This window comes from Streptacidiphilus jeojiense (assembly GCF_000719095.1).
Taxonomy (GTDB): Bacteria; Actinomycetota; Actinomycetes; order Streptomycetales; family Streptomycetaceae; genus Streptacidiphilus; species Streptacidiphilus jeojiensis.
The window spans coordinates 113,135-170,805 of the sequence record NZ_JOEH01000005.1 but is presented as its reverse complement, the minus strand read 5'-3'; the positions used below and the strand labels follow the sequence as shown (position 1 = coordinate 170,805).

Below are 57,671 nucleotides of genomic sequence, written 5' to 3'. Positions count from 1 at the left end.
GTCCAGGGTGAGGTCGCCGACGACCAGCACCGACTCCGCCCGCGCCGCGGCCGCGCCGCTCCTGCGGAGCAGTCCGCGCAGGCGGGCCACGACCTCCTCGAGACTGAACGGCTTGGTGACGTAGTCGTCGCCACCCGCGGTGAGCCCGGCGATCCGGTCCTCGACCGCGTCCTTGGCGGTGAGGAAGAGCACCGGCACGTCGTGCTGGTCGGCGCGCAGCCGGCGCATGACCTCCAGGCCGCTCAGGTCGGGCAGCATCACGTCGAGGACCACCGCGTCCGGACGGAACTCGCGGGCCGCGCGCAGCGCCTCGGCGCCGTCACCGGCGGTGGCCGTCTGCCAGCCCTCGTAGCGCAGGGCCATGGACAGCAGATCAGCGAGCGGGGCCTCGTCGTCGACGACGAGGACTCGGACGGGGCTTCCATCAGGTCGACGAAGGTCGGTGGAGGCCACTTCGGGGGTAGGGGGCGTCGTCGTCATGGCGAAAGGCTGCATGCCTCAAATGAGAAACGCATGAGGTCAACCTGTGGCAATGCTGTGCTTTGCCTGCCAGTTAGGTCACAGGAACCGATCAGTCCGTTTGACCAGGCATTTTGCCGGGCAGAGTGGGCGAGGCTAGAGAAGCCCCAGATCCCCCAGCTCCTTGTGCAGGTCGCTGCGGCTGCCTTCCAGAGCCGGATTCGCCCCCTGTGTCGGGACGATCGTCTTACCTGAACCCGAACCTGTCCCCGAACCGGGGACAGGTTCCGCGCCCGTCGCGATCCGGGGCCTCCGGTCCCGCAGCAGCCAGGCTCCGATCACGCCGCCGACCAGTCCGCCCAGGTGCGCCAGCCAGCTCACGCCGGGAGTGCCGGGCAGTGCGATCGTCACAAGATAGGCGAAGGATGCGGCCATGACCACCCCGATCAGGGTGTCTATCAGCCGCCGGTCGAAGATCCCGCGCAGCACCACGTAGCCGAAGTAGCCGAAGATCAGCCCGCTGGCGCCGACGCTGCCGGTGTTGGTGCTCTGGAAGACCCAGACGGCGAGCCCGCTGGTGACCGCCACCAGCAGGGTCAGCCAGAGGAAGCGGACCACGCCGCGGTACGCGGCGAGGAAGCCGAAGACGAACAGCGGTCCCGAGTTGCCCTCGATGTGCTGCCAACTGAAGTGCAGGAACGGCGCGGTGAAGATCTCCCCGAGCCGGTCCACCCGCTGCGGGATCACCATGAACTCGCGGTCGAGCTGGTAGTTGTCGGTCCAGTTGACGATCTGCAGGACCCAGATCACCACCATGAAGCCGAACATCACGAAGAACGCCTTGCGTGCCTCGGCGATCATCTCCTCGGCGGTCTGCGGCCCCGCCGAATTCCACCCCTGCAACCCGCGCATCTGCGCACCCCCTCTTCGGCCAACTCTACGGCTCCACGGCGCTGGAGGGAGGTGCTGTCCGCCCTCTCAGAGGGCCCGGATGCCCCAGTGGTGGGCGACCCGGGCGCCGGGCTCAAGGCGGACCACGTCCTCCCCGGTGGCGAAGGCGTTCGGCGGGCAGCTCATCGGCTCCACCGCGACGCCCGCGCGCCGGTAGGGCCCGGCCAGGGTGTCGGCGGAGTACACCTGCAGCCAGCCGATCTCCTCGCCGACCCAGAGCTCCACCCCGCGCCCGCCGTCAGCGCTGGTCAGCCGGACCGTGGCGCGACCGTCACGGTCGCGGTGCAGGCCGGTGAAGGCGGTGTCCAGCGGGGTGGTGCCGATCGCCCTGGCCTTGCGGAAGTCGTACTCGGTGCCCTCGACGGCCTCGCGGCCGGTGGGGATCATCCGCTCGTCGACCGGGATCCAGGTGTCGGCCGGCAGCTCCAGCACGGCCTCGTCCAGGCTGCCGGGACCCCGGCCCAGGGTCAGGTACGGGTGCGCGCCGATGCCGTACGGGGCGGCGGTCGGACCGACGTTGCGGGCCGCGACCTCGACGCTCAGGCCGTCCTCGCCGAGGGTGTAACTGGCCGTCAGTTCCAGGATGTGCGGGTAGCCGTGCATCGGGTACAGCCGCAGGCCGAAGCGGACCGAGGCGGCGTCCTCGGCCATCACCCGCCAGGGCAGCCAGCGGACGAAGCCGTGGCTGGCGTTGTGGGTGGCCGGCTCGCTGATGTCGAGCTGCTGGTCCCGGCCGTCGAAGGAGTACTTCCCGTCCCTCACCCGATTGGGCCACGGCACCAGCAACTGCCCCGCGCCGCCGGGCGGCATCTGGTCGGACGGGTACTTCACGACCAGCGGACGTCCCCGGTGGCTGAGTCCTCTCAGGCCCGCACCCACGACGGTGAGCACCGCGCGGTAGTCGCCGTACTCGATCACCTGCTGGGGACCGGTCGGGGAGAGGGATTCGGAGTGCTCGCTGCGGGTCTTCTCAGCCATGGACACATCGTTGCACGAACAGGTGTGGAACAGGGGCCCCAATGGTCATCGACAGCCCCGTGACTGCTAGCCTCAACCATCATTTGGCATGTGTTCTATCGCCGGGGGATTTGACTTCAGTCGTACGCGGCAGCACGCGCGGACGCACGAGACACGCGCATTGGGGGCAGTCCGCTATGTCGTTACTGCCTCGCTACTCGGAATCAGGGCAGGGGCACTGCGGTGGCAGCAAGGCACAGTCGGAAGAAATCTCGCATAGGCGCCGGCGTCGGCGTCGCACTGGCGGCAGCAGCGCTGGTGGTCGGAGCGGTGGCGGAAGCCGCCCCCACGAAGTCCAGCTCCGGGACGGGGGCGGACGCGTCGACGGTCGCCCTGGCAACATCGGGCAAGAGCACACTGCAGGACGAGTTCGCGGCTGCGGCCGCTGAGTTCAAGGTCCCGGAGAGCATCCTGCTGGCGGTCTCGTACCAGGAGACCCAGTGGGAGTCGCACCAGGGACAGCCGAGCACCACCGGCAACTACAACGTGATGGGGCTGACCCAGGTCACCGAGTCGACCGCGGCCCCGCTCACGGCCGCCGAGGTGGCGGCCGAGGGCAACGACTTCGGTGACGGCAGCAAGCCGCGCACCCCCAACGCCGCGCTGATGGCGCTGGCCAACGACCGGTCCTGGACCAAGTCCCCGGCACTGCACACGCTGGACACCGCCGCCGAGCTGATCAACCAGCCCGCCTCGGCGCTGCGCAGCGACAGCAGGCAGAGCATCCGCGGCGGAGCGGCGCTGCTGGCCTCCTACCAGCAGAAGCTGCACCACGCGGTGGGCGGCGACCCGGCCCAGTGGTACGGCGCGGTCGCGGCCTACGCCCAGGCCTCGGACCAGAAGGCCGCCACCGGCTTCGCCGACCAGGTCTTCCTGACCCTGCACGACGGCGCCTCCCGCACCACCACCGACGACCAGACGGTGAGCCTGGCCGCCAGCCCGGCCGTCACCGTGCCGACGGCGGCGGACGCCACCCAGGCCGTCAGCGGGCTCAGCCTCCGAGCGGCGGCCGTGGGCGCGTCCACGACCGCGGCGACCGAGTGCCCGGCTTCGCTGACCTGCACCTTCGCGCCGGCTGCCATCCCCAACTACTACCCGGGCAACCGTCCCGCCGACGGCAACGGCATCAACACGATCGTGCTCCACACGACCGAGGGCTCCACCGCCGCCGGTGCGATCGCCCTGTTCCAGAACGGGACCCTCGGCAGCAGCGCGCACTACATCGTGGACGCCAACGGCGCGGTCACCCAGATGGTGACCCTTGAGGACCCCGCCGCCCACGCCGACAACAAGTCGGTCAACCTGCACTCGGTCGGCATCGAGAACGTCGGATTCGCCGGGGGCAGCACCTCCTACAACAACACCGCGGGCACCTGGCTCACCACGGCGCAGTACACGGCCGACGCGGCCCTGGTGAAGTACATCGCGGCGAAGTACAGCATTCCGCTGGACCGGGACCACATCCTCGGCCACGACGACGTGCCCTACGCGCTGTCCAGCCCCGCCTCCTTCGTGACCAGCCAGCACTGGGACCCCGGGCCCTACTACGACTGGAGCAGCCTCTTCAGCCTGCTGGGCGCCACCCCGGCCGGCAGCGGCGGCGTTGTCGTCGGCGGCACCGTCACCATCGCCCCGGCCTTCAGCTCGGCCAACCAGCCGAAGCTGCTCGGCTGTGACGTGAACCCGAAGGCCACCACGGACAGCACCGACCCCTGCCCGGCGGCCAACTCCAACTTCGTCTACCTCTACAAGGACGCCTCGCTCAGTTCCGGACTGATCACCGACAGCATCCTGTCCGGTGCCGGCATGGACAGCGGCAGCAGCCAGGTCGCCGACGTCAGCGACAAGGCCGTCTACGGCCAGACCTTCGTCGTCGCCGGCGTCAGCGGTGACTGGACCGCGATCTGGTACGGCGGCCAGAAGGCCTGGTTCTACAACCCCAACGGCATCAACAGTGTCGCCAACACCCACCCGGGCCAGCTGATCGTCCAGCCCAGCGGCAACACGGCGGTCCCGGTGTACGGGCGCTACTACCCGGAGGCCACGGACTACCCCGCCTCGCTCGCCGCGTTCGCCACCTCGGGCTACCAGCCGGTCGCGCCGCTGGCGTACACCCTCCCGGTGGGCCAGGCGTACACCGCGGACGCGGCTGTGAGCGCCGACTACTACTACACCAGCAGTGACACCAACACCACCGGCAGCTGTGCCGCGCCGTCGGTGTGCACCGAGGTCATCTCCGCGACCACCAAGTACTACCCGATCCGCTTCAACCACCGGATCGCCTACGTCAAGGCGTCCGACGTCCAGGTGGTCCAGGCCGCGGCGCCGCCGAAGGGCGCCTTCGTCCCGGTCACGCCGACCCGGTTCATGGACACCAGGACCACCACCGGTGGCGCCAAGGCGCCGGTCGTGGCGGGTACGCCGCGGGTGCTGACGGTCGCGGGCGTCAACGGGATCCCGTCCAGCGGGGTGACCGCGGTGGTCATGAACGTCACGGCGGTGAAGCCGACCCACAACGGCGCGGTGATCACGGTCTACCCGGACGGCCGGCCGCAGCCGCTGGCGTCGAACCTGAACGTTCCCGCCGGTGCGGTGATGCCGAACCTGGCGATCGTGCCGGTGGTGGACGGGAAGGTGGACTTCTCGGTCAACTCCGGCAGCGTGGACCTGGTGGCCGACGTGACCGGGTACTACTCGACCACGGCGACCGGCGGATCGACCTTCACCAGTGCCGGGCCGACCCGCTTCCTGGACACCAGGACCACCACGGGCGGTGCCAAGGCCCCGGTGGTGGCCGGTACGCCGCGGGTGCTGACCATCGCCGGTGTCAACGGGCTTCCCTCGACCGGGGTGACCGCGGTGGTCATGAACGTCACGGCGGTGAAGCCGACCCATGACGGTGCGGTGATCACGGTCTACCCGGACAGTCAGAAGCAGCCGCTGGCCTCCAACCTGAACGTCCCGCTGGGTGCGGTGATGCCGAACCTGGCGATCGTCCCGGTGGTGGACGGCAAGGTGGACTTCTCGGTCAACGCCGGCAGTGTGGACCTGGTCGCGGACGTCACCGGCTACTTCACCCAGGGGTCCGGCTCCTCCTACGTCACCGCGGGACCGGTCCGTGCGATGGACACCCGCAACGGCACCGGCGGCGTCCCGGTGGCGAAGGTGGGGGCCAAGGGGGTCGTGAAGCTCAAGGTCGCCGGGGTGAACGGGCTTCCGTCGACCGGGGTCACCGCGGTGGTCATGAACGTCACCGCGGTCAACTCCAGCGCGGGCGGCGTGGTCACGGTCTACCCGGACGGCAGCTCGCTGCCGACGGCCTCGAACCTGAACTTCACCACCGGGCAGACCATCCCCAACCTGGTGGTGGTCCCGGTGCACAACGGCGTGGTGGACTTCTACAACCTGGCCGGCACCGTCGACCTGGTTGCCGACGTCACCGGCTACTTCACCCAGTAGCCGCCGGCCGATCCGACACCGCCGCTGCCCCCGCGACCACCCGGTCGCGGGGGCAGCGGCGCTTCCGCTTCCGGGCCGTCGTACTGACCTGGCGACCTGACCTATCGACCGTTCTGCCCGTCCGCCGGACAGCCCGTCGGACACGGCTCACGTCACACCCGGGCGCCCTGGACAGAACAGACTACTGGCGATTAACTTAACGTTCGTTCGACCAGTGACGGCTTGGACGCTCAGCAGAGCTCAGGAGAGGAGCGCCATCGTGCGCCGCACCGTATTCACCGAGGACCACGAGGCGTTCCGGGACACCATCCGCGACTTCATCGCCAAGGAGGTCGTGCCGGTCTACCCCGAGTGGGAGCAGGCCGGGCGTGCCCCCAAGGACTTCTACCTGAAGCTCGGCGAGCTGGGCGTCTTCGGCATCGAGGTGCCGGAGGAGTTCGGCGGCGCGGGCATGCACGGCTTCAAGTACCAGGCGATCGTCACCGAGGAGTGCGCCCGCGCCGGCGTCAGCTTCGGCGGCTCCGGGGTGCACACCGGCCTCTGCCTGCCGTACCTGATGGAGTACGGCAGCGACGAGCAGAAGAAGCGCTGGCTGCCCAAGTTCGTCTCCGGCGAGATGATGACCGCCATCGCCATGACCGAGCCCGGCACCGGCTCCGACCTGGCCGGGATGACCACCAACGCCAAGCTCTCCGAGGACGGCAAGCACTACGTCCTCAACGGCGCCAAGACCTTCATCACCGGCGGCGTGCAGGCCGACCTGATGCTGGTGGTCGCCCGCACCTCGCCGGCCACCCCGGAGAACCGCCGCACCGGCCTCTCCATCCTCTGCGTCGACACCACCAGCGAGGGCTACACCGTCGGCCGCAAGCTGGACAAGATCGGCCTGCGCACCTCCGACACCGCCGAGCTGTCCTTCGTCGACGTCAAGGTCCCGGTCGAGAACCTGCTGGGCGAGGAGGGCAAGGGCTTCTTCTACCTGGCCCACAACCTGGTCCAGGAGCGGCTGGCCATCGCCGTCGGCGCCTACGCCGCCGCCCGCGCCGCGGTGGACCTGGCCGTGTCCTACACCAAGGACCGCAAGGTCTTCGGCCAGTCGGTGTCCGAGTTCCAGAACACCAAGTTCGAGATCGCCGCCTGCGAGGCCGAGGTCGACGCCGCCCAGGCCGTGGTGGACCGCGCCCTGGAGCAGTTCGAGACCGGCGACCTGACCGCCTCGGACGTGGCCAAGGCCAAGCTGTTCACCACCGAGGTCTGCTCCCGGGTGGTCGACCGCTGCCTGCAGCTGCACGGCGGCTACGGCTACATCCTGGAGTACCCGATCGCCCGCCTCTACACGGACAACCGGGTGTTCCGCATCTACGGCGGTACCAGCGAGGTCATGAAGCTCGTGATCGCCAAGTCGCTCGGCCTGTAGGACCGCGGTCCGCTGGCCCTGCGCACCCCCACCCCCGGTACGGGCGGATCCCCTCCGTCCGTACCGGGGTTTTCTGCGTGCGGCGGGGCGGCGCGCCTCCCGTTCTCTTGTAGAACAAAAGGGACAATAGGTGCAAATCTCCCAAGGTAGCCCTGCTTGACGGGCCGCCCGACAGGAAGGTCGCACCCATGGAGAGCGCAGGCTCCGGCACCTCCCGCTCGCTTCCGCTCCGCAAGCCGTGCCTGGTGCTCACGGTCGGACTCGTGCTCGCGGCCGTGGCCGGCTGCAGCAGCGGATCCTCGTCGGACGCCTCCAACGGCTGGAACAGCGGCGGCTCCTCCACCGCGACCGCTGCCGCCTCCGGCGCCGGCAACGACCTGCAGACGGACTATCAGAACACCGTCAAGGCAGTGCTCCCGTCCGTGGTCCAGATCACCGCGGGTGAGAGCCTGGGCTCCGGCATCGTCTACGACAAGACCGGCGACATCGTCACCAACGCCCATGTCATCGGCAGCGGCCGGAGCTTCAAGGTCACCCTCGCCGACAGCTCGGCCACCCTGGACGCCACCCTGGTCTACTCCTACCCGACCAGCGACCTGGCCGTGATCAAGCTGACCAACCCGCCGTCCGACATCAGGCCGGCGGTCTTCGCGGACACCAGCAAGGTCGAGGTCGGCCAGATCGTGCTGGCCATGGGCAATCCGCTCGGCCTGGAGAGCAGCGTCACCCAGGGCATCGTCTCGGCCGTGGGGCGCACCGTGTCCGAGCCCGCGACCGCGGACTCGCCCGGGGTGACCATCCCCAACATGGTGCAGACCTCGGCGGCGATCAACCCCGGGAACAGCGGCGGCGCGCTGGTCAACCTGGCCGACCAGGTGGTGGGCATCAACACCCTGGCCGCGACCTCCGGCACCGACAGCGGCGCCCAGGCACCGGGGATCGGCTTCGCCATCCCGGCGTCCGCGGTGGTCAGCCTGGCCGACCAGATGATCAAGGACGGCAAGGTCACCAACTCCGGCCGGGCCGCCCTGGGCATCACCTCACGCACCGTGCTGACCAGCGGCGGCGACACCGAGACCGGCGCCGGGGTGGTCTCGGTGACCAGCGGCGGCCCGGCGGCCAAGGGCGGCATCCAGGCCGGGGACGTGATCACCAAGCTGGGCGGCACCACCATCGTGAGCTCCAACGAGCTGAGCGAGGTGCTGGCCGGCCTGCAGCCGGGCCTGCAGGTCCAGGTGACCTACCTGCGCGACGGTGCGACCCGGACCGCCAACGTCACGCTGGGCACCCTCGCCGCCTCCTGAACCCTCCCGCCCCGCCGCCCCGCGTATGTGCTGCCTGTCTGCGCGGGGCGGGGAAGCGTCCCGCTGCACTGCGGAGCAGCGGGGCGCTTCCACGTCCCGTCCGGCGGTCCGGTCCGGCCGTTCCGCCCGGCTCCGATCTGCGGCGTGCACGACTCCTGACGGATCGTCAGATCGGCGCTAGCCTGGCCGTCATGGAGAGCTTCCCCTGGATCATTTCGGTGGACGACCATACCGTCGAGCCGCCCGACGTCTGGCAGGACCGCCTGCCCGCCAAGTACCGCGAGACCGGTCCCCGGATCGTCCGAGCCCCGCTCGCCGAGATGACCTTCGTCGGTGGCCGGTTCGCCCCGAGGATGGGGGAGCCCGGCACCGAGGGCACCATCGCGGACTGGTGGGTCTACGAGGACCTGCGCCGCCCGCTGACCCGCCTGGACACCGCCGTCGGCTACCCCAGGGAGGAGGTCCGGCTGGAGGCGATCACCTATCAGCAGATGCGCCCCGGATCGTTCTCGATACCCGAGCGGCTGGAGGACATGGACGTCAACCACGTCCAGTCGGCGCTCTGCTTCCCGACCTTCCCGCGCTTCTGCGGCCAGACCTTCACCGAGGCCAAGGACCACGAGCTGGGCCTGCTGTGCATCCGCGCCTACAACGACTGGATGGTCGAGGAGTGGTGCGGGCCGGCCGCGCAGGGACGGATGATCCCGCTGGCGATCGTGCCGCTGTGGGACGCCGAGCTGGCGGCCGCGGAGGTCCGCCGCAACGCGGCCCGGGGCGTGCGGGCGGTCTGCTTCAGCGAGATACCCCCGCACCTGGGGCTGCCCAGCATCCACACCGACGCCTGGGACCCGTTCCTGCGGGCCTGCGAGGAGACCGGCACGGTCATCGCCATGCACATCGGCTCCTCCTCCCGGATGCCGTCCACCTCGGCCGACGCGCCCCCGGCCGTCGGCTCCACCATCACCTTCGCCAACTGCTGCTTCTCGATGGTGGACTGGCTGATGAGCGGCAAGTTCGACCGCTTCCCCGGGCTGAACATCATGTACGCCGAGGGCCAGATCGGCTGGATCCCCTACATCCTGGCCCGCGCCGACGTGGTCTGGGAGGAGAACGCGGCCTGGGGCGGCGTCGCCGACAAGGTGCTGACCCGGCCCAGCGAGCTGTTCGCCGAGCACATCTACGGCTGCTTCTTCGACGACCCGCACGGCGTCAGGAACCTGGACGCGATCGGCGCCGCCAACGTCCTCTACGAGACCGACTACCCGCACTCGGACTCGACCTGGCCGAAGAGCCGCGAGGTCGCCGAGTCGCAGATGGGCCATCTGGAGGCCGATGTGGTGGAGCAGCTGGTGCGCGGCAACGCCATCCGGCTGCTGGACCTGACCCCGGAGGGGCTGTGGAAGGGGGCCACCGGTGTCTGACACCGCCGTCTTCGGAATCCAGCTGCCGGTCCAGTCGCAGAGCACCATCTACTGCGAGCCGTGGGAGACCCGGGCCGGTCCGGCCGAGCTGGCGCAGGCCGCGCAGGCCGCCGACCGGCTGGGCTTCGACTACGTCGCGGTCTGCGACCACGTCGCCATCCCGGAGCGGCTGGCCGGCCCGATGGGCGCCACCTGGTACGACCCGGTCTCCACGCTGGGCTGGCTGGCGGGGATCACCACCCGGACCAGGCTGATGTCGCACGTGGCGGTGCTGCCGCTGCGGCACCCGCTGCTGTCGGCCAAGCAGTACGCCACCCTGGACCTGCTCAGCGGCGGCCGGCTGGTGCTGGGCGTCGGCGCGGGGCACGTCCCCGAGGAGTTCGAGGCGCTGGGTGTGGACTTCCACCAGCGCGGCGCCATCCTGGACGAGACCCTGGCCGCCCTGGACGTCGCCCTGCGGGAGGAGTACCCGACGCACCCGGGGCCGCGCTTCCCGTTCGCCGGACTGGCCGTCAGCCCCCGTCCGGTGCAGCGCCCGCGTCCGCCGCTGTGGGTCGGCGGCTCCTCGCCGCGCGCGGTGCGCCGGGCGGCGCTGCTGGGGGAGGGCTGGCTGTCCCAGGGGGACGCGCCTGCGGCCCTGCCCGCGCAGCTGGAGCTGATCCGCGCCACCCGGGAGCAGGCCGGGCGCAGCGGACCGTTCGCGGTCAATGTCATCCCGCCCGCGCTGTTCGTCGGCGAGCCCGACTGGGAGATCGGACGGCGCTCGGTCAGCGGCAAGCCAGAGCAGCTGGCGGAGACGCTCCGGGCGTACACCGCCCTGGGCGCCACCCATCTGCAGCTGCGCCCGCGCAGCCGCAGCGCGGCCGAGTACCTGGAGCAGCTGGAGCGGATCGCGGTCGAGGTCGTCCCGCTGGTCTGAGCCGGCGCCGTCCGGGGTGGTGCGTGCACACGTGCGAGACAACGTCAGATGCAGATGTGGGAACGGGAAGAGGAGCTGTGCATGCCCAGACTTGAAGGCCGTACCGTCCTGATCACCGGGGCTGCCCGGGGCCAGGGCGAGCAGGAGGCCCGGCTGTTCGCCGCCGAGGGGGCCAGGGTCGTGGTCGCCGACGTGCTGGACGACCTCGGCGAGGCGCTGGCCAAGGAGCTGACCCAGACGTTCGGCGACGACCGGGTGCGCTACCAGCACCTGGACGTCAGCAGTGAGGACGACTGGGCGGAGGCGGTGCAGGCCTGCACCGACGCGTACGGACGGCTGGACGGGCTGGTCAACAACGCCGGCATCCTGCGGCTCAACGAACTGGTCAGCACGCCGCTGCAGGAGTTCCTGACGGTGGTCCGGGTGAACCAGGTCGGCTGCTTCCTGGGGATGCGGGCGGCGGCCCCGCTGATCGAGGCCGCCGGCGGCGGCACCATCGTCAACACCGCCTCCTACACCGCGCAGGCCGGGATGGCCATGCTCACCTCCTACGCCGCCACCAAGGGCGCCATCCTCAGCATGACCAGGGTGGCCGCACTGGAGCTGGCGCCCAAGGGGATCCGGGTGAACGCCATCTGCCCCGGCTCGGTGGACACCCCGATGGCCAACCCGGCCAATGTCTTCGTCGGCGACAGCGGGGAGCCGATGATGAGCGCCGAGGACGGGGCCGCGATAGCGGCGGCCACGGCCGAGCTCTACGGGCGGGTGATCCCGCTGGGCCGGATCGGCCGGGCCGACGAGATCGCCAAGCTGGCGCTCTTCCTGACCTCGGAGGACTCCTCCTACATCACCGGGCAGCCGGTCATCGTCGACGGCGGCTGGCTGGCCGGGGTGTCGATCGACTGACGGGTCGTCGTGTCTTGACTGCTTCAGCTCCCGCTGGAAGAGTCGGCTGTATCTGATGGACCGTCAGATTCATGGACAGGACGGTGAACCGATGGAGTTCGGCATCTTCATCCAGGGCTACGTGCCCAGGAGTCGCTCCCTGGCCGACCCGCTGGCCGAGCACCACGCCCTGATGGAGGAGATGGACTACGTCGTCCAGGCGGACCGGGCCGGCTTCAAGTACGCCTGGCTCACCGAGCACCACTTCCTGGAGGAGTACTCCCACCTGTCCGCCAATGACGTGGCCATCGGCTACCTCACCCACGCCACCTCGCGGATCCACCTCGGTTCCGGCATCTTCAACCCGCTGGCCAAGGTGAACCACCCGGTCAAGGTCGCCGAGCGGGTCGCCATGCTGGACCACCTCAGCGGCAACCGCTTCGAGTTCGGCACCGGCCGCGGCGCCGGCAGCCACGAGATCCTCGGCTTCATGCCCGAACTTACGGACATGGACGGCACCAAGGAGATCTGGGAGGAGACCGTCGGGGAGTTCCCCAAGATGTGGCTCCAGGACGAGTACCAGGGCTTCCAGGGCAAGCACTGGTCACTGCCGCCCCGCAAGGTGCTGCCCAAGCCGTTCGGACCAGCGCACCCGGCCATGTGGTACGCGGCGGGCAGCCCCTCCTCCTACGAGATGGCGGCCCGCAAGGGGCTGGGCGTGCTGGGGTTCAGCGTGCAGAAGGTCTCGGACATGGAGTGGGTGGTCGAGTCCTACAAGAACGCGATCAGGGACGCCGAGCCGATCGGCGCCTTCGTCAACGACAACGTGATGGTGACCTCGACCGCGATCTGCGCCGAGACCGGCAGGGAGGCCCGCCGGATCGCCGTGCACGGCGGACTCAACTACCTGCAGTCGCTGCTGTTCCGCTACCACGACACCTTCCCGAGGATCGAGGGCATCCCGGTCTGGCCGGAGCTGATCCCGGAGTACACCGAGGAACTCATCGACCTGCTGATCGACGAGGAGCTGCTGATCTGCGGCGATCCGGACGAGGTGCTCGCACAGTGCAAGCGCTGGGAGTCGGCCGGCGCCGACCAGCTGGTGTTCGGCCTGCCGATCGGCATCCCGCCGGAGGCCACCGCCACCACCATCAGGCTGATCGGCGAGAACGTCATCCCGAAGATCGACACCGATCCGGTGCACCGCACCACCCGCTTCCGCCAGGCCGCGCGCCCCTGAGCGCGCGCTGCCGACCGGCGGTGCAGAACCGGGCGGGTACGGGGGAGCGGCGGCCTGCCACCCCGTACCCGCCCCGCCATTCACGGCTATCGGCTATCCGTTATCCCAGGAGGGACCACCATGCTCGACCACCTCATCCAAGGCGCCACGCTGGTGGACGGCACCGGCGCGCCCTCCCGTACCGCCGACGTCGGCATCAGCGGCGGACGGATCGTCAGCATCGAGGCAGCGGGCTCGGGTTCCGGTTCGGGTTCGGGTTCGGGTTCGGCCGGAGCGTCGGGATCTGCGGTGTCGGTGGAGGACGCCACCGGGCTGATCCTCTGCCCCGGCTTCGTCGACCCGCACACCCACTACGACGCCCAGCTGTTCTGGGACCCGTACGCCACCCCCTCGCTGGGCCACGGCGTCACCACCGTCGCCGGCGGCAACTGCGGCTTCACCCTGGCCCCGCTCAACCCGGCCCGGCCCGAGGACGCCGACTACACCCGGCGGATGATGTGCCGGGTCGAGGGCATGTCGCTGGCGGCGCTGGAGGAGGGGGTGCCCTGGGGCTGGGCCTCCTTCGGCGAGTACCTGGCGGCGCTGGACGGCCACACCGCCGTCAACGCGGGCTTCATGGTCGGCCACTGCGCGCTGCGGCGCCACGTCATGGGGCCGGACGCGATCGGCGGGCAGCCGACGCCGGAGCAGTTGGAGGCGATGGTCCAGCTGCTGCGCCGCTCCATGGCCGAGGGCGCCTGGGGGCTGTCCACCACCCAGTCCTCCACCCACTCGGACGGCGACGGCAGGCCGGTAGCCTCCCGGCACGCCGGGCGCGAGGAACTGCTGGCGCTCAGCCGGGCGGTGGGGGAGTACGAGGGCACCCAGATCGAGGCCATCGTGGCCGGCTGCCTGGACCAGTTCAGCGACGACGAGATCGCGCTCTTCGTCGACATGTCCGCGGCGGCGGGACGCCCGCTCAACTGGAACGTCCTCACCATCGACGCCGCCGTCCCGGAGCGCGTGCCGAGGCAGCTGCTGGCCTCGTCCAGGGCCAGGGCGGCCGGGGGCCGGATCATCGCGCTGACCATGCCCATCCTGACGCCGATGAACATGAGCCTGGGCACCTTCTGCGCGCTCAACCTGATCCCCGGCTGGGGCGAGATCCTCGGCCTGCCGGTCCCGGAGCGGATCGCCAGGCTCGCCGAACCGGCCGTCCGGACCGAGATGCTGCGCCGCGCCAACAGCCCCGAGGCCGGGGTGTTCCGGCGGCTGGCCGACTTCGGACGGTACGTCATCGGCGACACCTACTCCGCCGCCAACGACGGCCTCAGCGGGCGGGTGGTCCGCGACATCGCCGCCGAACGCAGCCAGGACCCCTTCGCCACGCTGGTCGAGATCTGCTCGGCGGACCAGCTGCGCACCGTGCTGTGGCCGATGCCCACCGACAACGACCCGGGCAGCTGGGAGCTGCGCCGCGACACCTGGCAGCACCCGGACGTGATGCTCGGCGGCTCGGACGCCGGCGCCCATCTGGACCGGATGTGCGGCGCCCCGTACACCACCCGCTTCCTCGGCGACTGCCTGCGGCGGCGCAAGCTGGTCCCGGTGGAGCAGGCGGTGCGGATGCTGACCGCCGACCCGGCCGGGCTGTTCGGTCTGCGGGACCGCGGCACCGTCGCCGTCGGCAACCACGCCGACCTGGTGCTGTTCGACCCCGAGCGGATCGACGCCGGGCCCGCCACCCTGGTCCACGACCTGCCGGGGAACAGCCCCCGGCTGGACTCGCGGGCGGAGGGCGTGGTGAGCGTCCGGGTCAACGGGGTGGAGACGGTCCGGGACGACAAGCTGACGGGTGCCGTGCCCGGAACGGTGCTCCGTTCCGGACGCGACACCCGTACGGTGGCGACGCGGTGACCAGGTGACCTGGTGACCCGGTGACCAGGTGACCTGGTGACTTGCTGATTGACTAGTTGAGCAGTCCTCGGGCCATCGCCCGCTGGGTGTTGGCCAGTCCACGGACCACCCACGGGGTGATGAACAGCACCAGCAGGCCGGCGGCGCACACCCCGGCGATCTGCGGGACGCTGCTCAGGTACACGGTGTGGCCGTTGTTGCTGTAGAGCTGCAGCCCCGGCACGTTCACGTAGTGGGGGAACACCCACTGCCACAGCGGGTAGCTGCCGTAGCCGATGCCGGCCACCCACAGCGTCACCGTGAGCGAGAAGGAGAGCACCGAGAACGGCAGCATCAGCACGCTGTAGAGCACCGAGCGCCAGCCCGCGCCGCTCTTCAGCGCCGCCCCGATCCAGGCCATCAGCCCGGGCCGGGCCGGTCGCAGCGGTGCCGGGGCCGGTACGTCCAGGCGCAGCAGCCCCCGCGCCCTGGCCCGCTCCATCGCGGCGAAGCCGCGGCAGCCGACGATCAGCGCGGCCAGGATCGGCATGCCCAGGAAGGTCACCACCAGACTGGTTCCGGCGGCGAACATGATCACGGCGTAGCTGAAGGTGAGGACGGCCACCGGGAGGTTGACCACCAGGTGCAGGCTCTCCCGCCAGGTGCGGCCGGAGAACGGTGCGGCGAGGAAGCCGGGGCCGGCCTGCGGGTTCCGGCTCCGGCCTCCGCGCTCGTCGTCGCGGTCGCGACCGCGGGAGAATCCATCGGCGTCGTAGTCGTAGTCGTAGTCATAACTGCGGCCGTCGCCCGTCATCCTGGCTGTGCTGCTCATCCTGTCCACACTCCCCTGTCGGCCGTGCCCGCCAAGTCCCTGTCCTTGCTGTGTACCTTCAAGCCTGCCGGGACTCGGGCCCCGGCGCGCTGGGGCTCCTGGCCGTCTTGGGGTGGGGATAACCCCACCCGGGCCGCCCCCTGGGGGCTTCCGGGCGGGGCGGCAGCTCAGCCGCTCAGCCGGCCGGCTTGTTGTTGCCCAGGCAGAGGGTCAGGTTGTCGCTGCCGCTCTCGGTGTAGGCGACCACGGTGCCGGTGACGTTGTCGCAGATGGAGTCGTTGCTGCCACTGGCGGTCTTCAGCACCTTGTACAGGGCCTTGGGGTCGCTGCAGCCGATCACGTGGACGTCCGGGTTGGCGTCGGTGCCCTTGTTCTGCACGCAGTCGCCGACCTTGGCGGTGCTGGGATCACCGTTGAACTGGGACCAGGCGAAGGCGATGACGCCGAGGACCACCAGGACGCCGAGGCGTATCGCCAGCTTCCTGCTGAACCGGGACGCCTTGGAGGGCGTGGACGGCGGCGGGACCTGCCAGCCGGCCTGCTGGGGCTGCTGCGGCTGCTGGCCGGGGAACGGCTGCTGGCCGGGATACGGCTGCTGCCCGGGATACGGCTGCTGCTGGTTGGGGTAGGGCTGCTGGTCCTGGTACGGCTGCTGCTGACCGGGGTACGGCTGCTGGCCGGGCTGGGGCTGGGGTTGGGGCTGGGGCTGGCCGTACGGCGGGGCCGGGTACGCCTGCGGCTGGGCCCCGGCCGGGGCCGCCGCATAGGGGTTGGGCTGCTGAGCCGGGTTCCCGGCGTACGGGTTGGCGGCCTGCCCTGGGTACTGGCCGCCGGCGGGGCCGGGCTGGGAGCCGTAGGAGGGAGGGGTGCTCATCGTGGTTCTCGTCCTCGTCTGTATGTTCGCGTGGGAACGGTCGAGGAACTGTAGTGAGACCCGGGCACCGGTGTGACAGGTGTTGCTCAATCTTGTCCGGACGGATTCCGGCCGGACTCCGGTGCCGGCCGTCAATCCATCAGAAACCCGGACAGCCGGGTCAGTTGCGGTTCTTGGTCCGCCAGGGCAGTTCCACCGTCACCACGGTCGGTCCGCCGACCGGGCTGTCGACGACGAAGACGCCGTCCACCGCGCGGATCCGCTCGGCCAGGCCGGCCAGGCCGCCGCCCGGCTCCTCCGTCGCGCCGCCCTTGCCGTCGTCGCGCACCTGGAGCATCAGGTGGTCGGCGGAGCGCCAGGCGTCGACGGTGGCGGTGCGGGCTCCGGCGTGCTTGGAGATATTGGTGAGCAGCTCGCTGACGGTGAAGTAGGCGATGCCCTCCACCGCCGAGTCCGGACGCGACTCGCGGTCGGAGCCGCCCGGCAGGTCCGCGTTGACCCGTACCCCGCCCGGTACCGTGCAGCGGGTCGCGACCGAGGACAGCGCGGCGTCCAGACCGCGGTCCGTCAGCACCGCCGGGTGGATGCCCCGGGCCAGGTCGCGCAGTTCCTGCAGGACCAGCTTCACCTCGCCGTGGGCGTCGCCGACCATCCTCGCGGCGGCCTCCGGGTCCTCCGACAGCTTCTCCTTGGCCAGGCCGAGGTCCATCGCCAGGGCCACCAGTCGGGCCTGGGCCCCGTCGTGCAGATCGCGCTCGATCCGGCGCAGGTCGGCGGCGGCGGTGTCGACCACGGTGCCGCGGTCCTGCTCCAGCTCCTTGACCCGCTGGGTCAGGTCGGCGGGGGCGAGCAGCGAGGAGGCGAGGGCCCGGTCGACGGTGGACAGTCCGCGGGCGATCCACGGCAGCACCGGCCACAGCACGATCAGCGAGACCAGGGTGACGGTGAAGGTGAAGATGCCCCAGGGCAGCTTGATGAAGAGGTAGAGCGCGGTCCGCCAGGCGAGGCCGTCCGAGAACACGTCGAAGAAGCGGCGCCAGGCGCCGCCGCCGCTGCGGCCCGTGCCGACCGGCAGCGGTTCGGCGATGTCCTCGTCCAGCAGCGAACGCACCAGCCCGCGCTCCACGGAGCCGTAGCCGCGGATCGCGAAGAGGGCTCCGGCGAGGACCCAGAGGCCGATGATGGTGACCATCAGTCCGGCGCCCAGCGAGAGTCCGACCACGGTGAGCACGAAGCCCACCAGCGACAGCGGAAAGTTCACCAGCAGGAAGGCGACCTCACGCCACATCCCGCTGTTGAACGCCGGACGCTCACGCCGCCGCGCCGGCGTTTCCTTCGGAGCTCTGACGGGGTCCCGAAAGGAGTCCGTCCAGGTGTCGTCGTCTCGCATGGGTCCATCCTCGGTCACAACCGGCCGCCGCAGGGGCGTCTTGCTTCGGGATCCAGCCTGCCGTCGTGCCGGCCCGATGACGATGGGGCAGGTCGGCATGGTGGTAGGGGGGATAACCCCACCTTCCCCGCGTTCCCGCTGGGCGCCGTGCACGGACCCCCGGTCGGTGGACCTAGACTCCCGTGCAGTAAGAACGTCATGGATGTGTAAAGACATCGCTGCCGCCAGGCGGGACCGGAGGACGAACCGAGCATGGAAGCAGTCGCGGCTGTCGTCGCCGCCCCGAAACCGGGGTACTTCCACGCCTATGCCGTGGTCGGCCTGCTGGCTGTGATCGGAGTGCTGTTCGTGGCCTCGGCGTTCGGGGCCAACCAGTTGCTGCGCCCCTATGCGCCGACGCAGGAGAAGCTGCTCGCGTACGAGTGCGGCGTGGACCCGGTGGGGGAGGGCTGGGCGCAGACCCAGATCCGCTACTACGTCTACGCCTTCCTCTATGTGATCTTCGCGGTGGATGCGATCTACCTGTTCCCCTGGGCCACGGTCTTCGCCGCGCCCGGGTACGGTGCGGGCACGCTGATCGAGATGTTCGTCTTCATCGGCTTCCTCGCCGTCGGACTGCTCTACGCCTGGAAGAAGGGCGTCCTGGAATGGACGTGACCCCCGCTCCCCACTCGCACGGGCATGCGCACGCGCACGCGCACGGACAGGATCCGCTCGGCGGCCCGGCCGCGACGGGCGGCCCGGTTCCGCTGGGCATCCCCGACCCGGCCGCACCCGGTGGCGCCGTCGAGCCGCGCCGTCTCGGCCCGCTGGCCCGGCTGGCGCCGGACCCGGTGAAGGTGGTCCTCAACTGGGGCCGCCGCTACAGCCTGTGGTGCTTCAACTTCGGCCTGGCCTGCTGCGCCATCGAGTTCATCGCCGCCTCCATGGCCAAGCACGACTTCATCCGACTGGGCGTCATCCCCTTCGCGCCCGGTCCGCGCCAGGCGGACCTCATGATCGTCTCCGGCACCGTGACCGACAAGATGGCCCCGGCGATCAAGCGCCTCTACGAGCAGATGCCCGAACCCAAGTACGTCATCTCCTTCGGCGCCTGCTCCAACTCCGGCGGTCCCTACTGGGACTCCTACTCCGTCACCAAGGGCGTCGACCAGATCATCCCGGTGGACGTGTACGTACCCGGCTGCCCGCCCCGTCCGGAGGCGCTGCTCCAGGGCATCCTCAAACTGCAGGAGAAGATCGCGCACGAGTCCCTCCCGGACCAGTACCCGGTCACTCCCGTGCCGGCCGCGGCCCTGAAGCGGCCCCTGGTGGCCGGGCCTGGGCCCACCGGTGTCGAGGAGGGCCCGACCCGGTGACCGATCCGACTCCGCCTGCTGAGCCCACCCCTCCCGCTGAGCCCACCCCTCCCGCCGCGCCGGACCCCGGAGCGGCGACTGCGGCTGCCCTCGGTCCGTGGGCCACCGCCACCGAGGCGTTCGCCCTGCTCACCGTCGACGTCCCGGCCGAGCACTGGATCGAGGCGCTGACCACCGCCCGGGACTCCCTCGGCCTGTCCTACTTCGACTGGCTCAGCGCCGTCGACGAACTGGCCGACGGCTTCTCCGTCGTCGCCCACCTCGCCGCCGTGGGCACGGGATCGGCCGCCCCGCTGCGCCATCTGCTGCTCCGCACCCGCATCCCCAGGGCTGCGGCCGCCCTCCCGACCGCCACCGGCGTCTTCGCGGGCGCCGACTGGCACGAGCGGGAGACCCACGAGATGTTCGGCATCGACTTCACCGGCCATCCCCATCCGATCACCCTCCTTCTTCCCGACGGCTTCGAAGGCCACCCGCTCCGCAAGGAGTTCGTGCTGGCGGCCAGGGTCGCCAAGGCCTGGCCGGGGGCCAAGGAGCCCGGGGAGAGCGACCACGGCCACGGCGAGGGCGCCCCGGCGGCCCGACGGCGGATGCTTCCGCCGGGCGTGCCCGACCCCAATGAGTGGGGCCCGCTCGCCGGAACCCTCCCGCCCGTCGCCGAGCGACCGGCCCGCGGTGCGGCCCGCGGCCCCCGGGCTGCTGCTGCCGATCCCGCCGCAGCAGCCGCTGTCGCTCCGGGCGACCGACCGGTCCGCGCCGACCGCCCGCGCCGCAACCGCAGCGTCGGCGACGGCTCCACCAGCCAGGCCCCGGCCTCCGCCCCGACCCCGGACGCGCCGTGGCAGTCGGTACCGCCGCCGAAGGAGCCCCCGACGGCGCCCTCCGGCGGAACTGACGGCACGACAGGCACTGACAGTACGACGGGAGACGACGCATGATCACCGCGCTCGAAGCGCTGCTGCGCTGTCTCGCCGTCCTGGTCGTGTTCCTGACCTTCCCGCTGGTCATCGGGCAGACCGAGCACAAGGTCATGGCCCATATGCAGGGCCGGCTCGGACCCATGTACGCAGGTGGCTTCCACGGGTGGGCCCAGTTGGTCGCCGACGGTGTGAAGTTCGCTCAGAAGGAGGACATCGTCCCGGCCGGGGCCGACCGTCGGGTCTTCCAGCTGGCGCCCGCCGTCGCGCTGTTGCCGTACCTCCTGGTCCTGATCGCCATCCCGGTCGGCCCCGGCGGCTTCGTCGGGCAGGCGCTGGACGCCGGTCTGTTCTTCGTCCTGGCCGTCATGGGCGTCGGAGTGCTCGGCTCGTTGATGGCAGGCTGGGCCTCCGCCAACAAGTTCTCGCTGCTCGGCGGCATCCGCAGCGCCGCGCAGCTGCTGGCCTATGAGCTGCCGATGCTGCTCGCCGCCGCGTCGGTGGCCATGGCGGCCGGCAGCGTGTCGCTCACCGGCATCCTCGGGGCGTTCCACTGGTGGTGGGTGCCCTGGCAGATCGTCGGAGGCTTCGTCTTCTTCACCGCAGGCCTGGCCGAACTCCAACGGCCGCCGTTCGACATGCCGGTGGCCGACTCGGAGATCATCTTCGGCGCCTACACCGAGTACACCGGTCTGCGCTTCGCGTTGTTCCTGCTCTCCGAGTACGCCGGAATCCTGGTGCTCTGTGCGCTGACCGCCGTCCTCTTCCTGGGCGGCTGGCACGGCCCGCTCTCGGCGGACCTCGGCTGGCTGTGGACCCTGCTGAAGACATTCGCCCTCGCTTTCGTCGTGATCTGGCTGCGGGTCACCTATCCGCGGCTGCGCGAGGACCAGCTGATGCGCTTCGCCTGGATCGTCCTGATCCCGCTCGCCCTCGCCCAGCTCGCCCTCACCGGCATCGTCAAGGTGGTGATCTCCTAGTGCCGCCCCTCCCCTCCGGCTCCGCCGACCACTCCGGCCGAGCCGACCACACGCACCAGCACGGTGGGTCCGCGGGCTCCGGCAGCTCCGGCGGCTTCCCCGGCCGCGGCCTGGCCAAGGGCCTGGCCGTCACCCTGCGCACGATGACCCGACGCAGCGTCACCCACCAGTACCCCGACGCGCAGCCCGAGTTGCCGCCGCGCTCCAGGGGCGTCATCGCGCTGCTCGAGGAGAACTGCACGGTCTGCATGCTCTGCGCCCGCGAGTGTCCGGACTGGTGCATCTACATCGACTCCCACAAGGAGACGCTGCCCGCGGTCGACCCCAATGCCAGGGCCCGCACCCGCAACGTCCTGGACCGCTTCGCCATCGACTTCTCGCTCTGCATGTACTGCGGTATCTGCATCGAGGTCTGTCCTTTCGACGCGCTGTTCTGGTCCCCGGAGTTCGAGTACGCGGAGACGGACATCCACGAGCTCACCCATGAGCGGGAGAAGCTCCGCGAGTGGATGTGGACCGTTCCCCCGCCGCCCGCGCTGGACCCCTCCGCCGAGGAGCCCAAGGAGATCGCCGCCGCCCGCAAGGCCGCCGACAAGCTCGCCGCCGCCGAGGCGGCCGCCGCAGCCATGCCGCCCGGAGAGGAGCCCACCCTGTGACCGCCGTCCTGGCCGCCTCGCTGAGCTCCCAAGGCCACTCCTTCCTGACGCCCACCGGCGTCGAGATCGTCTTCGTGCTGGTCGGGCTCGCCGTCCTGGGCGCAGCCGTCCTCACCGTCACCACCAGCCAGCTGGTGCATGCCGCGCTCTGGCTGGTGGTCGCCCTCGGCGGCCTGGCCATCGAGTACCTGCTGCTCACCGCCGAGTTCATCGCCTGGGTCCAGGTCCTGATCTACCTGGGCTCGGTCGTGGTCCTGGTGCTCTTCGGACTGATGCTGACCAAGGCCCCCATAGGCCGTTCGCCGGATGCTGACTCCGGAAACCGCTGGGTCGCCCTCGGCGTCGCGGTGGTCGCAGCGGCGACCCTGGTGACCCTGGTCGTCGACGCCTTCCGCAGCACCTGGATGGACCTGTCCTCCGGCGGTGGAAGCACCGGGGCCAACGGCGAGGTGCTGTTCCGCTACTGGGTGCTGCCCTTCGAGGCCCTCTCCGTGCTACTGCTTGCCGCCCTGGTCGGCGCCATCGTGCTCTCCCGCCGCCACCGAGAGGAGGGCTGATCCCGGTGCACCTCGCCTATCCCGCGGTACTCGCCGCGCTGCTGTTCTGCGTCGGCCTCTACGGTGTGCTGGCCCGGCGCAACTCCGTGCTGGTGCTGATGTCCGTCGAGCTGATGCTCAACGCCGTCAACCTCAACCTGGTGGCCTTCGACGTCTGGCTGCGGGACACCCTGCACGCCGGCCAGGCGCTCACCCTCTTCACCATCACCATCGCCGCCGCCGAGATCGGCCTCGGCCTGGCCATCGTCCTCATGGTGTTCCGCACCCAGGGCACCGCCGACATCGACCGCCTCCGCGAGCTCGCGGACCGGCCCGCCGACCAGGCCCTTCCCGCCGACGCGGACGCAGACCCCGACCTTGCCTCCGACCTCGCCGCTGCCGATCCTGACACCGCATCACTGACGGGCTCCGCCCGGGGGAAGGCCGACCCCGCATGACCCTGACGCTGGCAGTGCTCGTCCCACTGCTCCCCTTCCTCGGCGCCCTCGCCGGGCTCGCGGCCGGACGCCGCGCCCCCGGGCTGGTCCGTCCGCTCGCCGTGCTGCCCACCATCGCCTCCGCAGCCCTGGCCGTCGCGGTGGCCTGCGACCTGGGCACCGGCCGCCACCTCGATGCCGCCACCAGGCTCACCCCCACCGGCAGCGTCCCCATCGACCTCGCCGTGCACCTGGACGGCTTCTCGACCCTGCTGGCCGTCCTGGTCGGCGTCGTCGCCGGCTGCGTGCAGATCTACTCCACCTCCTATCTGCGCGACGACCCGCGCTACTCCTCCTATGCGGCGCTGGTGTCGCTGTTCACCGCCGCGATGTTCCTGGTGCTGTACTCCGGCGATCTGATCGTCCTGCTGGTCGGCTGGGAGGTGATGGGCATCTGCTCCTACTTCCTGGTCGGCCACCACTGGGAGCGGGGCGACGCCCGCTCCGCCTCCATCAAGGCGTTCCTGGTCACCAAGCTCGGCGACATCCCCTTCCTGTTCGGCATCTTCGCGCTCGGCGCCGATGCCGGAACGTTCCGGATCAGCGGTGTCCTCGGTGCGGCCACGACCGGCCAGCTGCACCACCCCACCCTGATCGCGCTGCTGCTGCTCTGCGGTGTCGCCGGGAAGTCCGCACAGTTCCCGCTGCACACCTGGCTCCCGGATGCGATGGCGGGCCCGACCCCGGTGTCGGCGCTGATCCATGCGGCGACCATGGTCGCCGCCGGCATCTATCTGGTGGCCCGGCTGCTCCCGGTGTTCCTGCTGTCCTCGGCTGCTCTGGTCGTCATCGCCGTGATGGCGGCGGTCACCATGGTGGGCTCCGCTCTCTGCGCCCTGGCCCAGGACGACATCAAGCGGGTGCTCGCCTACTCCACCGTCGGCCAGCTGGGCTACATGGCCGGAGCCCTCGCCACCGGAGACCGCGACGCCGCCGTGTTCCACCTGCTCACCCATGGTGCCTTCAAGGCCCTGCTCTTCCTGGCCGCCGGTGTCGTGATCCACGCGGCGCACACCAACTCGCTGACCGCCATGTCCCGCATGCCCGACCTGCGCCGGCGTGTGCCCGACGCCTACTGGACCATGACGATCGGTCTGCTCGCGCTGGCCGGCATCCCTCCTTTCTCCGGATTCTTCAGCAAGGAGTCGGTCCTCACCGCCGCTGAGCACGCGGCCCACGGCGAGGCCCTCACCGGAGGTCTCGGTCCCGCCACCGCCGTGCCCACCTCCGTCGGCTGGATCGTCCTGGTCGCAGGTCTGCTCACCGGCCTGCTCACCGCCATGTACGCCACCCGGCTCTGGCTCGTCGCCTTCCGCTCCGCCAGCCCGGTCCCGGCCGACACCGCGCAGGCCGACCCGGCGCAGCCCGGCGCCGCTGCGGGCACCGCCGAGCCCCATGCGATGCGCTGGCCGCTGTGGCTCCTCGCCGTTCCCGCTGTCGCCCTAGGCCTCGCCGGACTGCACACCACCTGGCTGCCCTCCTTCCTCGACGGCATCTCACTCACCCCCTCCGGCAGCACCGCGATCCTCGGCACCTGTGTCGCCCTGGCCGGCGTCCTGGTCTCGTACACCGCATGGCGCCGGGCGACCGCCCTGGTCCTGGATGCCGCGACCGCGTCCCCAACCCTTGCGGCCCATGAGCTCGACGAGTCCACCCGTCCGGAGGGCACGGCCGCCGAACCGCGTGAGATCACCGCCGACCTCGCCACCGTCCCCGGCCGTACCTTCACCCAGGCCCTCGCGGACGCCGACAGCGCCGCCGCTGCCGCCTCGACCGGCCACGCCCCGGACCCGGCCCGACTGCTCCTGGGTCCGCTGCTGGGCCCCGCAGCCAACGGCTTCGGCCTCGACCGCCTCTATGCCGCCGTCTTCGTGCGCCCTGTCCTCGCGGCCGCGCAACTGGTGCGCTTCCTGGACCGCGACGTGATCGAGACCTATGTCGCCGGAGCGGCGGGTGCGCCGAGGCTGCTCGGGGCCGCCGTCCGTCGGGCCCAGAACGGCAACGCCCAGACCTATCTGAGCGCCCTGCTCGCCGGCGCCGTAGTCCTCGCCGTGCTGGTGGCGGTGGTCCAGTGAACAGCTCTGCGGCAACCCGTACGACCCGCCGCCGACCCTCTGCCTGCGCTCTCACGGAGGCCTCCCGGTGAACGCCGTCCTCATCGCCCTGCTCCTGCTGCCGCTGCTCGGCGCGGCGGTCACCCTGGTGCCCGGTCTCTTCGGCACGGACCAGCACGCCGCAGGACGCCGCGCGCTGCGCTTCGGGGCCGCCGTCACCGGCGCCACCCTGCTGCTGGCCGTCGCGCTGGCGGCCGGATTCGACCGCGGGCACCCCGCCAGGATGCAGGCCACCACTGACGTCTCCTGGATTCCGGCCCTGGGTGTCCGACTCCACCTGGGCGTCGACGGCATCTCGTTGCCCCTGCTGCTGCTGACCACGCTGCTCACCTTCCTGTGTGCGGTCTACTCCCTGCGCAGGCTGCCCGACGGTCCGGGAACCCCCAGTCCGCGCGCCTACACCGGCCTGCTGCTGCTTCTCGAAACCGGGATGGTCGGCACCTTCGCCGTCCTGGACCTGCTGCTCTTCTTCCTGGCCTTCGAGGTCGTGCTCATCCCGATGTACTTCCTCATCGCCCGCTGGGGCGGCGAGAACCGCGGTCCGGCCGCGGCCCGCTTCATCCTCTACACCCTGCTCGGCTCCGCGATCATGCTGCTGGGCTTCCTGCTGCTCGGCCTGCACGCCGGCACCTTCGACATGACCGCACTCGCACAGCGGCACGGCCGGGGCCTCTCGCACACCACGCAGATCCTCGTCGTCCTCGCCGTCGGACTCGGCCTCGCCGTCAAGGCCCCGATGTGGCCGTTCCACAGCTGGCTGCCCGACGCCCACACGGCTGCCCCCACCACCGGCTCGGTCCTGCTCGCCGGGGTCCTCCTCAAGATGGGGACCTACGGCTTCGTCCGGGTGCTGCTGCCCTCGGCCCCCGACGGGATGGCCACTCTCGCGCCCTATCTGGCCGCCTTCGCCGTGGTGGGCATCCTCTACGGTTCCCTCGCCTGCCTGGCCCTGGTCCGTCCCGGGGCCAAGGGCGATCTCAAGCGACTCATCGCCTACTCCTCCGTCGGGCACATGGGTTTCGTCCTGCTCGGGATCGCCACGCTCACCCCCACCGGAGTGAACGGCGCCCTGTTCGCCAACATCGCCCACGGTCTGGTCACCGGCCTGCTCTTCTTCCTGGTCGGAGCGGTGAAGGACCGCTACGGCACCGTCGACCTCGACCGGCTCACCGACTCCGCTGGCGGCACCGGCGCCGCTCTGTACGGTCGCGCCCCGCGCCTGGGCGGGCTCCTCGCCTTCGCCGCCGTCGCCAGCCTCGGTCTGCCCGGACTGGCCGGCTTCTGGGGTGAACTCCTCGCCATGTTCGGCTCCTTCCATCCGGCCGCGGATCTCTCCCGGCCCACCTACCTGGTCTTCATGGCCCTGGCCGGGCTCGGCACCCTGCTCACCGCCGCGTACCTGCTCGCCGTCGTCCGCCGGGTCTGCATGGGTGACCCGTCCACACCGGCGGATCCGCCGTCCTCCGCCGGACCCGCACTCCAGCTCCTGGACGTCCAGGCCTACGAAGCCGCCGCCTGGACCCCTCTCGTCGTCCTCACCCTCGTCGCCGGGCTCTGGCCGGCCGTGCTCCTCGGCCTTAGCAACCCCGCCGTCAAGGCACTCCTCGGAGGCAGCTGAGCCATGACCGCTCTCGCCACACCCATGGCCGGCTCCCTGATCCAGTCGATCGACTGGCAGACCGTGGCCCCTCCGTCGATCACCGCCGCCGTCGCCCTCGGCGTCCTGGTCGCCGAACTGTTCCTCCCCGCACGGCACAAGCCGCTGCTGGGCTGGATCTCGGTGGCAGGACTGGCACTGGCCCTGCTCTCGCTGGTCCCGCTGCGCGACGGCACCCGTGCCACCTTCTGCCTCGGCAGCTCCACCGGCGCCACCGCCGCCACCGGCGGCAGCGCCTGCTCCTACGTCGCCGACCACTTCACTCTGGTACTGCAACTGCTGGTGCTCGCCGGTGCCCTGCTGACCGCGCTGTTGTCGATCCACACCGTGAAGGAGAGCGCCCTCCCGCCCGGTGAGTACTGGTTCCTGCTGCTCAGCTCGGCGGCGGGAGCAGCCCTGCTGCCGGCCTCACGTGATCTGGCGACCCTGGTGGTCGCCCTCGAAGTCGCCTCGCTGCCCGCGTTCGCCCTGGTCGGTCTGCGCCGTGACGGCAGGGGCGGGGAGGCCGCCCTCAAGTTCTTCCTGTCCTCGGTCACGGCCACGGCGGTCATGCTGCTCGGCGTCAGTTTCGTCTACGCCGCGACCGGCAGTCTGCATCTCACCCGTATCGCCGCCGCACTGCCCCATGTCCAGCCCCAGCTGAAGACCCTGGCCCTGGTGGGCGCGGTCCTGACGCTGGTCGGCTTCGCCTTCAAGACGGCCGCGGTCCCGTTCCACTTCTGGGTTCCCGACACCTACACCGGTGCCCCCGTGGCAGTGGCCGCGTACCTCTCGGTGGTCAGCAAGGCTGCCGGGCTTTCCGGCCTGGCGCTAGTCGCTGTGGTGGGTTTTCACCCCTACGGGCGAACCTGGGGCCTGGCGCTTGCGATTCTGGCCGCACTCACGATGACATTGGGCAACGCAGCCGCCCTGCGCCAGCGTTCGGACACCGCGCACAGCGCCGTCCGCCTGCTCGCCTGGTCCTCCGTCGCCCAGGCGGGCTATCTGCTGGTTCCGATCGCCGCAGCGGGCTACGGCAGTGCCGAGGCCCGTGATCCGCTGGGGGCGACGGTCGCCTACGCGATGATCTACGGCGTGGTCAACCTGGGGGCCTTCGCCGTCGTCGGCCTGGTGTCCCGCCGGATCGACGACTACCGGGGCCTGTTCGCCGCCCGCCCTGCGGCGGCGATCGCCATGGCCTTCTTCCTGCTCTCCCTCGCCGGACTGCCGCCCGGTGTGATCGGCCTGTTCGGCAAGGTGGTGGTGTTCCGCGCTGCCGTCGACGGTGGCCTTGGCTGGCTCGCCGTGATCATGGCCGTGAACGTGGTCGTCGCGCTGTACTACTACCTCTCCTGGACCGCCAAGCTCTTCCAGCCCGCCCCGTCGACCTCGGCCGCGACCCTTCGGATCCCGGTTCCGCTGGCCCTCTGCCTCGGGCTCGCGGCGGCCACCGGAGTGGTGCTCTCACTCGCGCCCCAACTCGTGCTCCAGATCACCAGCGGATCCCTCTTCGGCTGACCGGGCCGGTCCGCCCGGGTTGCACAGCCCCGCCCAGCAGGGCACAAGGGAACCAGGGCGTCCGTCCCAGCCGTTGAACCGGACGAACGGACTCAAGGGCAGCAGACAGCAGACGCCCCTCATCGCACGTCCTGGAGGGCACCCGTGCACCGCCGGCACAACGGTCTGAGAACCGCCGTACTCCTGGTCGGCCTCTCCGCGCTGATCGTCCTGATCGGCAGTTTCTGGGGGCGTACCGGGCTGCTGGTCGCGTTGGTCGTGGCCCTGGCGACCAATGGCTTCGCCTACTGGAACAGCGACAAGCTGGCGCTGCGGGCGATGCGGGCCCGCCCGGTCAGCGAGATCGAGGCCCCCTGGCTCTACCGGATCGTGCGCGAGCTCTCCACCTCGGCCCGCCAGCCGATGCCCCGTCTGTACATCTCCCCGACCGAGGCCCCCAACGCGTTCGCCACCGGCCGCAACCCGCGCAATGCCGCAGTCTGCTGCACCCAGGGCATCCTGGGCATCCTGGACGAGCGCGAACTGCGCGGTGTCCTCGGGCACGAGCTGTCCCATGTCTACAACCGCGACATCCTGATCTCCTCGGTGGCCGGGGCGCTGGCCTCGGTGGTGATGTTCACCGTCAACTTCGCCTGGCTGATCCCGATGGGCCGCAGCGACGACGACGACGGCCCGGGGCTGGTGGGCCTGCTGCTGCTGATGATCCTCGGGCCGATCGCCGCCGGCCTGATCCAACTCGCGGTCAGCCGCTCCAGGGAGTACCAGGCGGACGCCTCCGGAGCCCAGCTGACCGGTGACCCGCTGGCCCTGGCCGATGCCCTGCGAAAGCTCGACCAGGGCACCAGGAGGCTCCCGCTGCCGCCCGAGCCCCAGCTCCAGACGGCCAGTCATATGATGATCGCCAACCCGTTCCGCCCCGGTGAGGCAGGAGCCCGCCTGTTCTCCACCCACCCGCCCATGGCCGAGCGCATCGCCCGGCTGGAGGAGATGGCCGGACACCGCCGCATCCGCTGACAGCCGATCAGCGTCCTTCTCGAAAGCGTGTCAGAATTTTTTCGGGCCCCGGATCGGCCGGGAGAGCCGTTCGCACCGAAGACGGAAGGCCGCCGCAGATGGATCTGCTCAGGTTCCTGCTCAACGTCGTCTGGCTGGTCCTCTGCGGACTGTGGATGGCCATCGGCTATGCCATCGCCGGGATCATCTGCTGCATCCTCATCATCACCATCCCCTTCGGCATCGCCAGCTTCCGCATCGCCGGCTACGTCCTCTGGCCGTTCGGCCGCACCACCCGGGAGCGCGCGGACGCCGGAGGGGCATCCTGCGTCGGCAACGTCATCTGGCTGATCTTCGCCGGCTGGTGGCTGGCACTGGGCCATCTGGCCACCAGCATCGCGCTGGCGGTCACCATCGTCGGCCTCCCCTTCGCCTGGGCGAACCTGAAGCTCATCCCGATCTCACTGATGCCGCTGGGCCGCGAGATCGTCCCCTCGGACCAGCCCTTCGCCGCCCGCTGAGAGCGCACGACCGACTCCTGGCCGACCCCCGGCCGACCCCCGGCTGAACCCGGGCGGCCCTGGACTCCCGGGCAGCCATTGGCGGTACAAGGCCAGGGCCCGGGCCGACGAGGATGTCTCGTCCGCCCGGGCCCCGGCCCGCTTCCGTCGCAGCTGTCCGCTCAGCCCGCCCAGACCTGGGCGTCCGCGTTCTCGGAGACGGTGACCTTGCCGGCCCGGATGGTGGCCAGCCGCGGGGCACGCCCGGCGATGGCGGTGTCGTGGGTGACCATGATGAAGGTCAGCCCGCGCTCGCGCCACAGCCCGTGCAGCAGCTCCATGATCTCGTCACGGGTCTCCTCGTCCAGGTTGCCGGTGGGCTCGTCGGCGAGCAGCACCTTGGGCTCCTTGACCAGTGCGCGGGCGATGGCGACACGCTGCTGCTGGCCGCCGGAGAGCTCGCTCGGCACGTGGTTGCTGCGCTCGCCGAGACCGACCGACTCCAGCGCCGCGAAGGCACGCTTGTGGCGCTCCTCCTTGGCGATGCCCATCGGGACCAGCGCGGTCTCCACGTTCTCCTGCGCGCTGAGGGTCGGGATCAGGTTGAAGCTCTGGAACACGAAGCCGATCAGCTCGGCCCTGACCTTGGTGAGCTTGGCCTCGCCGATCGCGCCCAGGTCGTGCCCGGCGAGCTCCACCGTGCCGCCGGTCGGGCGGTCCAGGCCGCCGAGCATCTGCAGCAGGGTGGACTTGCCACCGCCGGTGGGGCCCTGGATGACCAGCTGGCCGCCGTCGGGGATCTCGAGGTCGATGCCGTCCAGGGCGCGGACCGTTTCCTTGCCCCGGGAGTAGTGCTTGGTGACGCCGCTGAGGCGGTACATGGGTGCTCCTATGAGGATTGCGGAAGGGCTTCGGGACTACTCGACGCGGCGCAGGGCGTCGGCCGGGCGCAGCCGGGAGGCGCGCCAGCCGCCGAAGCCGCCGGCCACCAGACCGCCGGCGACCGCGAGGGCCACCGCGACGGCGATCGCCGAGAGGGTCACCGGAGCCGTCAGGTGCACCTCGATGGCCTTGGCCGCGGCACTGGCCGCCTGGCCCGGGCCGCCCCCGCCGCCGGGACCGCCCTGGCTGGCGGTGGAACTCGCGGTGGAGGCGCTGAGGGTGGGCGAGAACGCGGTGATCGCGGCTGCGCCGGCCAGTCCCAGGGCGATTCCCAGGACGCCGCCGATCAGCCCGTTGACCAGGGCCTCACCCATGACCTGCCCGATCACGCGCTTGCTGCGCCAGCCGAGCGCCTTCAGGGTGCCGAACTCCCGGACGCGCCGGTTGACGGCCGAGGAGGTGAGCAGGCTGGAGATCAGGAAGGCGGCGGCGAGCACGGCGAGCGACAGCCACTTGCCCATGCTGGTCACCAGGTTGGCGGCGGTGGACAGCGAACCGGAGACCGTGGAGGCCAGGTCGGACGCGGTGGTGACGGTGGTGCCGGAGACGTTCTTGGTGATGGCGGTCTTGACCGCGCTGATCTGCTGGGAGCTGCTGGCCTTCACGTAGACCGTGGTGACCTTGTTCTTCATGTCGGCCAGGGTCTGCGCCTGGGTCAGCGGGATGTAGACGTTGGCCGCCGAGGTGCCGCTGGAGGCGGTGGCGATGCCGATGACCTTGAAGGCCTTGCCGCTGATGGTGACCGTGCTGCCGACCTTCAGCTTCTTCTGGGTGGCGTAGGAGCTGTCCACGACCGCGACCAGGGAGTTGCTCTGGGCGCTGGTGAAGTTGACGCCGGAGGTGATCTTGAGCGAGCTGAGCGGGCCCACCGTGATGTTGCTGGTGTCGGTGCCCATGATGGTCAGCGTGTTCAGGCTGAAGTTGGCCGCGCCGCTCGGCGGGGTGCCGCCCTGCCCGCCGCCTTCGCCACCCTGCTGACCGCCGCCCTGGCCGGTCCCGGTGCTGGTGCTGGAGGTGCCGCTCTTCAGCTTGAAGGAGCCGTCGAACTTGAAGTCGTTCAGCAGCAGGCTGCCGACGGCGGCCTCCACATTGCTCTGCGAGGCGACCTGGGTGACGGTGGAGCTCGCCATGGTGGCGGTGCCCTGGTTGACCGAGAGCCGGTCCGCGCTGCTGCTCTTGCTGCCCGAGCCGGACTGCTGGATCCCGAACTTCTGCGCACCGCCGCCGGCCCCGGCCGCAGCGGACTTGGTCACGGTGATGTCGGTGCCGAGACCGTAGAGCGAGTGCAGCACTGTCGACTGGGCGTTCTTCATCCCCGCAGAGACCGAGGTCACCGTGAGAACCAGGCCGATGCCCAGGGCGAGTCCCATGGAGATGACGAGCGCCGCCTTGCGGCGGCGGCGCAGTTCGCGCCTGAGATAGGTGAAGAACATGTGATTCCTAGGGAAGGAGGGGCTCTTGGTGCGCCTCTGGAACCTAGGGAGCTGGGCTGACAGCTTGATGAGCCGAGTATGAGAGAGGTCTCAAGGGGACCAATGTGAATTTTATGGATTTGATCGCGGACCAGTAACGGTCCGCCGTGGACCGGCGCCCGGGCCCTCACCCCGGGCCCTCCGGCAACGACACGAGCGCGGCTGCCGACCGGTCTCCGGGCCCGTACCGGACCGGAAAGACCATCAGCAGCCGCGCTCGTCCCGGCAGGTCGGGAGGGTCTAGCGGTAGTTCACGAACTGGACGGCGAAGTCCAGGTCCTTGCCCTTGACCAGGGCCTGCACGGCCTGGAGGTCGTCCCGGCTCTTCGAGCTGACGCGCAGCTCGTCCCCCTGGACCTGGGCCTTCACGCCCTTGGGGCCCTCATCGCGAATGATCTTGGCGACCTTCTTGGCGTTCTCCTGGGAGATGCCCTCCTCGATGGTGGCGAAGATCTTGTACTCCTTGCCGGAGAGCTGCGGCTCCCCCGCGTCCAACGCCTTCAGCGAGATCCCCCGCTTGACCAGCTTCGTCTGGAAGACGTCGAGGATCGCGTTCACGCGCTCCTCGGAGTTGGCCTTCATCTCGATCTTCTCGCCGGACCACTCGATGGAGGCACCGACGTTCTTGAAGTCGAAACGGGTGGTCAGCTCGCGAGCGGCCTGGTTGAGCGCGTTGTCGACCTCCTGCCGCTCGACCTTCGAGACGATGTCGAAACTGGAGTCGGCCATGATCAGTGAGTCTCCTTGACAGTGCTACGACACGGATGGCGCGTGCTCCCTATGGGTGGAGCTGCCGATCCAGCCTAGCCACCGCGGACCCCGCCCGTTGTCCTCCCCGGGTACCGGCGGGCCGCCGACTCCCCGGATCAACCGAGTGGCGGAGCACCCCCGTCGATCAGGTATTGTTTACGACGTCGAGCGGGAGACCGCGAGACGATCCCTGGCGGGTTGCCCGAGTGGCCAAAGGGAGCAGACTGTAAATCTGCCGGCTCTGCCTACATAGGTTCGAACCCTATACCCGCCACCAGGGAATGGGACGGCCCCTGACCAGCACAAACGGTCAGGGGCCGTCTGCTGTCCCGGCGCATGGCCCCCGGCGTGCAGTCCTGGACCGGCCTCCGGCCGGCCCGGGGGACCGGGCCGGCCGGAGGTGTTGTCGGTCGCTCCGACGTCAGCTCAGCTCACGGGAAGCTGACGACGTTGCTGGGAGTGGTGTTGGTCGCGGTCTGGGCACCCGTGTCATTGATGACATGGGTGATCGTGCCGACGTTGCCCAACGAGACGGTGAGTGCGTCGTGGAACTTCACGCCCGCCGTGTTGGGCACCTCGAACGCGTGATAGGCGTTCACCGCCGGATTGACGTTGAAGTAGCAGTAGCTGCCGAGCCCCCAGGCCTCGTGCGTGGTGACGTTGGCACCCACCTTGTAGGCGGCGTACCCGTTGACCCCGGTCGGACTGATCCAGGCCGCCTGGTTGGGCACGTCGTACGGCATCTCGTTCTGGAAGAAGATGGTCTTGCCGTTCTGACCGTTCCAGGTGACCTCGTACTTCTGGTAGTGCTCCACGAACAGGCCGGTCGCCTCGACGTTGTTGCCGTTGACGATCAGGCCGTTGTCGGCCGTGTTGGTGGTCCAGCCGACCGTGCCCGCGTTGCCGTGGTCGGCACGCCAGGCCCAGATGTGGTCGATGATCGTGTCGCTGCTGTTGACGACCAGGCTCGCGGTCGCCTTGCCGGCGACCTCACCGCCGATCCGGAAGAACACGTCCTGGATGGTGGTGGGGTTGGCCGCGTGGCTCGCGGAGGAGCCGGACGGGCCGACCGTCAGCAGAGCGGCCGAGTTGGTTGTCCCGGCGTCGAAGAGCAGGCCCTTGAGCCGGACCCCGTCCACGTCGGCGACCTGCATGGCGTTGACCCCGTTGTCCGGGACGAAGGTCGGGTAGCCGATGCCGAGGATGACCGTGTTGGCCTTGGTGACGTTGAGGGTCTGGCTGAGGTGGTAGACCCCGGGGGTGACGAAGAGGTTGCAGCCCTCGGACAGCGCGGTGTTGATGGTCGCGGCCGTGTCGCCGGCCTTCACCACGTAGAACTGGCTCATCGGGGCGGAGGTGCCGGGGGTGCTGCCGCTCGCCCAGCTCGGGCCGGAGGCGTTGGTCCGCAGCGAGGGCTCGAAGACCCGGTACTTCCCGGTGCTGTCGATGTACAGGTACGGCACGTCGCGCGAGACCGGAGTGGTGGCCAGAGTGGTCTCCGGCGGGCTCGGGAAGGTGTTGGCCGGGGCGCCGTTCACGCCGGAGAAGACCATGTTCCACACGCCCCCGGACCAGCTGCCGAGGTTGCTGTCCCGGGTGTACCACTGCTGCTGCGAGATCGAGGACGCCTGCCCGGTCACCTTGGTGTCGGCGATGTAGCCGCCGCTGGCGTAGCCGTAACTGGCCGGGTAGAGGGCCAGGTTGCCGTGCACGTCGATCCTGCGGAACGGCGCGGCCTGGGCCACGGCCCAGCGGTCGGTGCCGCTGGAGGGGTTGATGGCCAGGTTCTCGGCCGAGCGCCAGAAGTTCTGCGTCGCGTTGCCGGCGTCCTCGGAGTTGAAGGCGTCGACGGTGACGTCACCGTTGATGATCACGTCGTCCGGGTTCTGGCCGAGCCCGGCCACCGAGGTGTAGAAGCCGACGTTGTCCTCCACCGAGTAGGTGCCCGGCTTGTAGAGGTCGGCCACCCGGTTCTCGGAGAACTGGGCGGTGTTGGTGTCCTTCATCTGCGCGAACTGGGCGTCCAGCGTGGCCTGGATGCTGGCGCTGGACATGGTCGGGTCGAAGACGTGGACGTTCGGACCGAAGTCCGGGGTGTCCGACTGCGCGGGGCAGCCCACCGAGGTCCCGATGGTGAAGGTCGCGCTGGCCACCGCGGAGTTGGTCAGGCCGGACAGGATGCCGATGGCCTTGACCGTGGTGGTGGCGCTGACGGTCAGCGGGGTGCTGTAGAGGGTGGAGGAGGCAGTGGGGGTGCTTCCGTCCGTGGTGTAGCGGATGCCGGCGCCGGAGGTGGAGTCGGCGAGCGTCACGGTCTGGGCGGAGCTGAAGGTCCCCCCGGCCGGACTGAACGTCGGCGTCGCGACCGTTGAGGGCGCGGTGCTGATGGTGTAGGTCGCGCTGGCCACGGCCGAGTTGGTGCTACCGGACAGGATGCCGATGGCCTTGACGGTGGTGGTCGCGGTGATGCTCAGCGGGGTGCTGTAGAGGGTGGAGGAGGCGGTGGGGGTGCTTCCGTCCGTGGTGTAGCGGATGCTGGCGCCGGAGGTGGAGTCGGCGAGCGTCACGGTCTGGGCGGAGCTGAACGTCCCCCCGGCCGGACTGAACGTTGGCGTGGCCACCGTCCCGGTGGTGCCGCCGGTCTGCGTGTACGTGAAGTGGGGGGTGTCGTACTGCGGCCCGTTCTTCTCGTAGGTGAACCAGTACTCCAGGACGTTGCCGGCGGTCAGCGAGCTGACGGTCTGGGTCCAGGTGCCGTTGCTGTTCGCCATCCGGAAGTTCTGCTGGTTGGCGCCGTTGACCAGGTAGTGGACGTCGACGTAGAGCGCGGCGGTGGTGGGTATGAACGTGATCTGTGTCTGGGACGCGTTCAGCTGGGTCACGCTCTGCGTGTAGTCGGTCGCGGCCGAGGCCGGTAGCGCGGTGGCCGTCAGGCCGAGCAGTGCCGCCAGCGTCAGCAGGACGGCGGTGAGCAGGGCGACTACGCGTCCGCGCGACGCAGGTCGCGGTGGGCGCGGAAGGGCGGTTCTGCGCATGGGGGTCCTTTCACCTGGGTTCGTGAAGTGAACGCCAGATCGGTGTGGGGGAGCGCTTGGTACCACCTTCTGATCAGGAGCCGGAGGCCCGTCCGACTCGGGCCCGTTGAACCTGCGATCTGGAAGCGCTCTCAGAGCAACGATGTGGGAGCTCCGGATCCGTAAGGCAGTCTCAATGCGGCATGACCCACCGTCAATAAGTTGAACTGCCTTCAACTGTTGAACAGATGGCGGTTCTGCCCGCCACCTGCGGGAGCGAGAAGCCCAGGGGTCCTGTGCGCGGAGGGTGAGCGCGAGTAGGGTCGCAACAGTCCCATGGCCGACAGCCGAACCCGGTTGTCACAGGGGCGTGGTAGAAAACGAGTCATCCGGTGGGGGAGCGCCGGTACTCGACGGTCGGGGGAGGGGGCTTGGCATGGACGAAGCGGTGACAGTGCGTGAGGCTGCCGCGGCCGATCTTGACGCCGCAGTGGCGCTGTGGACGTTCTCACATGTCGTCAGACGCAACGGCAGGCCCCTGCCGGAGGCTCATATCGCCTCGGTCCATGAACGGATGGCCTCGCCGGAGGCCTTAGTCCTGCTGGCTCACGACTCGGCCGACCAGAACGGCCAGGAGTCCGTTCGGGAAGCCGGCCGTGGGCCCGACAACGGGGAGCACGACGAGGAGCCGGGCAAGGACCCGGACAAGGAGTCCGAGCACAACTCCGGCATCATCGGCACCATCATGGGCGTCCAGGGGCGCGACGAGGACGGTTCGGGACCTCCGGTCTCCGGGCTGATCCACATATCCCTGCTCAGCGTCGCCCCCGACCGCTGGGGCCAGCACATCGGACGGCTGCTGGTCGAGGAGACCATCAAGCGCGCCGTCGCCCGCGGCTTCGACCAGGCCCAATTGTGGACCCACGCCGACAATCTGAGGGCCAATCGGCTCTACAAGGCGATGGGTTTCCGGCGCAGCGGCCGGGTCAAGGTGGACGACTGGGGCGAACTGCTGGTCCACTACCGCCGCGCGCTGACCTCCGTCGCGCGCTGACCCCCGCGGCGCTCTGAACCTGCCGTGGTTGAACCTGCCGTGCGCTGACGCCCGCTCCGCGCTGACCCCCGCCGCGCCCTGACCCCCGCCGCGCGTTCACCTCCGCCCAGCGTTGGTCCCCTCTGGCGCTGATCCCACGTAGCGCCTCGCCGAGCCCGGTGTGCAGGCCGTCAGTCCTCCAGGGCCACCGGCCCGCTCCGCCCCTGCCGGGGCACGGCGGGGGCGCTGGTCTCGGCGAACTCCCGCACCGCACTGGTCCGGCTGACCACCCGGCCGCCGTGCACCACCACCCTGCTGTGCCCACCGGACAGCACCCCGCGCAGGCTGTCCCCGCGCACCGCGAGGATGTCCGCAGGGGCGCCGGGAGCCATCAGCACCGGGGCCAGCCCGAGCACCCGCCGCGCCGCGCCGCTGACCAGCTCGTACGCATCCACCTCGTCCAACTCGCCCGATGCGGCCAGCAGGAAGGCCGCCTCCAGCGGATCCACCCGGCCGACCGGATTCGCCAGGTCCCGCAGCGCACCGCTGCCGGCGGCCACCGCGACCCCGGCCGCCAGCAGCCGCCGGACCGGTGCCCGCCGGGCCGCCCGTGGCGGCCCGGCATTCGGCCCGCCCCCCGCGCCCGGCGTCGACCCCGTCCCCACGCAGTACCCGCTCTGCGGCAGCAGTACGACGGCCATCCCGGCCGAGGCGAGCCGGTCGATCCCGAGGGCCTCCTCCTCGGGACGCAGCCGGTCGAGGTCGGCGCACGGGCCCACGGTCACCAGCTGGGGGAACTGTCCGAACACTGCGGCCAGCCGGGCCAGCCGGTGCGGATCACCCAGATCGGCGTGGAGATCGACCGGGCTGCGGCACTCCTCGGCGAGGGCTGCCACGGCGTCCAGATGCGCGTCCGGATCCGGGTCCTGGTCGGGGCGGCCGCCGACCGCGTGCGCTCCCATGGCCAGCGCCTCGCGCAGGACCGCGCGCCCCTCCGCACCGCAACGTCCGCTCAGCGTTCCCGGGAGCGGAACCACCTGAAGCTCCATCAGCCCGTGCAGGGCACGCGCGGCCTGCAGCGCCGCGGTGACGGCCGTCAGCCCGTGGGCCCCGTCGATCCGGACATGCGTACGCTGCACCGTCGCGCCGTAGCCCAGCCCGCTCAGGGCGGCCTCGGTGATCCTGCGCTGCAGCGCCTCCGCACTTCCGGCGGCATCCGGTCCGGGGCCGGCCGGCGGGGTGGCGCTGAAGGCCTGATCCAGATGGGCGTGCGGTTCGGTGGGGGCGGGCAGCAGCAGGTATCCGGTGAGGTCCAGCCGGTCCGGCGCGCTGAGGCTGCCCGCGGGGCCGACCGACTCGATCCGTTCGCCGAGGATGCGCACATCCACCGCGCGGCCGTCGGCCTGCCGGGCACCGGACAGCAGCAAGGCAGGTCCACCGGGGGCGGTCGGCTGGTCCGGGGGCCTCTCGGCGGGCATCCGCCGCTCCTTCCCGCCGTGGCTCATGATCGTTCCTTGGGAGCCTAGGCCGCCTGTCCCGACGCGGTCGGGAGGCGCGGGCGGGCACCGGGGAGTTCATAAGTCATACCGCCCCGCCGGGATCCGACAGGGGCTCCCGCCGGGGCTTCGACGGGGATCCGACCGCGGCTCCGAGGGCGCTCCGGGGCGAACGTCTGAGCTGCGATGCAACGTCAGCTTGGTCCGCCCCGAGGGGTCGGGAAGCCGCTCCAGGCCTGGGATCCGCGGGGGAGGAAACGGATTTCACGGATCGGCCGGGGACCGTGTAATGTCTTCCTCGGCCAGCCCCTATAGCTCAGTCGGTAGAGCGTCTCCATGGTAAGGAGAAGGTCTGCGGTTCGATTCCGCATGGGGGCTCGGATGAGAAGGTGCCCCGCTTCGGCGGGGCGCTCAATCGTCGTGGCGGTGTAGCTCAGTTGGTAGAGCAAGCGGCTCATAATCGCTGTGTCACCGGTTCAAGTCCGGTCACCGCTACCACGCCGTGTAGCCGATTGTAGGGTAACCCTCCCGGTCGGCTACTCTTGTCTGTGTTCATAACGTTGTCTGTCCGAGGAAGGCACTCCTGTGGCCGCCACTGATGTCCGCCCGAAGATCACGCTGGCCTGCGTGGAGTGCAAGGAGCGGAACTACATCACCAAGAAGAACCGGCGTAACGACCCGGACCGTCTTGAGATGAAGAAGCACTGCCCCCGTTGCAACTCGCACACCGCGCACCGCGAGACCCGCTGACCTCTGCGTTCCATCGCACGTCCGGCGATATCGCCAAGGCTGTAAGGGCGAAGGCCGCTCCCACCCGTGGGGGCGGCCTTCGCTGCGTCAGGTCCGGCTACCTTTCTCCTTGAAGAACGACTTACCTACTGACGTGTCGCACGACGAGGAGCTGCCCATGCCGCTCGATCCTTCCTTCATCGGGCGGACCTACCCGCCCACCACGGTCTACGAGGTCGGCCGCGAGAAGATCCGCGAGTTCGCCGAGGCCGTCGGTGACGCCAACCCCGCCTATCTGGACACGGATGCGGCGAAGGCACTGGGGCATCCCGATGTCATCGCGCCGCCCACCTTCCCCTTTGTGCTGACCTACCGCGCGGCGGCCCAGGTGGTGAACGACTCCGACCTGGGCCTGGACTTCTCCCGGGTGGTCCACGGCGACCAGCGCTTCACGTACACCCGTCCGGTGCGCGCCGGCGACCGGCTCTCGGTCACCTGCACCATCGACTCGATCAAGTCCCTGGCCGGGAACGACATCCTCTCGGTCCGCGGCGACGTCCACGAGGAGAGCGGCGAGCACGTGGTGACCGCCTACATGATGCTGGTGGCCCGCGCCGCCGAGGGGGAGTGACGATGCCCGCACAGGTGAACTACGACGAGGTCGAGGTCGGCTCGCAGCTCCCGGCCCAGTCCTTCCCCGTGACCCGCGCCACTCTGGTGCAGTACGCGGGCGCCTCCGGGGACTTCAACCCCATCCACTGGAACGAGGCCTTCGCCCGCTCGGTCGGCCTGCCCGATGTCATCGGGCACGGCATGTTCACCATGGCCGAGGCGATCCGGGTGGTCACCGACTGGCTGGGGGACCCCGGTGCGGTGGTGGAGTACGGCGTCCGCTTCACCAAGCCGGTCGTCGTCCCCAATGACGGGACGGGTGCTGTGATCGAGGTCACCGGCAAGGTCGCGGCGAAGCTGGAGGACCGCCGGGTCCGGGTGGACCTGCTGGCGACCAGCGGCGGCGAGAAGGTGCTCGGCATGTCCCGCGCCGTGGTCCAGCTGCTCTGACCTGCTCTGACCTGCACTGACGGATGCGCCCCCCGGAACCGTCCGGAGGGGCGCATCTCAGTTTCCGGTGGCCCCTTGCAAAGTTAGTAATCAGCCACTAACTTTTAACCCATGGCGAAGACGAGCATGAGAATGACAGCGGAGGAGCGACGCGAGAGCGTCATCCGCGCCTCCATGATCGAGTTTGCCGAGCGCGGCTACAACGGGACCTCCACCCAGGCGATCGCCACTCGGGTCGGCGTCTCCCAGCCCTATCTCTTCCGGCTCTTCCCCAACAAGCGGGCGCTGTTCGAGGCCGCCGTCCGGCGCTGCATGGACGACGTCCGGGAGACCTTCCTGAAGGCGGCCGAAGGCCTGGAGGGCAAGGAGGCCCGGGAGGCGATGGGGCTCGCCTACTTCGAGCTGATCACCGACCGCAGCCGGCTGCTGATGCAGATGCAGATGTACGTCTCCACCTTCGCCGCCGAGTCCGCGGGCGACACCGAGGTGGGGGAGGCGGTCCGGGCGATGTGGGTCGACCTCTGGGACTCGGTGGCGGCCGCGGCCGGGATGACCCCGGGGGAGACCACGGGCTTCTTCGCCGAAGGAATGCTGATCAACGCGCTGGTCGCGATGGGCTTTCCGCAGGAGCACCGGATCTGGAAGGGCTTCGAGTCCAGCGAGTGCTAGCCGGCGGCAGCCGTTCGGAGCGGTGTGCGCTTCGCGCCGCTTTTCTCTGCCCGTGAAAGTTATTGATCGATAACTCATCAGGTTCCCCCCGAGCCGGGGGGCCTCAACCAAAGGGAACCGTCATGCGCAAGGGAAACCCAGCAGTCTGGGCCTTCGTGATCACCAGCACGGCCGGCTTCATGGCCGCGCTGGACAACCTGGTCGTCACCACCGCCCTCCCCTCCATCCGGACCCACCTCGGCGGCGGCATCACCGACCTGGAGTGGACCGTCAACGCCTACACGCTCACCTTCGCGGTGCTGCTGATGCTGGGCGCCGCGCTGGGCGACCGCTTCGGCCGCCGCCGCCTCTTCACCGTCGGACTCAGCCTCTTCACGCTCTCCTCGCTGGCCGCGGCGCTGGCACCGGGGATCGGCGAACTCATCGCCGCCCGGGCCGCCCAGGGGGTGGGAGCAGCCCTGCTCACCCCGGTCAGCCTGACCCTGCTCACCTCGGCCGTACCACCGGCCAGGCGCGGCCTGGCCTTCGGAGCCTGGGGTGCAGTCAACGGCATGGCCGTCGCGATGGGCCCGCTGATCGGCGGCACCGTGGTCGAACACCTCTCCTGGCAGTGGATCTTCGCCCTGAACGTCCCGATCGGACTGGCCCTGCTGCCGCTGGCCCGGCTGCGGCTGACCGAGAGCCGCGGCCCCAACAGCCGGCTCGACATCCCCGGCACCGCGCTGGCCAGCGCCGGACTCTTCGGCATCGTCTTCGCCCTGATCCGCGGCAACTCCGACGGCTGGACCAGTTCCACCGTGCTGGCCGCCCTGGTCGCCGGCGTGCTGCTGCTGATCGCGTTCGTGGCCTGGGAGCTGCGCACCGACGCCCCGCTGCTGCCGATGCGGCTGTTCCGCAACCGCGCCTTCGCCGCGGTGAACGGTGCCTCGCTGCTGATGTCGGTCGGGATGTTCGGCTCGATCTTCCTGCTCAGCCAGTGGCTGCAGACCGCCCAGGGATACACCCCGATGGAGGCCGGCGTCCGGATGCTGCCCTGGACCGCGATGCCCATGGTGGTCGCCCCGCTCGCCGGGATGCTGGCCGACCGGATCGGCGGACGGATCATCATCGCCACCGGGCTCGCCCTGCAGGCCGCCGGACTGGTCTGGTTCGCCCTGATCGTCGCGGCCCACGTCGACTACAGCTCGCAGATCCCCCCGCTGGTGCTCTCCGGGGTCGGCATGGCGCTCTTCTTCGCCCCGGTCACCACCGTGCTCATGGGATCCGTGAAGCCGGAGGAGCAGGGGGTCGCCTCGGGGGCGAACAACGCCTTCCGGGAGATCGGCGGAGCGCTCGGGGTGGCCGTGCTCACCTCGGTCTTCACCGCCAGCGGCGACTTCAGCAGCGCGCAGCGCTACGCCGACGGGCTGACCCCGGCGCTCTGGGTCGGCGCGGCCGCCATCGCCGCCGCGACCGTCTCGGCGCTGATCGTCCCGCGGTGGCGCCGGAACGCCGCCCCGGTGCCGGACCCGGCACAGGACGCGCCCGCACTCAGCCCGGTCGCCTGACCCGGCACCTGGCCACCCGGGGATCAGGCCCTCCCGGCCCGCGCCCGGTCCACCCCACCCGGGGCGGGCCGGGCGCCGCCGTGTCCACCCTTAGGGTGGTCCCGTGCAGGAACTCCAGGACGCCCCCCTCGCCCAGCTGACCACCATCCGCCTCGGCGGCCCGGCCCGAAGGCTGGTGACCGCCACCACCGATGCCGAGGTCGTCGAGACCGTGCGGCAGGCGGACCGGTCCGGTGAGCCGCTGCTGGTCCTCGGCGGCGGGAGCAACCTCGTCATCGGCGACAAGGGCTTCGAGGGCACCGTGCTCCACATCGCGACCCGCGGCCGCAGCCTGGACGGGACCGTCCTGGAGGCGGCGGCCGGCGAGATCTGGGCCGACCTGGTCGACGAGACGGTGCTCCGGCACGGCCTGGCCGGCATCGAGTTCCTGGCCGGCATCCCCGGCTCGGTCGGCGCCACGCCGGTCCAGAACGTCGGTGCCTACGGCCAGGAGGTCGCGGCCACCATCACCGAGGTCGTTGCCTTCGACCGCAGCGCCGACCGGGTGGTGACCCTGGCCGGGGCCGACTGCGACTTCTCCTACCGGCACAGCCGCTTCAAGGCCGATCCGGAGCGCCATGTGGTGCTCCGGGTCCGCTTCGCCCTGGAGGACGCCGGAGGCCGCTCCACCCCGGTCCGCTACGCCGAGGCGGCCCGCACCCTGGGCGTCGAGCCGGGTGAGCGGGTGGAACTCACCGCGGCGCGTGAAGCGGTCCTGAAACTGCGTTCGGGCAAGGGCATGGTCCTGGACCCGTCCGACCACGACACCTGGTCGGCGGGGTCCTTCTTCACCAACCCCGTTCTCGCCCCGGAGCAGTTCGCCGCCTTCACCGCCCGGGTCCGGGACCGGCTGGGCCCGGACGCCGCCTTCCCGGCGTACCCGGCGGCGGACGGCAGCACCAAGACCTCGGCCGCCTGGCTGATCGAGAAGTCGGGCTTCGCCAAGGGCTACGGCTCCGGCCCGGCCCGCCTCTCCGGTAAGCACACCCTGGCCCTCACCAACCGCGGCCGGGCCAGCACCGAGGACCTGCTCGCCCTCGCCCGCGAGATCCGCACCGGCGTCCAGGCCGCCTTCGGCGTCACCCTGGTCAACGAGCCCGTCCTGGTGGGCGTGGAGCTCTAGGAACCCTTCAGCCGCCGGGGGCGTCCCGGCCCGCGGTGCGGCCCGGCGGACGGCCTCAGCTCACCAGCCAGCTGTCCACCCCGGCCAGCAGCTCCTGCTTCACCTTCTCCGGCGCCCGCGAGGCGCGCACCGACTGCCGGGCGAGCTCGGCCAGCTCGGCGTCGCTGAAGCCGTGCACCATCCGCGCCGACTCGTACTGCTCGGCCAGCCGCGAACCGAACAGCAGCGGGTCGTCGGCCCCCAGCGCCATCGGCACCCCGGCCTCGAACAGGGTGCGCAGCGGAACGTCCTCGGGCTTCTCGTACACCCCCAGCGCCACATTGGACGCAGGGCAGACCTCGCAGGTGATCTGACGGTCCGCCAGCCGCTGCATCAACCGCGGGTCCTCGGCCGCGCGCACCCCGTGCCCGATCCGCCCCGCGCCCAGATCGTCCAGGCAGTCCCGGACGCTGGCCGGGCCTGCCAGCTCGCCGCCGTGCGGTGCGGCCAGCAGTCCGCCCTCCCGGGCGATGGCGAAGGCCCGGTCGAAGTCCCGTGCCATTCCCCGCCGTTCGTCATTGGACAGGCCGAAGCCGACCACGCCGCGGTCGGCGTAGCGGATCGCCAGCCGGGCCAGCGTACGGGCGTCCAGCGGGTGCTTCATCCGGTTGGCGGCGATCAGGATCCTGATGCCGACCCCGGTGGCCCGGGAGGCGTCCTCGATCGCCCCCAGGATCAGTTCGACAGCCGGGATCAGGCCGCCCAGCCTGGGCGCATAGGAGGTCGGATCGACCTGGATCTCCAACCAGCCGCTGCCGTCGGCCCGTTCGTCCTCGGCGGCCTCGAGCACCAGGCGCCGTATGTCGTCCTCGTCGCGCAGCACCGACCGCGCCATGTCGTAGAGCCGCTGGAACCGGAACCAGCCGCGTTCGTCGGTCGCCCTGAGCTTCGGCGGGGTACCGGAGCTCAATGCCTCGGGCAGGTGCACTCCGTGCTTGTCGGCGAGCTCCAACAGCGTGGCCGGACGCATGGAGCCGGTAAAGTGCAGATGCAGATGGGCTTTGGGCAGCAGACGAACATCGCGGAGGGCCGGCGCGGTGGGTACCTGTTCCATCCACAGATCTTTGCGTACTCAGCCTGATGGTGGAAAACAACCTGGTCAAGACGCTCGATCGAGTGAATCGAGGGCCCGCCGCCCGGGCCGGAGCCGGGCCGACGGGCCCCGAGAAGCGACTTCAGTCCTGCGCCTCGCCCAGCAGCTTCTGCAGCCGGGAGACGCCCTCGACCAGGTCGTCGTCGCCCAGTGCGTAGGACAGCCGTAGGTACCCCGGCGTCCCGAAGGCCTCGCCGGGCACCACCGCGACCTCGGCCTCGTCCAGGATCAGCGCCGCCAGCTCCGCGGACGACTGCGCCCGCCGGCCCCGGATCTCCTTGCCCAGCAGTCCCTTCACCGACGGGTAGGCGTAGAACGCGCCCTCCGGCTCCGGGCAGACCACCCCGGGGATCTCGTTCAGCATCCGCACGATGGTCTTCCGGCGCCGGTCGAAGGCGGTCTTCATCTCGTCCACCGCGGCCAGGTCCCCGGAGACCGCCGCCAGCGCCGCCACCTGCGCGACATTGCTCACATTGGAGGTCGCGTGCGACTGCAGGTTGGTCGCCGCCTTGATCACGTCCTGCGGGCCGACCACCCAGCCGACCCGCCAGCCGGTCATGGCGTAGGTCTTGGCGACGCCGTTGACCACGATGCACTTGTCGGCCAGCTCCGGCACCGCCACCGGCAGCGAGACGAACTCGGCGTCCCCGTAGACCAGGTGTTCGTAGATCTCGTCGGTCAGCACCCACAGCCCGTGCTCGGCGGCCCAGCGGCCCACCGCCTCCACCTCGGCGCGGGTGTAGACGGCGCCGGTCGGGTTGGAGGGCGAGACGAACAGCAGCACCTTGGTGTTCTCGGTGCGCGCCGCCTCCAGCTGCTGCACCGAGACCTTGTAGCCGGTGGTCTCGTCGGCGACCACCTCCACCGCGACCCCGCCCGCCAGCTGGATCGACTCCGGGTAGGTGGTCCAGTACGGCGCGGGCACGATCACCTCGTCGCCCGGGTCCAGGATCGCGGCGAAGGCCTCGTAGATGGCCTGCTTGCCGCCGTTGGTCACCAGCACCTGCGAGGCCTCGACGGCCCAGCCGGAGTCCCGCAGCGTCTTCGCCGCGATGGCGGCCTTGAGCTCGGGCAGCCCGCCGGCCGGGGTGTAGCGGTGGTTCTTGGGGTCGCGGCAGGCGGCCACCGCCGCGTCCACGATGTAGCCGGGCGTCGGGAAGTCGGGCTCGCCGGCGCCGAAGCCGATCACCGGGCGCCCGGCGGCCTTGAGGGCCTTGGCCTTGGCGTCGACGGCGAGGGTCGCGGACTCCGCGATGGCGCCGATGCGGGCCGAGACCCGACGGTCGGCCGGGCGGATGCTGGGGTCTGGGTGGGGAAACGCAGCGCTCATGCCTGCATGGTCCCAGAAGCCGCGCCGCCCGGGCATCGAGGTTTCACCCGGCGGATGCGCCCCGCACCGCCGCTCCCTCCGCCGCTCGCAGCGTCGCCGACGCTCCCAGCAGCGGCGCTTCGGCCCCGATCGGCCCACGGTCCCGGCAGCCGCCGCAGATCAGCGGGGCCTACCCATTCGACCAATCACCGTTCCACCCCCTACACTCAAGCCTCGATGGTCCCGCCCGAAGGCTCAGGGTGCAGCGTTCACCGCGCGGCAGCCCCGATACGGTAGGTTGGGCCTCGCGAATCCGTGGCTGCGGATTCAAAGGGTCGTAGCTCAATTGGTAGAGCACCGGTCTCCAAAACCGGCGGTTGGGGGTTCAAGTCCCTCCGGCCCTGCTGTCCGCCCTGTTGCCTGACGGCGACAGGCGGTACCGTCAGCACTGCATTCCCGAGGCCGCAAGCACTGCGGTTCTCGCAACAGGTACCCGGATTCAGGTGAGGGACGAGTGACGGAGACCGTGGGCTCCACCGCGACACCTGACAGTGGTAACGCGGCGGACGAACAGAGCGAGACTCTGTCCCGCCGTGACCGCAAGCGTGCCAACAGGTCAGCAGGCAAGGACGGCAAGAAGAAGCGTGGGGACCGCCCCAACATCTTCGCCCGGATCGCGCTCTTCTACCGGCAGATCATCGCCGAGCTGCGCAAGGTCGTCTGGCCGAGCCGCAATGACCTCACCACGTACACGACGGTCGTCGTGGTCTTCGTCGTGGTGATCATGGCCCTGGTGTACGGCCTGGACACCGGCTTCGCGGCGCTCGCCAAGCTCATCTTCGCCTGATCGGCGCTCGTAGCGGACCGGGTCGGCCCGGTCCGAGCCCTCGTGGGACAACCCGGTCCGGGCGCTCCGCTACCGTTGTGTCGGTATCGTTGAGTATCCGAGCCGCCCGCAGCCAAGCCCTGCTTCTCCCTGTGGACGGTCCGGTACCGTCCCACCCTTCATCTCCAGGAAGAAGCAGCCAACGTGTCTGAGTCCCACCTGTACGACGCAGCGCAGGCCCCCGAGGCTGACGAAGCCGTCGAGTCGGCCGGCGTTGCGGAGCAGGACGCGTCTGCGTGGGCCGAGGCCGACGACTCCGCCGAGCAGATCATCGAGAACGTCGATGGTGACGAGGACGAGGTCGAGGCTGCCGACGCCGCCGCCGGCGAGTCCGCCGAGGAGGAGGCGCTGACCGTGGTCACCGCCGACGAGTCCGAGGCCCTCGAATCGGCCGAGGAGGCCGAAGCCGAGGTCGACGTGGACGTCGACCCGATCGTCGCGTTCCGCGAGGAGCTGCGCACCGCCCCCGGCGAGTGGTACGTCATCCACACCTACGCCGGCTACGAGAACCGGGTTAAGTCCAACCTGGAGCAGCGCGCCGTCTCGCTCAACGTCGAGGACTACATCTACCAGGCCGAGGTGCCCCAGGAAGAGGTCGTCCAGATCAAGAACGGCGAGCGCAAGACGACTCGCCAGAACAAGCTCCCCGGCTACGTGCTGGTGCGCATGGACCTCACCAACGAGTCCTGGGGCGTGGTCCGCAACACCCCCGGTGTCACCGGCTTCGTCGGCAACGCCTACGACCCGTACCCGCTGACCCTGGACGAGGTCGTCAAGATGCTCGCCCCCGAGGTCGAGCGCGCCGCCGCCCGTGAGGCTGGCCGGCCGGTGCAGGTCAACTCCTCCGAGATCCAGGTCCTGGACTTCGAGGTCGGCGACTCGGTCACGGTCACCGACGGCCCCTTCGCCACCCTCCAGGCGACGATCAACGAGATCAACCCGGACTCCAAGAAGGTCAAGGGCCTGGTCGAGATCTTCGGCCGGGAGACCCCGGTCGAGCTCTCCTTCGACCAGATCGCCAAGAACGACTGACACGAACGAGCGATCAGCAGGCGGCAGCAGCCGCGAGGGCCCCGTACCGCGAAGGTACGGGGCCCTCGCGCATGGGTAGGCCCCCGGCCATGGACCCCACGGATCCGATCGACGCCGTCGCTCTGCTCCACCGCGCCTCGGGGAGCGCCCACGGGGCCGTGATCACCGGCACCCTGCTGAGCCGCAGGGACCGCGCGGTCGAGCTGCGGCTGCTGCACGACTCGCTCCAGCAGGCCAGGGCCAAGCTGGTCGGCGACAGCCCGGGCCTGGTCGGACGGCTGGTGGCACAGGCGTTCGGCGGCGACGAGGCCGACGACGAGGCAGTGGACCCGGATCCCGGCCGGAGCCCGGAGACCCGGACCGTCTTCCGGGCCGAACCGGGACCGCTGCCGCCGGACAGCCCCGAGCCGCTGCGCGAGCTGCTCGACCCCGGTTGGCTGCTGGTCGGCTTCGAGCTGGCGGTCACCGGCAGCGCCGTCGTCGAGGACCGGTCGGCCGTCGCCGTGACGGCGACCCCGCGGCCCGTCGTCGCCCCGGCGGGGCCTCCGGCCTTCTCCGACCTGGTCGACCGGATCGACGTCCTGGTGGACGCGGAACTGGGCATCCTGCTGCGCCGCACCGACCACGCCGAGGGCGAGCCCTACCGCACCGACGAACTGACCGGCCTCGCCCTCTCCCCGTCGCTGGTGAAAGCCGCCCACCCGGTGGGGCCGCCCCCGTCGGACGATGCCGGCCTGGACTTCGAGGTCCCTGCCCGGGTGCGCTCGGTCGCCCACGGGGTGGACGCGGTGCTCGGCGAGGCGGTCCGAGCCGCGTTCCGGCTCCGAACGGCCCGTCCGCTGGCCCCGCCCGAGGACGACGAACCCTGGTTCACCGAGGACACCCCGGTCCGGCAGGTCGCCGACCCGCTCCCGTCGGACGCCGAGCTCGCCCGGCTGCTCCACCGCAGCGGCCGGGGCGGCCCGGCGTTCACCGCGGACGTGCACCACTGGATGGACACCGGGGCCCTGGCCGGGACCGTCGGCGGCAACCCCCTGGTGTCGGCGCTGGCCCCGGAGGCGGTGCTGCGGGCGCTGCTGGACAACGCCCCGGGCCGGGTCCACCAGTCCTTCCGGCTGCTCTTCGGCGATCTGCTCCATTACCGCGTGGAACTGCTGCGCGGACTCCCCGGCAAGAATCCCGCGGTGCTCGCCTGCGACGGCGGGACCGGCTACCGCCTCTTCCCCGACCGCCTGGTGACGGTCGCTCCGCAGCCGCCGGAGCTCGTTCCCGGGCAGGGGCTCGACCTCTCCTGGCTGCTCCTGCTGGATCTCGTCGCCGACAGCCGGGTCGGGTTCCTGGGCAGGCCGGCCCTGCGGATCAACGCCAGGAACAGGAACGGGGTCCGCCCGTCCCCGTTCCTGGCGTTCTGCGACAGGATGGAACTGCTGGTGGACGCGGAGCTGGGGATCGCCCTGCGGATCACCGGGTTCCAGGACACCGTCCCGGTGCTCCGCCAGCAGCTCCGCGACCTCCGTACCCTTGAAACCGGCCCCGACCCGGTCGCCTACCGACCCGGGGTGCCCCCCGGCGGCCGAATCGTGCGCGGCTCGGGCGGCCCGCTCCAGGACAGCGGTCTGCCCGGTCCGGTCCAGGCGGTGGCGGGCGCGGCCGCCGCGGCGGCCGGCGGGGCCGCGGTACTGCTGGGGATCCTCGGCAACCGGCGCGCCGGCTCGCGGCCGGCGGCCAGCCCGCAGGCACCGCCGACCGGGGCCGAATCCCCGGTGGATCCGTCCCCGGATCCACCCCCGGGACCGTGATTTAGGATCGCTGCCCCTTTCGGGCTATCCTGGTTCGATGTGTGCGCAGAGCCGGACCGTTCGGTCGGCGAGAAGCCACACGGAAACCCAAGGCCCCGCCGTCGTGCTTCCGCACGCCGGTCGGGAACACCTCTCGTAAGGACCCGGAGAGAGCATGCCTCCCAAGAAGAAGAAGGTCACGGGGCTTATCAAGCTCCAGATCAACGCCGGTGCGGCCAACCCCGCGCCGCCCGTCGGCCCTGCCCTGGGTCAGCACGGCGTCAACATCATGGAGTTCTGCAAGGCCTACAACGCCGCGACCGAGTCGCAGCGTGGCATGGTCGTGCCGGTGGAGATCACGGTCTACGAAGACCGTTCCTTCACCTTCATCACCAAGACTCCGCCGGCCGCCAAGCTGATCCTCAAGGCCGCGGGCGTGGAGAAGGGCTCCGGCGAGCCGCACAAGACCAAGGTCGCCAAGATCACGGCTGCCCAGGTCCGCGAGATCGCGACCACCAAGCTGCCCGACCTGAACGCCAACTCCCTGGAGCAGGCCGACAAGATCATCGCGGGCACCGCCCGTTCGATGGGCATCACCGTCGAGGGCTGAGTACCCCTCAGCACCGGAACGGTTCGTGGTAGGGCCGAGCGCGGCCCGCAGCCACCACAACTCCACGTCTTTTATCCACAGGAGCAGCAGTGAAGCGCAGCAAGGCTCTGAACGCCGCGGCGGAGAAGATCGACCGCGAGCGTCTGTACGCCCCCCTCGAGGCCATCCGCCTCGCCAAGGAGACCTCCACCTCCAAGTTCGACGGCACCGTCGAGGTCGCCATGCGTCTGGGTGTCGACCCGCGCAAGGCCGACCAGATGGTCCGCAGCACCGTCAACCTCCCGCACGGCACCGGCAAGACCGCCCGGGTCCTGGTCTTCGCGACCGGTGACCGCGCCGAGGCCGCGCGTGCTGCGGGCGCCGACATCGTCGGCGCCGACGAGCTGATCGACGAGGTCGCCAAGGGCCGCCTGGACTTCGACGCCGTCGTGTCCACCCCGGACCTCATGGGCAAGGTCGGTCGTCTGGGCCGCGTGCTCGGCCCCCGCGGCCTGATGCCGAACCCGAAGACCGGCACCGTGACCCCGGACGTGGCCAAGGCCGTGACCGAGATCAAGGGCGGCAAGATCGAGTTCCGCGTCGACAAGCACTCGAACCTGCACCTGATCATCGGCAAGGTGTCCTTCGACACCGAGAAGCTGGTCGAGAACTACGCCGCCGCCCTGGACGAGGTGCTCCGCGCCAAGCCGTCCGCCTCCAAGGGCCGGTACATCAAGAAGGTCGCGATCAGCACCACGATCGGCCCCGGCATCCAGGTCGACCCGAGCCGCACCCGCAACCTCCTCGTCGAGGAGGACCCGGCCTCGGTCTGATCTCCGATCAGCTCGGCCAGGTCGCAGTAGCGATACGACGGGCCGGTTCCGCTTCCGCAACGGAAGGGGAACCGGCCCGTCGTCGTGTCGGTCCCCAGGTGTAGCGTCTCCTCGCAGATCTCGTACGAACCACAGGGGGAACTCACATGCGCCGTACCCGTGCGCTCCGTCTCACCACCACCGCCGGTGTGGCGCTGACCGCGCTCACCGCCCTGACCGCCTGTTCCGGCTCGACCGCGAAGACGGCGTCCGACGCCGCCTCCAAGGGCGTCAGCGGCGCCAAGTCGGCCGTGGTCAGCGTCGCTGACGCGCTGTCGCTGACGACGAAGAAGACCTCGAGCTTCAGCGCCGCCAAGATGAACATGACGATGGTGATACCCAAGGTCGGCACGTCCACCATGAACGGCACGGTGTCCTACAAGCCGGTGGCCCTGGACGCGACCATGACCAATCCTCAGTTGCCCGGCACCATGCGCCTGCTGATGTCCGGTACCACCGAGTACGTCAACATGGGTGCCACCGGGGCGAAGGAGTTCGGCGGCAAGCACTGGCTGAAGATCGATTTCTCGGAGCTGGGCGCCGGGGGCAAAGCCCTCGCCGACAGCATCAACAGGAGCGGCAGCCAGGACCCGTCCACCTCGGTCAAGCTGCTCACCTCCTCCGGCGACATCAGGCGCGTCGGCACGGAGACCGTGGACGGCGTGTCCACCACGCACTACTCCGGCACGGTCGACGTGAAGAAGCTGGTCTCCTCGGACCCGGGCCTCAAGGCCATCGCCGACCAGGCGGCCAAGAGCGGGATGACCACCGAGACCGTGGACATGTGGGTCAACGACCAGAGTCTCCCGGTGAAGGTCCACGAGACCGCCACGACGTCGCAGGGCACGATGGACATCACCATCCACTACTCCGACTTCAGCAACACCCCGGTGACGATCACCGCACCCCCGGCCAGTGACACCGAGGACCTGGCTTCGCTCAGCAAGTAGCAGGTGCCGGGGCCCCGCCCGGCCCCGCCCGGTGGGCGATTTGCCCGCCGGGCGCCTCATCACGTACCTTGGTCCTTGCCACAGACCGCTGGTTGTTGTCGCGTGCCCTGCAAGGGGAGGACGCGAGGACCGAAGGCTCCGCGAATGCGGACGACCCGCGCAGGATGGATGAGGACAATCGCGCTCCGGATGCATGCCGTCAGGCATGGCCGCCGTTGAGCATGTGAAGCCCCGTGCGCCTGCGCCGGGGCCGTTCTGTTTTTCTCGAACACTTTCTTCCGGCGGTATGGGCGTAGCAGGTCGACTCAACGGTCGGCCACGCATCGACATCACGGAAGGAGGCGTAAGCCTATGGCAAGGCCCGACAAGGCTGCCGCTGTCGCAGAGCTGACGGACAAGTTCCGTGGCTCCAACGCGGCGGTGCTGACCGAGTACCGCGGTCTGACCGTGGCGCAGCTGAAGACGCTGCGTCGCTCGCTCGGCGACAACGCCAATTACGCCGTGGTGAAGAACACGCTGACCAAGATCGCGGCCAACGAGGCCGGGATCTCTGAGCTCGACGACCTGTTCTCGGGTCCGACGGCTGTCGCCTTCGTCGCCGGTGACCCGGTGGAGTCGGCGAAGGCTCTGCGTGACTTCGCCAAGGACAACCCTGCGCTGATCATCAAGGGCGGTGTCCTTGACGGTAAGGCGCTGTCCGCCGATGACATCAAGAAGCTCGCGGACCTCGAGTCCCGCGAGGTGCTGCTCGCCAAGCTGGCCGGTGGCCTGAAGGCGTCGATGGCCAAGGCCGCCGCCACCTTCCAGGCTCCCCTCACGGAGTTCGCCCGCACCGCGGAAGCTCTCCGGGCCAAGGTCGAGCAGGGCGGTGCCGGTACGCCGGCTCCCGCCGCCGAGGACGAGGTGGCGGAGTAACCACTCCGTCGTCTCCTGCCTTGCAGCGGGCCCGTACGCCCGCCTATCCGTACATCCGGCACCTGCCGAAATAGTGGAAGGACGCCATCATGGCGAAGCTGTCCCAGGAAGAGCTGCTCGAGCAGTTCGCCGAGCTCACCCTCATCGAGCTCTCCGAGTTCGTGAAGGCGTTCGAGGAGAAGTTCGACGTCAAGGCTGCCGCCCCCGTGGCCGTCGCCGCCGGTGGTGGCGCTGCTGCCGCCGTCGAGGCCGTCGAGGAGCAGGACGAGTTCGACGTCGTCCTCACCGCCTCCGGTGACAAGAAGATCCAGGTCATCAAGGAGGTGCGCGCCCTCACCTCCCTCGGCCTGAAGGAGGCCAAGGACCTCGTTGACGGCGTGCCCGCCACCGTCCTGGAGAAGGTTGCCAAGGACGCGGCCGAGAAGGCCAAGGCTGCTCTCGAGGCTGCCGGCGCTTCCGTCACCGTCAAGTAACTCCGGTTACCGACTGGCGGTTCGCCTGCCGGCCGTGAGGCCGGTACGAACCTCTGAACCGAGGTGCTCACCCGTACGGGTGAGCACCTCGGTTTTTTGTTTGCCGGGTCCATCCGGCCACTGCTGTCCGATCTATGACGATTCGCCACTTCTGTCGCCGAGGTGCTCCCCAGCGCCCCCGAGGGCGAGTATGGTGATCGTCGTCGCTGCGGGTACGACCTGTCCGCAGCGGGCGCCGCAGGCGTCCGGGTCCACTTCCGGCGCCGCCACAGCGGTCGCCGTGCGACCACCCCACCAGGGCAGTCGCCCGGCCCGACCGCCGGCCCCAGGGGCGGACGGGAGCTCTCCCGGCCGGGTTCCGGGAGGAGTCCTCGGAGGGGTTCACCGGGGGCTCGCCCTTGACGAACCGCACGCGGCGCGCAATTCTCAGGACGCGAGGTTGTACCTCCGCCGGGAGGTCGTGGCAGGCAGCGCGGCGAGCACGGCAGCGGCATGACAGCGGCACGGCAGCGAGCAAATCTCAGGTTCCAGGCATGGAACCGGGGTGTGGTGGGGAATACACACCCAGTAGGCAGTAACCGCCCCAGGGGCGCCCTCGACAGGGGGTCGCACCGCGAGGTAGGGAGTTCGACGATTCGGTCTCCGAATCCGGACTGGACAGCAGTGTGCCGTCTGGCTACACTGTCCCTTTGCGCTGCCTTTTAGCTGCTCCGTGACTCGACCCCCGGAGTACGCACTGCCCCGACCAGGGGTGGCACCCCGTTTGCGCACTGGCTCCGACCTGGAGAAACGTCCAGGCCCCTGAGCTCGTGTGGAAGCGCGGATGCTACCCGTGCGACGGGTGGGCCCGGTACGCGCGTAGTGAGTCCGAGCCCTCGGAAGGACCCCCTCTTGGCCGCCTCGCGCAACGCCTCGAACAACTCCGCATCCACCGCACCGCTCCGTATTTCCTTCGCGAAGATTCGTGAGCCCCTCGAGGTTCCCAACCTCCTCGCCCTGCAGACCGAGAGCTTCGACTGGCTCCTCGGCAATCAGGCGTGGAAGGACAGGGTCGAGGCGTCGCTCGCAGAAGGACACGACGTCCCGCAGAAGTCCGGCCTGGAGGAGATCTTCGAGGAGATCTCCCCGATCGAGGACTTCTCCGGTTCGATGTCGCTGACCTTCCGCGACCACCGCTTCGAGCCCCCCAAGAACTCGATCGACGAGTGCAAGGACCGCGACTTCACCTTCGCGGCCCCGCTCTTCGTCACCGCCGAGTTCACCAACAACGAGACCGGCGAGATCAAGTCGCAGACGGTCTTCATGGGCGACTTCCCGCTCATGACCCACAAGGGCACCTTCGTGATCAACGGCACCGAGCGTGTCGTCGTCTCGCAGCTGGTGCGCTCCCCGGGCGTCTACTTCGACACCACCCTGGACAAGACGTCCGACAAGGACATCTACTCCGCCAAGGTCATCCCGTCCCGTGGTGCCTGGCTCGAGCTCGAGATCGACAAGCGCGACATGGTCGGTGTCCGCATCGACCGCAAGCGCAAGCAGTCGGTCACGGTGCTACTGAAGGCCCTCGGCTGGACCTCCGAGCAGATCCTGGAGGAGTTCGGCCAGTACGAGTCGATGCGCGCCACCCTGGAGAAGGACCACACCCAGGGCCAGGACGACGCGCTGCTCGACATCTACCGCAAGCTGCGTCCGGGCGAGCCGCCGACCCGCGAGGCCGCGCAGACGCTTCTGGAGAACCTCTACTTCAACCCGAAGCGCTACGACCTCGCCAAGGTCGGCCGGTACAAGATCAACAAGAAGCTCGGCGTGGAGCAGCCGCTCGACGGCGGCGTCCTCACCACGGACGACATCCTTGCCACGATCAAGTACCTGGTCCAGCTGCACGCCGGTGAGACCGAGACGGTCGCCCCGAACGGCAGCACGATCGTCGTCGAGGACGACGACATCGACCACTTCGGCAACCGTCGCCTGCGCAACGTGGGCGAGCTGATCCAGAACCAGGTCCGTACGGGTCTCGCCCGTATGGAGCGGGTCGTGCGCGAGCGCATGACCACCCAGGACGTCGAGGCCATCACGCCGCAGACGCTGATCAACATCCGGCCGGTCGTCGCCTCCATCAAGGAGTTCTTCGGCACCAGCCAGCTGTCCCAGTTCATGGACCAGACGAACCCGCTGTCGGGGCTGACCCACAAGCGTCGTCTGTCCGCGCTGGGCCCCGGTGGTCTGTCCCGTGAGCGGGCCGGCTTCGAGGTCCGTGACGTGCACCCGTCCCACTACGGACGCATGTGCCCGATCGAGACCCCGGAAGGACCGAACATCGGTCTGATCGGTTCGCTCGCCTCCTACGGCCGGGTCAACGCCTTCGGCTTCGTGGAGACCCCGTACCGCAGGGTCACCGATGGTGTCGTCACCGACAGCATCGACTACCTCACCGCGGACGAGGAGGACCGGTTCGTCATCGCCCAGGCCAACGCGCCGCTGACCGATGACAACCACTTCGCCGAGGGCCGTGTGCTGGTCCGCCGCCGTGGCGGCGAGATCGACTACATCCCCGGTGTCGAGATCGACTACATGGACGTCTCGCCGCGCCAGATGGTGTCCGTCGCCACCGCGATGATCCCCTTCCTGGAGCACGACGACGCCAACCGCGCCCTGATGGGCGCGAACATGATGCGTCAGGCGGTGCCGCTGCTGAAGAGCGAGGCCCCGCTGGTCGGCACCGGCATGGAGTACCGCGCCGCGGTCGACGCCGCCGATGTCATCGCCGCCGAGAAGTCCGGTGTGGTCCAGGAGGTCTCCGCCGACTACGTCACGGTGGCCAACGACGACGGCACCTACACCACGTACCGCGTGGCCAAGTTCACCCGCTCCAACCAGGGCACCTCCTTCAACCAGAAGGTCGTCGTGGACGAGGGCGCGCGGATCGAGGTCGGGCAGGTGCTGGCCGACGGTCCCTGCACCGACGAGGGCGAGATGGCCCTCGGCAAGAACCTGCTCGTGGCGTTCATGCCCTGGGAGGGTCACAACTACGAGGACGCGATCATCCTGTCGCAGCGCCTCGTGCAGGACGACGTCCTCTCCTCGATCCACATCGAGGAGCACGAGGTCGACGCCCGTGACACCAAGCTGGGTCCGGAGGAGATCACCCGGGACATCCCGAACGTCTCCGAGGAGGTCCTGGCGGACCTGGACGAGCGCGGGATCATCCGCATCGGCGCCGATGTCACCACCGGTGACATCCTGGTCGGCAAGGTCACGCCCAAGGGCGAGACCGAGCTGACCCCGGAGGAGCGCCTGCTGCGCGCCATCTTCGGTGAGAAGGCCCGTGAGGTCCGCGACACCTCGCTGAAGGTGCCGCACGGTGAGCAGGGCAAGGTCATCGGCGTCCGCGTCTTCGACCGCGAGGAGGGCGACGAGCTGCCGCCCGGCGTCAACCAGCTGGTCCGGGTCTACGTGGCCCAGAAGCGCAAGATCACCAACGGTGACAAGCTGGCCGGCCGGCACGGCAACAAGGGTGTCATCTCCAAGATCCTCCCGGTCGAGGACATGCCCTTCCTCGAGGACGGCACCCCGGTCGACATCGTGCTCAACCCGCTCGGCGTCCCGTCCCGGATGAACCCGGGACAGGTGCTGGAGACCCACCTCGGCTGGCTCGCCAAGACCGGCTGGGACGTCTCGGGCATCGCCGAGGAGTGGGCCCGCCGGCTGCAGAAGATCGGGGCCGACAAGGCCATCGGTGGCACCAACCTCGCCACCCCGGTCTTCGACGGCGCCCGTGAGGACGAGATCACCGGTCTGCTGGACCACACCACGCTCACCCGGGACGGCGACCGTCTGGTCGGCTCCTCCGGCAAGGCGCGGCTGTTCGACGGCCGCTCCGGTGAGCCGTTCCCGATGCCGATCTCGATCGGCTACATGTACATCCTCAAGCTGCACCACCTGGTCGACGACAAGCTGCACGCCCGTTCGACCGGTCCGTACTCCATGATCACCCAGCAGCCGCTGGGTGGTAAGGCGCAGTTCGGTGGTCAGCGCTTCGGTGAGATGGAGGTGTGGGCGCTGGAGGCGTACGGCGCCGCCTACGCCCTCCAGGAACTGCTCACCATCAAGT

General features: G+C 70.0%; 49 protein-coding genes and 4 tRNA genes (2 of these 53 running past the window's edge). 40 read left to right on the top strand and 13 right to left on the bottom strand.

The genetic code is table 11. The features are described 5' to 3' along the window. The 3 genes from IF29_RS0108400 to IF29_RS0108390 form a co-directional block, all read right to left on the bottom strand. Positions 1-480 carry the 5' portion of a response regulator transcription factor gene (locus IF29_RS0108400; RefSeq protein ID WP_030251797.1) on the bottom strand. It extends 285 nt beyond the left edge of the window, so the window shows 480 of its 765 coding nt (coding positions 1-480); its start codon is at positions 478-480; the stop codon falls past the left edge of the window. A gap of 135 nt (positions 481-615) precedes the next feature. Further along, on the bottom strand, positions 616-1,371 hold the full coding sequence (locus IF29_RS0108395; protein ID WP_030251795.1) for a rhomboid family intramembrane serine protease: 756 nt from the start codon (positions 1,369-1,371) through the stop codon (positions 616-618). A 66-nt stretch (positions 1,372-1,437) separates the two neighbouring features. Then, a complete protein-coding gene (locus IF29_RS0108390) occupies positions 1,438-2,388 on the bottom strand; it encodes an aldose 1-epimerase family protein (RefSeq protein ID WP_030251792.1) in 951 nt (316 codons plus the stop codon). 309 nt (positions 2,389-2,697) lie between these two features. Between IF29_RS0108390 and IF29_RS43320 the strand changes: the two genes are divergently transcribed. From IF29_RS43320 to IF29_RS0108350, 8 genes are all read left to right on the top strand, one after another. Further along, complete coding sequence (locus IF29_RS43320; protein ID WP_157623651.1) at positions 2,698-5,886, top strand: N-acetylmuramoyl-L-alanine amidase; 3,189 nt, start codon at positions 2,698-2,700, stop codon at positions 5,884-5,886. A 259-nt stretch (positions 5,887-6,145) separates the two neighbouring features. Beyond that, on the top strand, positions 6,146-7,303 hold the full coding sequence (locus tag IF29_RS0108380; protein ID WP_030251787.1) for an acyl-CoA dehydrogenase family protein: 1,158 nt from the start codon (positions 6,146-6,148) through the stop codon (positions 7,301-7,303). A gap of 188 nt (positions 7,304-7,491) precedes the next feature. Further along, entirely contained in the window at positions 7,492-8,607 is a 1,116-nt protein-coding gene (locus tag IF29_RS0108375) for a S1C family serine protease (protein ID WP_051725049.1), read from the top strand. 191 nt (positions 8,608-8,798) lie between these two features. After that, complete coding sequence (locus IF29_RS0108370; RefSeq protein ID WP_030251782.1) at positions 8,799-10,028, top strand: amidohydrolase family protein; 1,230 nt, start codon at positions 8,799-8,801, stop codon at positions 10,026-10,028. Beyond that, the gene (locus IF29_RS0108365) at positions 10,021-10,947 is read left to right on the top strand and encodes a TIGR03619 family F420-dependent LLM class oxidoreductase (protein WP_030251779.1); all 927 of its coding nucleotides are present in this window, start codon (positions 10,021-10,023) and stop codon (positions 10,945-10,947) included. The genes IF29_RS0108370 and IF29_RS0108365 overlap by 8 nt, the downstream gene beginning before the upstream one ends. Positions 10,948-11,028: 81 nt before the next feature. Beyond that, a complete protein-coding gene (locus tag IF29_RS0108360; RefSeq protein WP_030251776.1) occupies positions 11,029-11,853 on the top strand; it encodes an SDR family NAD(P)-dependent oxidoreductase in 825 nt (274 codons plus the stop codon). 91 nt (positions 11,854-11,944) lie between these two features. Further along, entirely contained in the window at positions 11,945-13,072 is a 1,128-nt protein-coding gene (locus IF29_RS0108355; RefSeq protein ID WP_030251775.1) for an LLM class flavin-dependent oxidoreductase, read from the top strand. A 120-nt stretch (positions 13,073-13,192) separates the two neighbouring features. Beyond that, positions 13,193-14,968 carry an N-acyl-D-amino-acid deacylase family protein gene (locus IF29_RS0108350; RefSeq protein WP_030251773.1) on the top strand — a complete coding sequence of 592 codons (1,776 nt, stop codon included), beginning with the start codon at positions 13,193-13,195 and terminating at the stop codon, positions 14,966-14,968. A gap of 52 nt (positions 14,969-15,020) precedes the next feature. On the opposite strand, the gene IF29_RS0108345 is transcribed toward IF29_RS0108350, so the two are convergent. The 3 genes from IF29_RS0108345 to IF29_RS0108335 form a co-directional block, all read right to left on the bottom strand. Then, a complete protein-coding gene (locus IF29_RS0108345) occupies positions 15,021-15,779 on the bottom strand; it encodes a sensor domain-containing protein (RefSeq protein WP_084713733.1) in 759 nt (252 codons plus the stop codon). Between the two features lie 175 nt (positions 15,780-15,954). After that, positions 15,955-16,653, bottom strand: coding sequence for an LppU/SCO3897 family protein (locus IF29_RS0108340; RefSeq protein WP_051725047.1), 699 nt, complete (start codon positions 16,651-16,653; stop codon positions 15,955-15,957). 160 nt (positions 16,654-16,813) lie between these two features. Beyond that, complete coding sequence (locus IF29_RS0108335; RefSeq protein ID WP_030251767.1) at positions 16,814-18,043, bottom strand: sensor histidine kinase; 1,230 nt, start codon at positions 18,041-18,043, stop codon at positions 16,814-16,816. Positions 18,044-18,295: 252 nt separating this feature from the next. On the opposite strand from IF29_RS0108335, the gene IF29_RS0108330 reads away from it, so the two are divergent. The 12 genes from IF29_RS0108330 (at position 18,296) to IF29_RS0108275 (ending at position 29,769) form a co-directional block, all read left to right on the top strand. Then, the gene (locus IF29_RS0108330) at positions 18,296-18,700 is read left to right on the top strand and encodes an NADH-quinone oxidoreductase subunit A (protein WP_030251764.1); all 405 of its coding nucleotides are present in this window, start codon (positions 18,296-18,298) and stop codon (positions 18,698-18,700) included. Next, positions 18,691-19,401, top strand: coding sequence for an NADH-quinone oxidoreductase subunit B (locus IF29_RS41665; RefSeq protein ID WP_051725045.1), 711 nt, complete (start codon positions 18,691-18,693; stop codon positions 19,399-19,401). Before IF29_RS0108330 ends, IF29_RS41665 begins: the two co-directional genes overlap by 10 nt. Next, positions 19,398-20,339 (top strand): NADH-quinone oxidoreductase subunit C, encoded by a 942-nt coding sequence (locus IF29_RS0108320; protein WP_051725044.1) that lies wholly within the window; start codon positions 19,398-19,400, stop codon positions 20,337-20,339. The genes IF29_RS41665 and IF29_RS0108320 overlap by 4 nt, the downstream gene beginning before the upstream one ends. Further along, entirely contained in the window at positions 20,336-21,298 is a 963-nt protein-coding gene (locus tag IF29_RS0108315) for a complex I subunit 1/NuoH family protein (RefSeq protein WP_030251755.1), read from the top strand. Before IF29_RS0108320 ends, IF29_RS0108315 begins: the two co-directional genes overlap by 4 nt. Positions 21,299-21,441: 143 nt before the next feature. Then, positions 21,442-21,954 carry a 4Fe-4S binding protein gene (locus IF29_RS0108310; RefSeq protein WP_051725062.1) on the top strand — a complete coding sequence of 171 codons (513 nt, stop codon included), beginning with the start codon at positions 21,442-21,444 and terminating at the stop codon, positions 21,952-21,954. Positions 21,955-21,962: 8 nt separating this feature from the next. Further along, positions 21,963-22,511 (top strand): NADH-quinone oxidoreductase subunit J family protein, encoded by a 549-nt coding sequence (locus IF29_RS0108305; protein WP_030251750.1) that lies wholly within the window; start codon positions 21,963-21,965, stop codon positions 22,509-22,511. A 5-nt stretch (positions 22,512-22,516) separates the two neighbouring features. Beyond that, positions 22,517-22,948 (top strand): NADH-quinone oxidoreductase subunit NuoK, encoded by a 432-nt coding sequence (gene nuoK, locus IF29_RS0108300; protein WP_030251746.1) that lies wholly within the window; start codon positions 22,517-22,519, stop codon positions 22,946-22,948. Next, positions 22,945-25,062, top strand: coding sequence for an NADH-quinone oxidoreductase subunit 5 family protein (locus IF29_RS0108295; RefSeq protein WP_030251743.1), 2,118 nt, complete (start codon positions 22,945-22,947; stop codon positions 25,060-25,062). The genes nuoK and IF29_RS0108295 overlap by 4 nt, the downstream gene beginning before the upstream one ends. A gap of 67 nt (positions 25,063-25,129) precedes the next feature. Continuing rightward, the gene (locus IF29_RS0108290; RefSeq protein ID WP_030251740.1) at positions 25,130-26,719 is read left to right on the top strand and encodes a complex I subunit 4 family protein; all 1,590 of its coding nucleotides are present in this window, start codon (positions 25,130-25,132) and stop codon (positions 26,717-26,719) included. Between the two features lie 3 nt (positions 26,720-26,722). Beyond that, positions 26,723-28,255 carry an NADH-quinone oxidoreductase subunit N gene (locus IF29_RS0108285; RefSeq protein ID WP_030251737.1) on the top strand — a complete coding sequence of 511 codons (1,533 nt, stop codon included), beginning with the start codon at positions 26,723-26,725 and terminating at the stop codon, positions 28,253-28,255. Between the two features lie 144 nt (positions 28,256-28,399). Then, a complete protein-coding gene (htpX, locus tag IF29_RS0108280) occupies positions 28,400-29,269 on the top strand; it encodes a zinc metalloprotease HtpX (protein ID WP_030251734.1) in 870 nt (289 codons plus the stop codon). A 98-nt stretch (positions 29,270-29,367) separates the two neighbouring features. Further along, positions 29,368-29,769, top strand: coding sequence for a YccF domain-containing protein (locus IF29_RS0108275; RefSeq protein ID WP_030251731.1), 402 nt, complete (start codon positions 29,368-29,370; stop codon positions 29,767-29,769). Positions 29,770-29,930: 161 nt separating this feature from the next. Here IF29_RS0108275 and IF29_RS0108270 read toward each other — a convergent pair whose 3' ends face one another. The 3 genes from IF29_RS0108270 to IF29_RS0108260 all read right to left on the bottom strand — a co-directional run bounded on the left by IF29_RS0108270 (position 29,931) and on the right by IF29_RS0108260 (position 32,891). Continuing rightward, the gene (locus tag IF29_RS0108270; protein ID WP_030251728.1) at positions 29,931-30,629 is read right to left on the bottom strand and encodes an ABC transporter ATP-binding protein; all 699 of its coding nucleotides are present in this window, start codon (positions 30,627-30,629) and stop codon (positions 29,931-29,933) included. A 36-nt stretch (positions 30,630-30,665) separates the two neighbouring features. Continuing rightward, positions 30,666-32,123 (bottom strand): ABC transporter permease, encoded by a 1,458-nt coding sequence (locus tag IF29_RS0108265; RefSeq protein WP_030251725.1) that lies wholly within the window; start codon positions 32,121-32,123, stop codon positions 30,666-30,668. A 279-nt stretch (positions 32,124-32,402) separates the two neighbouring features. Next, the gene (locus tag IF29_RS0108260) at positions 32,403-32,891 is read right to left on the bottom strand and encodes a YajQ family cyclic di-GMP-binding protein (RefSeq protein ID WP_030251722.1); all 489 of its coding nucleotides are present in this window, start codon (positions 32,889-32,891) and stop codon (positions 32,403-32,405) included. A gap of 213 nt (positions 32,892-33,104) precedes the next feature. Here IF29_RS0108260 and IF29_RS0108255 point away from each other — a divergent pair. Further along, positions 33,105-33,189 (top strand) — tRNA-Tyr (locus tag IF29_RS0108255). Positions 33,190-33,343: 154 nt separating this feature from the next. Here the strand turns inward: IF29_RS0108255 and IF29_RS0108250 are convergent. After that, the gene (locus IF29_RS0108250) at positions 33,344-35,947 is read right to left on the bottom strand and encodes a chitobiase/beta-hexosaminidase C-terminal domain-containing protein (RefSeq protein ID WP_380521125.1); all 2,604 of its coding nucleotides are present in this window, start codon (positions 35,945-35,947) and stop codon (positions 33,344-33,346) included. 415 nt (positions 35,948-36,362) lie between these two features. Between IF29_RS0108250 and IF29_RS43315 the strand changes: the two genes are divergently transcribed. After that, complete coding sequence (locus tag IF29_RS43315) at positions 36,363-36,980, top strand: GNAT family N-acetyltransferase (RefSeq protein ID WP_084713732.1); 618 nt, start codon at positions 36,363-36,365, stop codon at positions 36,978-36,980. 170 nt (positions 36,981-37,150) lie between these two features. Here the strand turns inward: IF29_RS43315 and IF29_RS0108240 are convergent, their stop codons facing one another. Further along, positions 37,151-38,437, bottom strand: coding sequence for an amidohydrolase family protein (locus IF29_RS0108240; protein ID WP_030251709.1), 1,287 nt, complete (start codon positions 38,435-38,437; stop codon positions 37,151-37,153). Between the two features lie 323 nt (positions 38,438-38,760). On the opposite strand from IF29_RS0108240, the gene IF29_RS0108235 reads away from it, so the two are divergent. The 8 genes from IF29_RS0108235 to IF29_RS0108200 all read left to right on the top strand — a co-directional run bounded on the left by IF29_RS0108235 (position 38,761) and on the right by IF29_RS0108200 (position 43,624). Further along, positions 38,761-38,833: transfer RNA gene (locus IF29_RS0108235), tRNA-Thr, on the top strand. Positions 38,834-38,877: 44 nt separating this feature from the next. Next, positions 38,878-38,953 (top strand) — tRNA-Met (locus IF29_RS0108230). Positions 38,954-39,040: 87 nt separating this feature from the next. Continuing rightward, positions 39,041-39,205 (top strand): 50S ribosomal protein L33, encoded by a 165-nt coding sequence (gene rpmG / locus IF29_RS0108225; RefSeq protein WP_006604855.1) that lies wholly within the window; start codon positions 39,041-39,043, stop codon positions 39,203-39,205. Between the two features lie 157 nt (positions 39,206-39,362). Continuing rightward, positions 39,363-39,815 carry a MaoC family dehydratase N-terminal domain-containing protein gene (locus IF29_RS0108220; RefSeq protein WP_030251706.1) on the top strand — a complete coding sequence of 151 codons (453 nt, stop codon included), beginning with the start codon at positions 39,363-39,365 and terminating at the stop codon, positions 39,813-39,815. 2 nt (positions 39,816-39,817) lie between these two features. Next, positions 39,818-40,246, top strand: coding sequence for a MaoC family dehydratase (locus tag IF29_RS0108215; protein WP_030251703.1), 429 nt, complete (start codon positions 39,818-39,820; stop codon positions 40,244-40,246). 132 nt (positions 40,247-40,378) lie between these two features. Then, positions 40,379-40,915 (top strand): TetR/AcrR family transcriptional regulator, encoded by a 537-nt coding sequence (locus IF29_RS0108210; protein WP_030251701.1) that lies wholly within the window; start codon positions 40,379-40,381, stop codon positions 40,913-40,915. A gap of 122 nt (positions 40,916-41,037) precedes the next feature. After that, entirely contained in the window at positions 41,038-42,462 is a 1,425-nt protein-coding gene (locus IF29_RS0108205) for a DHA2 family efflux MFS transporter permease subunit (protein ID WP_030251698.1), read from the top strand. A 103-nt stretch (positions 42,463-42,565) separates the two neighbouring features. Then, on the top strand, positions 42,566-43,624 hold the full coding sequence (locus IF29_RS0108200; RefSeq protein WP_030251695.1) for a UDP-N-acetylmuramate dehydrogenase: 1,059 nt from the start codon (positions 42,566-42,568) through the stop codon (positions 43,622-43,624). 55 nt (positions 43,625-43,679) lie between these two features. On the opposite strand, the gene IF29_RS0108195 is transcribed toward IF29_RS0108200, so the two are convergent. Next, positions 43,680-44,717: an adenosine deaminase gene (locus IF29_RS0108195; RefSeq protein WP_030251692.1), complete on the bottom strand. Its 1,038-nt coding sequence runs from the start codon at positions 44,715-44,717 to the stop codon at positions 43,680-43,682. A 121-nt stretch (positions 44,718-44,838) separates the two neighbouring features. Further along, positions 44,839-46,086, bottom strand: a complete 1,248-nt coding sequence (locus tag IF29_RS0108190) for a pyridoxal phosphate-dependent aminotransferase (RefSeq protein WP_030251690.1) — start codon at positions 46,084-46,086, stop codon at positions 44,839-44,841. Positions 46,087-46,396: 310 nt separating this feature from the next. On the opposite strand from IF29_RS0108190, the gene IF29_RS0108185 reads away from it, so the two are divergent. The 10 genes from IF29_RS0108185 to rpoB form a co-directional block, all read left to right on the top strand. Continuing rightward, positions 46,397-46,469, top strand: a tRNA-Trp gene (locus IF29_RS0108185). Between the two features lie 110 nt (positions 46,470-46,579). After that, complete coding sequence (gene secE, locus IF29_RS0108180) at positions 46,580-46,912, top strand: preprotein translocase subunit SecE (protein ID WP_030251687.1); 333 nt, start codon at positions 46,580-46,582, stop codon at positions 46,910-46,912. 183 nt (positions 46,913-47,095) lie between these two features. After that, complete coding sequence (gene nusG, locus IF29_RS0108175) at positions 47,096-47,983, top strand: transcription termination/antitermination protein NusG (protein ID WP_030251684.1); 888 nt, start codon at positions 47,096-47,098, stop codon at positions 47,981-47,983. Positions 47,984-48,072: 89 nt separating this feature from the next. Next, on the top strand, positions 48,073-49,782 hold the full coding sequence (locus IF29_RS0108170; protein WP_030251680.1) for a hypothetical protein: 1,710 nt from the start codon (positions 48,073-48,075) through the stop codon (positions 49,780-49,782). 154 nt (positions 49,783-49,936) lie between these two features. Beyond that, a complete protein-coding gene (gene rplK, locus IF29_RS0108165; protein ID WP_030251677.1) occupies positions 49,937-50,371 on the top strand; it encodes a 50S ribosomal protein L11 in 435 nt (144 codons plus the stop codon). Between the two features lie 89 nt (positions 50,372-50,460). After that, positions 50,461-51,183, top strand: coding sequence for a 50S ribosomal protein L1 (gene rplA, locus IF29_RS0108160; RefSeq protein ID WP_030251674.1), 723 nt, complete (start codon positions 50,461-50,463; stop codon positions 51,181-51,183). A 146-nt stretch (positions 51,184-51,329) separates the two neighbouring features. Next, positions 51,330-52,172 carry an SCO4651 family lipoprotein gene (locus IF29_RS43310; protein ID WP_051725041.1) on the top strand — a complete coding sequence of 281 codons (843 nt, stop codon included), beginning with the start codon at positions 51,330-51,332 and terminating at the stop codon, positions 52,170-52,172. A gap of 351 nt (positions 52,173-52,523) precedes the next feature. After that, complete coding sequence (gene rplJ / locus IF29_RS0108150) at positions 52,524-53,087, top strand: 50S ribosomal protein L10 (protein WP_030251668.1); 564 nt, start codon at positions 52,524-52,526, stop codon at positions 53,085-53,087. Positions 53,088-53,176: 89 nt separating this feature from the next. Further along, positions 53,177-53,560 (top strand): 50S ribosomal protein L7/L12, encoded by a 384-nt coding sequence (gene rplL, locus IF29_RS0108145; protein ID WP_030251664.1) that lies wholly within the window; start codon positions 53,177-53,179, stop codon positions 53,558-53,560. Between the two features lie 891 nt (positions 53,561-54,451). After that, on the top strand, positions 54,452-57,671 hold the 5' portion of the coding sequence (rpoB, locus tag IF29_RS0108140) for a DNA-directed RNA polymerase subunit beta (RefSeq protein ID WP_030251663.1). The gene runs 254 nt beyond the window's last position; the window shows 3,220 of its 3,474 coding nt (coding positions 1-3,220); the start codon lies at positions 54,452-54,454; its stop codon lies beyond the right edge, outside the window.

Bases quoted from the DNA above. Each gene is read 5' to 3' on its own strand.
- rplJ (WP_030251668.1), top strand. From the start codon at position 52,524: ATGGCAAGGCCCGACAAGGCTGCCGCTGTCGCAGAGCTGACGGACAAG.
- IF29_RS0108360 (WP_030251776.1), top strand. From the start codon at position 11,029: ATGCCCAGACTTGAAGGCCGTACCGTCCTGATCACCGGGGCTGCCCGG.
- IF29_RS0108190 (WP_030251690.1), bottom strand. From the start codon at position 46,086: ATGAGCGCTGCGTTTCCCCACCCAGACCCCAGCATCCGCCCGGCCGAC.
- rplK (WP_030251677.1), top strand. From the start codon at position 49,937: ATGCCTCCCAAGAAGAAGAAGGTCACGGGGCTTATCAAGCTCCAGATC.
- IF29_RS0108395 (WP_030251795.1), bottom strand. From the start codon at position 1,371: ATGCGCGGGTTGCAGGGGTGGAATTCGGCGGGGCCGCAGACCGCCGAG.
- IF29_RS0108355 (WP_030251775.1), top strand. From the start codon at position 11,945: ATGGAGTTCGGCATCTTCATCCAGGGCTACGTGCCCAGGAGTCGCTCC.
- IF29_RS0108210 (WP_030251701.1), top strand. From the start codon at position 40,379: ATGACAGCGGAGGAGCGACGCGAGAGCGTCATCCGCGCCTCCATGATC.
- IF29_RS0108215 (WP_030251703.1), top strand. From the start codon at position 39,818: ATGCCCGCACAGGTGAACTACGACGAGGTCGAGGTCGGCTCGCAGCTC.
- IF29_RS0108345 (WP_084713733.1), bottom strand. From the start codon at position 15,779: ATGAGCAGCACAGCCAGGATGACGGGCGACGGCCGCAGTTATGACTAC.
- IF29_RS0108370 (WP_030251782.1), top strand. From the start codon at position 8,799: ATGGAGAGCTTCCCCTGGATCATTTCGGTGGACGACCATACCGTCGAG.
- IF29_RS0108375 (WP_051725049.1), top strand. From the start codon at position 7,492: ATGGAGAGCGCAGGCTCCGGCACCTCCCGCTCGCTTCCGCTCCGCAAG.
- IF29_RS0108205 (WP_030251698.1), top strand. From the start codon at position 41,038: ATGCGCAAGGGAAACCCAGCAGTCTGGGCCTTCGTGATCACCAGCACG.
- IF29_RS0108315 (WP_030251755.1), top strand. From the start codon at position 20,336: ATGATCACCGCGCTCGAAGCGCTGCTGCGCTGTCTCGCCGTCCTGGTC.
- IF29_RS43310 (WP_051725041.1), top strand. From the start codon at position 51,330: ATGCGCCGTACCCGTGCGCTCCGTCTCACCACCACCGCCGGTGTGGCG.
- IF29_RS0108335 (WP_030251767.1), bottom strand. From the start codon at position 18,043: ATGCGAGACGACGACACCTGGACGGACTCCTTTCGGGACCCCGTCAGA.
- IF29_RS0108265 (WP_030251725.1), bottom strand. From the start codon at position 32,123: ATGTTCTTCACCTATCTCAGGCGCGAACTGCGCCGCCGCCGCAAGGCG.
- IF29_RS0108240 (WP_030251709.1), bottom strand. From the start codon at position 38,437: ATGCCCGCCGAGAGGCCCCCGGACCAGCCGACCGCCCCCGGTGGACCT.
- IF29_RS0108350 (WP_030251773.1), top strand. From the start codon at position 13,193: ATGCTCGACCACCTCATCCAAGGCGCCACGCTGGTGGACGGCACCGGC.
- IF29_RS41665 (WP_051725045.1), top strand. From the start codon at position 18,691: ATGGACGTGACCCCCGCTCCCCACTCGCACGGGCATGCGCACGCGCAC.
- IF29_RS0108340 (WP_051725047.1), bottom strand. From the start codon at position 16,653: ATGAGCACCCCTCCCTCCTACGGCTCCCAGCCCGGCCCCGCCGGCGGC.
- IF29_RS0108170 (WP_030251680.1), top strand. From the start codon at position 48,073: ATGGACCCCACGGATCCGATCGACGCCGTCGCTCTGCTCCACCGCGCC.
- IF29_RS0108390 (WP_030251792.1), bottom strand. From the start codon at position 2,388: ATGGCTGAGAAGACCCGCAGCGAGCACTCCGAATCCCTCTCCCCGACC.
- IF29_RS0108260 (WP_030251722.1), bottom strand. From the start codon at position 32,891: ATGGCCGACTCCAGTTTCGACATCGTCTCGAAGGTCGAGCGGCAGGAG.
- IF29_RS43315 (WP_084713732.1), top strand. From the start codon at position 36,363: ATGGACGAAGCGGTGACAGTGCGTGAGGCTGCCGCGGCCGATCTTGAC.
- IF29_RS0108250 (WP_380521125.1), bottom strand. From the start codon at position 35,947: ATGCGCAGAACCGCCCTTCCGCGCCCACCGCGACCTGCGTCGCGCGGA.
- IF29_RS0108195 (WP_030251692.1), bottom strand. From the start codon at position 44,717: ATGGAACAGGTACCCACCGCGCCGGCCCTCCGCGATGTTCGTCTGCTG.
- IF29_RS0108270 (WP_030251728.1), bottom strand. From the start codon at position 30,629: ATGTACCGCCTCAGCGGCGTCACCAAGCACTACTCCCGGGGCAAGGAA.
- IF29_RS0108310 (WP_051725062.1), top strand. From the start codon at position 21,442: ATGACCCGACGCAGCGTCACCCACCAGTACCCCGACGCGCAGCCCGAG.
- IF29_RS0108275 (WP_030251731.1), top strand. From the start codon at position 29,368: ATGGATCTGCTCAGGTTCCTGCTCAACGTCGTCTGGCTGGTCCTCTGC.
- IF29_RS0108220 (WP_030251706.1), top strand. From the start codon at position 39,363: ATGCCGCTCGATCCTTCCTTCATCGGGCGGACCTACCCGCCCACCACG.
- rplL (WP_030251664.1), top strand. From the start codon at position 53,177: ATGGCGAAGCTGTCCCAGGAAGAGCTGCTCGAGCAGTTCGCCGAGCTC.
- IF29_RS0108330 (WP_030251764.1), top strand. From the start codon at position 18,296: ATGGAAGCAGTCGCGGCTGTCGTCGCCGCCCCGAAACCGGGGTACTTC.
- IF29_RS0108295 (WP_030251743.1), top strand. From the start codon at position 22,945: ATGACCCTGACGCTGGCAGTGCTCGTCCCACTGCTCCCCTTCCTCGGC.
- IF29_RS0108285 (WP_030251737.1), top strand. From the start codon at position 26,723: ATGACCGCTCTCGCCACACCCATGGCCGGCTCCCTGATCCAGTCGATC.